Origin of the sequence: Mycolicibacterium sphagni, assembly GCF_002250655.1 — a bacterium.
In the GTDB taxonomy this organism is placed as follows: domain Bacteria; phylum Actinomycetota; class Actinomycetes; order Mycobacteriales; family Mycobacteriaceae; genus Mycobacterium; species Mycobacterium sphagni.
The window spans coordinates 173,015-230,007 of record NZ_NOZR01000002.1 but is presented as its reverse complement, the minus strand read 5'-3'; the positions used below and the strand labels follow the sequence as shown (position 1 = coordinate 230,007).

Sequence of the window (56,993 nt, the reverse complement as noted above, 5' to 3'; positions counted from 1 at the left end):
CCATGGAAGTAGAGAAGCGGATCAAGAAGGAAGTCCGGGTCACCGTGCTCGGCCACGTACAGCGCGGTGGCACCCCCACGGCCTATGACAGGGTGCTGGCCACCCGGTTCGGCGTCAACGCCGCCGACGCCGCCCATGCCGGCGAGTACGGGATCATGGTTTCGCTGCGCGGGCAGGACATCGGCCGGGTGCCGCTGGCCGACGCGGTGCGACAGCTCAAGCTGGTGCCGCAGAGCCGCTACGACGACGCGGCTGCATTCTTCGGTTGAGTTTCTGCTGGGCTCGGCGGCAAAACCGCGCCCACTAGGATTGAGGCCATGACTGCCGCAACGCAGGCCGACCTGCTCGATTATGACGATGTCGTCGCCCGCTTCGACCCGGTGCTCGGTCTGGAAGTGCACGTCGAGCTGTCGACGGCCACCAAGATGTTCTGCCCGTGCTCGACGACCTTCGGCGCTGAGCCCAACACCCAGGTGTGCCCGGTGTGCCTAGGTCTGCCGGGTGCGTTGCCGGTGCTCAACGAGGCAGCCGTCCAGTCGGCCATCCGCATCGGCCTGGCGCTGAACTGTTCGATCGCGCCGTGGTCTCGCTTCGCCCGGAAAAACTATTTCTATCCCGACCAGCCGAAGAACTACCAGATCTCGCAGTACGACGAGCCGATCGCATTCGAGGGCTACCTCGACGTCCCGCTGGATGACGGCAGCACCTTCCGCGTCGCCATCGAGCGGGCGCACATGGAGGAGGACACCGGCAAGCTCACCCACGTCGGCGGCGACACTGGCCGCATCCACGGTGCGACCACCTCGCTGCTGGACGTCAACCGGGCCGGAGTGCCGCTCATCGAGATCGTCACCAAGCCGATCGAGGGCGCCGGTGAGCGCGCCCCCGAGGTCGCCCGCGCCTACGTCACCGCGCTGCGGGATCTGCTGCGCGCACTCGGCGTCTCCGATGTGCGGATGGACCAGGGCTCGCTGCGTTGCGACGCCAACGTGTCGCTGCGGCCGATCGGTCAGGCGGAGTTCGGCACCCGCACCGAGACCAAGAACGTCAACTCGCTCAAGAGTGTCGAGGTGGCCGTCCGCTACGAAATGCGCCGTCAGGCAGCAGTTCTCACCGATGGCGGCAAGATCCGCCAGGAGACCCGCCATTTCGACGAAGCGGGCTTCACCTCGCCCGGCCGCGACAAGGAAACCGCCGAGGACTACCGGTATTTCCCCGAGCCAGATCTTGAGCCGGTGGCGCCGAGCGACGAACTCGTTGAGCAGCTGCGCACCACAATCCCCGAGCTTCCGTGGTTGTCGCGCAAGCGAATTCAAGAAGAGTGGGGCGTCTCCGACGAGGTGATGCGCGACCTGATCAATGCCGGTGCCGTCGAGCTGGTGACCGCCACCGTCGCAGCGGGTGCCAGCAGTGAGCATGCGCGGGCCTGGTGGGGAAACTTCTTGGTGCAGAAGGCCAATGAGGGTGAAGTGGCTCTGTCCGACTTGGCGATCACGCCGGCTCAGGTCGCCAAGGTGATTGTCTTGGTCGATGAGGGCAAGCTGTCGAACAAATTGGCCCGTCAGGTTGTCGAGGGTGTGCTGGCTGGTGAGGGTGAGCCCGACCAGGTGATGACCGACCGTGGTCTGGCCTTGGTGCGCGACGACTCATTGATCCAGACCGCCATCAATGAAGCGCTCGAGGCTCATCCCGATATCGCGGAGAAGATCCGCGGCGGCAAGGTGCAGGCCGCCGGTGCGATCGTCGGCGCGGTGATGAAGGCGACGAAGGGCCAGGCCGACGCGGCGCGCGTGCGCGAGTTGGTCATGGCCGCCTGCGGCCAGAGCTAGGCGCTGAGTCGGGAGCGGTTGATCCACCACTGCTCGTGGATGCGCCGGCAGCGCCCGGCCGACAGCGGTTCGGCGCAGTCGTAACGGTCCAGCATGGCCGCCGCTCCGATGAAGTCCAGATTCCGAATGCCCAGGGTGGTGACGACGATCGTCGCCAGCCCCGCCGAGCGCGCGGTGTGGAAGCCGGCCGCGGAATGCTCGACCGCCATCGCAGCGGCGGGCCCGACGCCCAGTTCGTGCAGCGCCCGGCGGTAGATCTCCGGGTCGGGCTTGGGCCGCACGATGTCGTCACCGGTGATCATCACCTCCACCACCCCGTCGCCGATCAGGTCTCGCACCAGCGGCTCGATCCGCTCGCGGGAACCCGCTGCGGTGATCGCGACCCGGATATCGCCGCAGTGCAGGCTCCAGATCAGATCCCGGAACATGTGAGCGTCGCGTTCGGTGGCCGACAGTGGCGCGTCGAAGTCGAAAATCACGGCCTCGAGCATGGGCGCGTCTGCGTGGGCGCAGCGCGCTCGATCCCACCAGAAGGATCGACTCCGGCTGATCGTGTCCAAGGTCGTCGTGGCCACGGTCGAAGTATCAGCCCGGCCGGCACTCGCTGGCATCCCCCGACCGGGGGAGAGGGGGGAGGATCTCTCACCCGTGACAATGCGGTGACGCTGGTCAGCGGCCGGCACTACGGTGAAGCCCATGGCGGTGCGGGTGGTGCTGGTCGACGACCACGAAATGGTCATCGAGGGGCTCAAGGCGATGCTCGCGCCGTTCTCCGATCGTGTCGAGGTGGTCGGTGAGGCCGTCGGCGCGGAGAAGGCCATGGCCGTGATCGCCGATCTGAATCCCGACATCGTGCTGTGTGACGTGCGGATGCAGGGCGCCAGTGGGCTCGACCTTTGCCGGGAGATGCGTGAACGCGACCCCGGTCGCAAGGTGATCCTGCTGTCGGTCTACGACGACGAGCAATACCTGTTCCAGGCCATGCGGGTCGGCGCCTCGGGATATCTGCTCAAGGGCATCAGCAGTGACGAGCTGGTTCGCCAGCTGGAAGGTGTGCATGCGGGCTCGACCGCGATCGACGCCGGCCTGGCTGCGCGCGCGGCGGAGACCGCGGCACGCTTGCAGAGCGACCAGTTCTGGCCGGGCGCGCGGCACGGGCTCACCCAGCGTGAGAGCGAGATCTTGTCGTTGGTGGTGACCGGCTTGTCCAACCGGGGGATCGCCGCCAAGCTAGTAATCGGCGAGGAGACGGTGAAGACCCACCTCAGCTCGATCTATCGCAAGCTGGGTGTCAGCGATCGCACCAGTGCGGCGGCAACAGCGTTGCGGGAGGGCATCTTTCGATGAGCCGATCCAAGGGTGTCAGTCCGCACGCCGTCCACGGACTGGTCGACGCCGACCGGGAAGTGGCCCTGCTGCTGGACATCATCGCCGCGACGTCGAGCGGACCCGAGGTCGAGCCGATGGCCGCCGCGGTGGCCCGGATGATCACTGCGACAACCGCATCCGACGTGTGTTTCGTGCACGTCCTCGACGACACCGACCGATCACTGACACTGGCCGGTGCCACTCCGCCGTTCGACGAACAGGTCGGCCGCATCCGGATGCCGCTGGGATCCGGGGTGTCCGGATGGGTGGCCAGCCACCGCGAACCCGTGGTGATTGTCACCGACAAGGAGGCCGACCCACGCTATCTGCCGATCGCGGCGTTGCGCGGCAAGGACTTCGCCTCGATGGCGTCGGTGCCGATGGAAACCGAGCCGGGCGGCCTGGTGGGTGTACTCAACGTGCACACCATCGAGCGTCGGGACTTCACGCCCCGCGATATCGAACTGCTGACCGTCATCGGACGGCTCATCGCCGGCGCGCTGCACCAGGCCCGCCTGCACCGTCAGCTCTCGGCACGTGAACGCGCGCACGAGAATTTCGCCGAGCAGGTGATCGCCGCGCAGGAGAGCGAACGCCGCCGGCTGGCCGGTGACATCCACGACGGCATCTCGCAGCGTCTGGTGGGGCTGAGTTATCGGCTCGATGCCGCCGCACGCGCAGTCGATGCCTCCGATCAGGCCTCGGCCGCGCTCCAGCTCGAAAAGGCCAGGGATCTGGTCGATCTCACGCTGGCCGAGGCGCGATCAGCGATCGGCGGTCTGCGGCCCCCCGTGCTCGACGACCTCGGGCTAGCCGGTGGACTGGCCAGCTTGGCCACCTCGATCCCAGAAGTAGATCTCGATCTCGATCTCGTCGACGAGCGACTGCCCGAGCACATCGAAGTCGCGTTGTATCGCATTGCGCAGGAAGGGCTTCAGAACGTCGTGAAGCACTCCCGCGCCATGGTCGCCACTGTCAGGTTCGCGGTCGGCGACGGGGTGGCGCTGCTGGAAGTGGCCGACAACGGCGTGGGTTTCGAGGCGGCGCCGGGGACCCCGTCCCCGGCCGGTTACGGCATGTTGTCGATGGCCGAACGGGCCGAACTGGTCGGGGGGACACTGACCGTCACCTCAGCCCCGGGATCGGGCACGACCGTCAGGGTGACCATCCCGCTGGATTAGCCGTCAGGGTGCGTCGGCCCAGAACCGCGGCGCGCGGCCGGCATGGCGCTGACGCCGAGGCGATCGCAGACTTCGAAACTCCAGCAGCCGCACATAATCTGGCACTGTGGCCGCGTCCCGGTCGGGTCCACTGGCGGCGTAGACGACACAATCCGGTGGCAGCGCGATCAGCGCTTCGGCGTCGCCGGTGGCGGTCAGACCCATCGGCGCCCCGCCGGCCAGCTCGCCGGCATCCGTGCCGACCTTGTCGGGCGAATGCACCCATACGCCAACGAGTTCAAGGTCGGGGCGGTGGCGCACGGCGTCGATCGCGATGGATCCGACGCCGCCGGTGGACCAGACGACGGTTCGCAACGGCTTGGGGGCAGCGCTCACGGGTGCCAGAGTAGGCGACGGTCCGGGAGCGCAGGCTGAATAACCTAATATTTGTTCTATCGAGCGACGTGCTAGCGGTTGACGACGACTCCGCGAAGCATCGTGTCGCGCACACACAACTGCGATGCGCGGGTGCCCAGGTCGCGAAGGATGCTCTCGGGGATCCAGCCGACTCCGATCACCGCACGTGCCAAGAGCTCATTCGACGGGCTGTCGATGCTGATTTCCCCGGACTTGATGGCCATGGCGAGAAGGCTCTTCATCTGCCGAACCCGTTTGGTGAACAACCATCCAGGGTTGGGGGTGTCCGGGGGAGACTGCCGCATCCAGGCCAGCTGAATCCGGAACTCGTCGGCGAATCGGTCCATCACATTGGTGTTGATCCAGCTGAGCGCGTCCAGCTTCTCGATGACCGTGGAGTCTGTTTGCAGCACTTCGGACCAGCCCATCGCGACCTTCTCGCCGAAGGACTGCATGATCGACGCCAGCAGTTGGTCTTTGGATCCGATCAGCCGGTACACGGTGCCGGTTCCCATGCCGGCGGCCGAGGCGATGTCGCGGACAGTCGTGACTTCGTAGCCCTTCTTACCGAATTCCGACCTCGCGACGGCGCGGACGTAAGCGGCCTTGTCCTCGGGTTGGGCGTCGGCGTCGTCGGTCCACGAGCGCACCACCGCGTCGGCGGCCTTGAATGCTGCCGACGCGTCGAGCTGTTCGTCGGTCGGCGCACCGGCGGCGAGGCCCTCGAGGAGGATGCGGCACAGCAGGATTGCGGTCGGGTCGGCACCGGCAGTGTGCCGCATGACGTCGAGCCCGACCTGCAGCATCGTCTGGACGATCCGCTCGGCCAGGACAGTCAGGTCGACATCGGATCGCAGGTATCCACTCCAGCGGGCTGCGCGAAGCGTCTCCAGCATGGACTGCAGCAGCGCGGTGGGGCGGTGCGCCGCCAGCGTCGTCAGTTCGTGGTTCGAGCTGGGGCCCTCATAAAACGACATCTGCAGCGCGGCGCGATGGGTCACGGCGCATCGCGCGATCGCCGTGCACAGATCGGCGATCTGGTCGAAGGCGGGATGAAACTCCGGATCGTTGAGCCTGCTCTGTGCTTCGTCGGCGACGCGGTCGAGGTCCTCGTGGTAGCGGTGGAGCAGCTCGACCAGGATCGCTTCCTTGGAATCGAAATGGTGATAGAGGCTGCCGGGCAGAATGCCTGCGGCATCGGCGATTTCCTGCAACGAGGTGCGCAGACCCGATGTCGCGACGATCGACGCCGCTGTCTGCAGTATTTCGGTCCGTCGGGTGCCGTCGTCGTAGGCGTGCCCCGGCGAGGCGGTACGGTCGGTGGCGCGCTTGCGCCGGTTGGGCGGCCTCGGAGTCACCTGCGGACCCGCCACGACCCCTCCAAACGCTCGACTCCCGTACCTGACTGACCGAATATTTGGTAAACGGTACCAGAGGTGGGGTGGTCTACAGGGCTCTCACCTGCGAATGTCTGTCGGCGCGGACCAGTCAGCGAAGACCCATTTGGTAGATGGGCGGTCTCGCGTCAGGTGTTGTCGGCGTTGCTGCGCGGGAAGCCGCCGCCCTGCGGGAAGAGCGGGAAGACCACGTCGTCGAGCTTCTCGGCATCGCCGGCTGTGCGGTTGACCGTTGCGCCCCAGATATTTCCGTCCGGGGACACCTGCAGAGCCCAGGCGTGGCCGTGGGTGTCCTGGCGTACCACCTCGGGCTCGCCGGTCACCGCGCCGGTGCCCTGGGCCAGCCGAACCGCCACGGTCTGCTTCAAATTGACCAGATTGACCAGCACCGTTCCGTTCAGTGCGGCGCAGCCGGCGACGCCGGGCTTGTCCGGCCATGTCCACACCGTGGTGGTCTTGGCGTCCGGCGTGATGCGTTGCAGGCGGTCACCGGCCGGAGTGCGGTCGGTGATGAAGAGCGACTTGTCCGTGGGGTCGATGCACATGCCGCCGCCCGGCCCCATCCCCGACAGCGCGGTGGTGGGTGGTGCGGGGTTGACCGTGGTCGGCTGTTCGAGGCGAATCACTTTGCCCGCCAACGATTTCGGGTCTGCAGCCAGAGCCGGGTTGCCGGCATCGCCGGTTTGCACGACCAACGTCGTCGGGCTGGTGAAGATCAGCGATCCGGTATTGCCGGTGACGCCCTTGGGGATCCCGGTCAAGATCGGCTTGGGGATGTCGCCGTCGGCCACCCGGATCACCCGGTTGTCGGTCGGCGTACTGATGTAGGCGTACATCAGCCGGTCTTGTGAATAGGTGGGCGACAGCACGATGTCCATCAGTCCGCCGTCGCCGCTGGGGTCGACCGGGATGACGGTGTGGATCTTCGGCTCGGCGCTGACGGACACGTCTTTGATCGCGCCGGTCGTGCGTTCGGCCACCAGGGCGGTCTTGCTGTCGGGGCCCATGATCAGCCCACTGGTGCTTTCCAGGCAGCCTTGCATCACCCCTGGGGCGGGGCAGGCTTTGGGGAACGGCTTGGGCGGCAACGGCGGCGGTGGCGGCGGCGTCGAACTCGGGCCGGGCGCCAGCTGCGGGGCGGTGGTGTAGGGCTGCGAGATGTCGTTGTTGAACTTGGCGCAACCCGCCGAAGACCCCAAGACGACCGTCGCTGCACCGAGCACGGACAGCACTGCGCGAACTGACCGGCGTACCTGCATGCCCGCCAGGTTACGGATATCGCGTCGATGTTCGCCACGACGGCCCGTGTCGGGACGAAATCCAGGCGATATTGACCGCTAGAAGCGCCGCTCAAATCCCCGATTTGCGGCGATATGCACCTACTCTGACTTGCGTGACGAGTCAAGGCCCCGATCCGCACTGGCAGCGCCCCGACGACTCCTCGGTTCGACCGGCGTCGGCCCAGTTGGTCGACCCGGAAGACGACCTGCCCTCGGCCACCTACGGTGGCGATTTCGAGACCACGACGATCCCCCATTACGGCTCCGGATTGCCGGGCTCCTCACCGTCAACCGGCTATGGGTTGCTGCACGACCCCGAGCCGCTGCCGTACGTGCAGCCCCACGTCGACCCGACCCCATCGCAGGTCTCGCCGATGGAGATCGAGCCGATCGACGCCGAGGAGCGAGCCAAGGCCGCGGGCCGCAGAGGTACCCAGGATCTCGGACTGTTCCTGCTGAGGATCGTCGTCGGCGCGGTGTTCATCGGCCACGGCTTGCAGAAGGCGTTCGGTTGGTGGGGCGGCCAGGGCCTGGACGGGTTCAAGACCGCCCTGGCTGACGCCGGCTACCAGCACGCCGGGGTGCTGACCTACGTCGGTGCCGGTGCCCAGATTCTGGTGGGTGTGCTGCTGGTGCTGGGCCTGTTCACTCCGCTGGCTGCCGCCGGCGGAGTGGCCTACCTGGTCAACAGCCTGCTGACGATCGTCTCGGCCCAGCGCAAGGACGGTTACCTCGCGGTCTTCGGTCCGGACGGCATTGAATACCTGTTGGTGCTGGTCGCCGCCGTGTCGGCAGTGATTCTGGTCGGCCCCGGTCGCTACGGTTTCGACGGCGGACGCGGCTGGGCCCGCCGTCCCTTCGTCGGCTCGTTCATCGCGCTGCTGCTCGGCATCGGCGGCGGCATCGCTGCGTGGATCTTCCTGCACGGGAACAACCCGCTCGCCTGAGGCCTATTCGTACGGGTTGGGCACCCGGCCGCCGCTGGCCTCGGCCAGTAGCGGCAACATGGCGAAGGTGACCGCGGGCAGCAGCATGTCCGAACCATCCCGCAGTTGCGCCCGCGCCCACGAACTGCGTTCGAAGCGCAGGCCGTCGACCTCATCCCAGCCGACCGTGCGGCTACTCAGCAGCGTGCGCGCTGTCACCGTGTCCTGGTCGGCGACAGTGCGCAGTCGCACGATCGCCGCCGACGCCAGTACCGGCAGTACCAGGAAGACCGCACCCCAGGTGGGGAACATCGTGATCATCACCAACAGACCCAGCGCCAGGAAGCCCGAGGCGAAGTGCGCCATCGGCGACACCCGGATCACCACGGGCTTGGCGGTGGACTGACCAGGTGCGCGACGCGAGGGCATGGCGCCATCCTCCCACCTTCGGCGTGGCCACTGCCCGGGCCCGGTCCGGGATTTGACGCTTGACCAGTGCGGAGGCTACCGTCGCAGGTTATGAAGTCCGGCGGAATTCTCGTAGTAATTGGCCAGCGCGTTGGTGCCGCGCTTGCCCCCGCCCGGGCATAGCCACACGCACCAGCGCGCAACCCTCGTACAGCCGGCCGGGCTGACGGGGGTTTTTTCTTGCCCGAGAGAATCATCAGCAGCGAACAGTACGGAAAAGGACCACACCGTGAGCGCACCTACGACGCGACCACCCGAGCCATCGGCGACGGCAGCCCCCACGGCCGCCGAAACCCCAGCACCGACCGCCGCCAAGCGCGTCGCCCCACAGCAGCTCACGGGCGCCCAGGCGGTAGTCCGCTCGCTGGAGGAACTCGGCGTCGACACCATCTTCGGGATCCCCGGCGGCGCGGTGCTGCCGGTCTACGACCCGCTCTACGATTCGCAGAAACTTCGCCACGTCCTGGTTCGCCACGAACAGGGCGCCGGGCACGCGGCCAGCGGTTACGCCCACGCCACCGGCAAGGTCGGCGTGATGATGGCCACATCGGGCCCCGGTGCCACCAACTTGGTGACCCCGCTGGCCGACGCCCAGATGGATTCCATCCCGGTGGTCGCCATCACGGGGCAGGTCGGTCGCGCGTTGATCGGCACCGACGCCTTCCAGGAAGCGGACATCTCCGGCATCACGATGCCGATCACCAAGCACAATTTCCTGGTCCGCAACGGCGACGACATCGCCCGGGTGATGGCCGAGGCGTTCCACATCGCTGCCACCGGCCGTCCCGGGGCTGTCCTCGTTGATATCCCCAAGGACATCCTGCAGGGTCAGTGCACCTTTGCCTGGCCGCCGCAGATCGACCTGCCCGGCTACAAGCCCAACACCAAGCCGCACAGCCGTCAGATCCGGGAGGCTGCCCGGCTGATCGCCGCGGCGCGCAAGCCGGTGCTCTACGTCGGCGGCGGGGTCATCCGCGGCGAGGCCACCGAGGAGTTGCTGGATCTGGCCGAGCTGACCGGGATTCCGGTGGTGACCACGCTGATGGCGCGCGGCGCTTTCCCGGACAGCCACCCGCAGAACCTGGGCATGCCCGGCATGCACGGCACCGTCGCCGCCGTGGCCGCCCTGCAGAAGAGCGACCTGCTCATCGCCCTGGGTGCCCGCTTCGACGACCGGGTGACCGGCAAGCTGGACTCCTTCGCGCCTGAGGCCAAGGTGATCCACGTCGACATCGACCCGGCCGAGATCGGTAAGAACCGCAACGCCGACGTGCCGATCGTGGGTGACGTCAAGCTGGCGATAACCGAACTGACGGAGTCCTTGCGGAAGACGGGCGGCACGCCGCGGGCCAACCAGGACAACTGGTGGGAGTACCTGTCCGGCATCCGGTCCACCTATCCGCTGAGCTACGACCCGCAGCACGACGGCAGCCTCAGCCCGGAGTACGTGATCCAGCAGCTGGGCAGGATCGCCGGACCGGACGCCATCTACGTCGCGGGTGTGGGGCAGCACCAGATGTGGGCGGCGCAGTTCGTTTCCTACGAAAAGCCGCGCACTTGGCTGAATTCCGGTGGTCTGGGCACCATGGGCTTCGCTGTCCCGGCCGCTATGGGCGCCAAGATGGCCCGGCCCGACGCCGAGGTGTGGGCGATCGACGGTGACGGCTGCTTCCAGATGACCAATCAGGAACTGGCAACCTGCGCGGTCGAAGGGGTGCCGATCAAGGTCGCGCTGATCAACAACGGCAACCTCGGCATGGTGCGCCAGTGGCAGACGCTGTTCTACGAGGAGCGGTACAGCCAAACCGATCTGGCCACCCACAGCCGCCGCATCCCGGACTTCGTCAAGCTGGCCGAGGCGTACGGATGCGTCGGATTACGTTGCGAGCGTGAAGAAGACGTTATCGACGTGATCAACCAGGCGCGCGCTATCAACGACCGCCCGGTGGTGATCGACTTCATCGTCGGCGCCGACGCCCAGGTGTGGCCGATGGTGGCCGCGGGCTGTGGCAACGATGAGATCATGGCCGCCCGCAACATCCGTCCGCTGTTCGACGACAACGAGGAGGGTCGAGCCTGATGGCCGGAAACACTGTCACCCACACCCTTTCGGTGCTCGTCGAAGACAAGCCCGGTGTGCTCGCCCGCGTGGCGGCGCTGTTCTCCCGGCGCGGCTTCAACATCGAGTCGCTGGCTGTCGGTGCCACCGAGCAGAAGAACATGTCGCGGATGACGATCGTGGTCACCGCGGAGGAGACACCCCTGGAACAGATCACCAAGCAGCTCAACAAGCTGATCAACGTGATCAAGATCGTCGAGCAGGACGGCGACAACTTCGTGGCTCGTGAGCTGGCGCTGATCAAGGTCCGCGCCGACGCCGGCACCCGCAGCCAGGTGATCGAGGCGGTGAACCTGTTCCGCGCCAAGGTGATCGACGTGTCCACCGAGTCGCTGACCGTCGAAGCCACCGGCACCCCGGAGAAGCTCGAGGCGCTGCTTCGGGTGCTCGAGCCCTACGGTGTCCGTGAGATCGTGCAATCCGGCGTGGTGGCACTCTCGCGCGGACCGCGCGGAATGACCAACTCCAAGTAATAGACCCCACCGAAGAAACCAAAGAAAGGTAAAGGCCAACGTGGCTTCAAATACCATTGAGATGTTCTACGACGATGATGCCGACCTGTCGATCATTCAGGGTCGCAAGGTCGGTGTGATCGGCTACGGCAGCCAGGGCCACGCCCATTCGCTGAGCCTGCGCGACTCCGGTGTGCAGGTGAAGGTCGGCCTCAAAGAGGGCTCCAAGTCGCGCGAGAAGGTCACCGAGCAGGGCCTCGAGGTCGACACGCCCGCAGAGGTCGCCAAGTGGGCCGACGTCATCATGTTGCTGGCGCCCGATACCGCACAGGCCGAGATCTTCAAGAACGACATCGAGCCGAACCTGGAGGCAGGCAACGCGCTGTTCTTCGGCCACGGGCTGAACATCCACTTCGGCCTGATCAAGCCGCCGGACAACGTCACCATCGGCATGGTCGCCCCCAAGGGCCCGGGACACCTGGTGCGCCGGCAGTTCGTCGACGGCAAGGGCGTGCCGTGCCTGATCGCCGTCGAGCAGGACCCAACCGGTGAAGGCCAGGCGCTGGCGCTGTCCTACGCCAAGGGCATCGGCGGTGCCCGTGCCGGCGTCATCAAGACCACCTTCAAAGACGAGACCGAGACCGATCTGTTCGGTGAGCAGGCCGTGTTGTGCGGCGGCACAGAGGAACTCGTCAAGACCGGCTTCGACGTCATGGTCGAGGCGGGTTATGCCCCCGAGCTGGCCTACTTCGAGGTGTTGCACGAGCTCAAGCTGATCGTCGACCTGATGTACGAGGGCGGCATCGCTCGGATGAACTACTCGGTCTCCGACACCGCGGAGTTCGGCGGCTACCTCTCGGGCCCGCGCGTGATCGACGCCGACACCAAGGAGCGGATGCGCGCCATCCTCAAGGACATTCAGGACGGCAGCTTCGTCAAGGAGCTCGTTGCCAATGTCGAGGGCGGCAACAAGCGCCTGGAGAAGCTGCGCAAGGAGAACGCCGAGCACCCCATCGAGATCACCGGCAAGAAGCTGCGCGACTTGATGAGCTGGGTCGACCGGCCGATCACCGAAACCGCCTAATACGTTCCAAAAACTGAAGCCACGCAGGGAAATCCCTGCGTGGCTTCAGTTTTGTGCGGGCCGGAGCCGGGTGAACGGATGCGGCCGCCACATGCGGGCGGTCAGCAGTATCGGCACGATGATGTAAGGCAGGTTGTAGGCCAGCGCCTTTGGGGTGTTGGTGAAGGTGTAGTCGTAGGCGGTGTTGCACACGGCTTCGAAAAGCCGCGCATCACCGGCGAACCCCACCATCACGACGATGAAGGTGGTTTGCACGACCATTCCGGTGTAGATGAACGACGGCTTGCGGATCCATTCCCGCCCTCTGATGAAGGCGTAGACCAGCAACACGTAGAAGGTCCCGAACACCAGCGCGGACACACTCGCTCCGACCTGAAGGAAGCGCGGGTTGGCGATCAGCAGCGGATCGGTGCCGTCGGCGTACACGTGGTAGACGACGCGGGCCAGGAAGAAATTGGAGTTCGGATCGGGGTGACCCACCATGTTGACGATATCGCCGGTGAACGAGGACCCGATGAACATCGTGAATACCAGGATGAAGAACCAGTCGTAGCGACGCTCACGCAGCGGGATCGGGCTGCGAACAGCAGGGGGTGCGGCCGCGGAAGTGGTCATGGCCGCTGATGGTAGGTCCTTGAGACGCCCCGAAGACCTGGTTTCCCGAACTTGCAACAGTAAGCCCTTCTGTATTTCTGAGACCACCTCGGCGTACCGGGGGTGAGCCGACCGCACGACGGGGTACTCCGTGTTGTGAAACTCTCAAGGGATCTACGGCAACGGCGAAGGAGTCCGGCAATGACAACGTCCAGAGGTGGCGCGCTCGGCGCGCTGATGGTGGGTGCCCTCGGGGTCGCGGCCTTCGTGTCGATGCCGAGCGCAGCGGCCGCGCCCTGCAGTGCCAGCGGTTTGGCCTCTACATCCAGCGGTGTGCTGGCCGCCGCCGGCGGATATCTGGCGAATCATCCCGGCGCCGATGATGTGCTGACCGCCGCGGCCTCTCAGTCACCCGAGGACGCGAAGGCCTCGGTGCGGTCGTATTTCATCGGCCATCCCGGCGAGCTGCTCGACCTGCAGAACATCGCGGGCCCGCTGCGCGATCTGCGCAACCAGTGCGGAGTGTCGGTCTCGCCGAGCCAGCTCGCCCTGCTCTTCGAGCAGGTCTCCTAGGAACTACGGAGACAGCGACGGTAGGGGAAGCCCGAATTCGCGCTCGAGCACTGTGCGCGCGGCGTAGTAGCCGCTCATCCCGTGCACGCCGGTTCCCGGCGGGGTCGCCGAGGAGCTCAGGTATGCCTTGGGGATTGGCGTGGTCCATGGATTCCACCGCAGGGTCGGCCCGACCATCGCGGCGAACAGCGTCGCGCCGCCGACGATGATGTCGCCGCCGACGTAGTTTGCGTTGTGGGACGACATCTCGGCGGCGGTCACACACCGCGACGCCAGCACCAGATCCCGGAACCCAGGCGCGGCCTTTTCGAACAGGCCGATGATCGTCTCGGTCAGGTCCTCGGTCGAGTGGGCTGGGACGTGGGCATAGGTCCACAGCGGCCGGCGCCCCGCGGCGTCGATTCGCGACGGGTCGGACAGGTGCGGAAGCGCGGCCAACGTCATCGGCCACTCGGCGTGCCGGCCCGAGGCGATCTCCTTCTCGGAGAACGCCATCTGAGCCCGGGTACCGCCCATGTGCACGGTGGGTGAGGTGGCGATCCGCTGATCGCGCCAAGGAATGTCGCCGGAGAGCACGAAATCCACCTTGCACACACCTGGGCCATACCGGTAGCGCCGCAACGATTTCGCGTAGGCTTCCGGCACCGCCGAGCCGTAGATGTCGAGCAACGCCGTGGGCGCGGTGTCATAGATCACCACACCGGGGGGAGGAGATGTCACCGGTTCGCCGACGACCAGTTCGCCACCGTGGGCCTGCAGATCAGCGAACATCGCGTCGACGATGGCCTGGCTGCCGCCGACCGGCACCGGCCAGCCGGCAGTGTGCGCCACCGTGCCGAGCATGATGCCTGCGCCGCTGTTTACCGGTGACGGCATCGTCGAAATCGCATGCGAGCCAACGCCGGTGAACAACGCTCGGGCATCCTCACCGCGCAGCACACCCCATGCCGGGCTGCCCTGGCCGAGGACCCGAAGGCCAGCACGCACCGTGGTGGGCAGATCCGGTGGCAGGGAACGCTTGTCGCCGAGGAAGAAGCCGAGGACGCCGTCGGCATGATCGACCAGCGGGCCGAACAATCGGCGCCACGAGCTGCCGTGGTCCAGTTCGGCGCAGGTGCGCTCCAGCGAGTGGTAGGCGATCGCGGCGCGCCGGTTCGGCAGCGGGTTGGCGTAGGAGATCTCCGGCACCACCAACTGCACCCCGCGCGCGGCGAGGTCGTATTCGGCGAAGAACGGTGACGCCAACGCCAGCGGGTGGACGGCCGAGCAGACGTCATGGCGAATCTCGGGGTACTCAGGGTCGGCCGCGGTGCGGGCGCCGCCGCCGAACGTCGGCTGACCCTCCACGACGCGGACCGACAACCCGGCTCGCGCACAGATCACGGCAGCTGCCAACCCGTTGGGACCACTGCCGACGACGGTCACGTCCACGTATTAAGTAGACCTCACAGCAGCCGATGGTCGTGCACGGGGCAACAGCCACTAGGCTGACCGGCGTGAATCTGCCCGTTGTATTGATCGCAGACAAACTTGCCGAGTCGACCGTCGCCGCCCTGGGCGACCAGGTTGAGGTCCGCTGGGTCGACGGCCCGGACCGGCCCAAACTGCTGGCTGCGGTTGCCGACGCCGACGCACTGCTGGTGCGTTCGGCCACCACCGTGGACGCCGAGGTGATCGCCGCCGCGCCGAAGCTCAAGATCGTGGCCCGCGCCGGCGTCGGCTTGGACAACGTCGACGTCGATGCGGCCACCAAAGCCGGCGTGCTGGTCGTCAACGCGCCCACGTCGAACATCCACAGCGCCGCCGAGCATGCGCTGGCGCTGATGCTGTCGGCCGCGCGGCAGATCCCGGCCGCCGATGCCACGCTGCGCGAGCACACCTGGAAGCGCTCGTCGTTCTCGGGCACCGAGATCTTCGGCAAGACCGTCGGCGTGGTGGGGCTGGGCCGAATCGGCCAGTTGGTCGCCCAGCGGCTGGCAGCCTTCGGCACGCATGTCGTCGCCTACGACCCGTACGTGTCGGCCGCTCGCGCCGCCCAGCTGGGCATTGAGCTCCTCTCGCTTGACGACCTGCTGGCCCGGGCCGACTTCATCTCGGTACACCTGCCCAAGACCCCGGAGACCGCCGGACTGATCGGCAAGGACGCGCTGGCCAAGACCAAGCCGGGGGTCATCATCGTCAACGCCGCCCGCGGCGGCCTGGTCGACGAGAGCGCACTGGCCGACGCGATCACCAGCGGCCACGTCCGTGCCGCCGGCCTGGACGTGTTCAGCACCGAACCCTGCACCGACAGCCCGCTGTTCGAGCTGCCGCAGGTGGTTGTCACCCCGCACCTGGGGGCCTCCACCGAAGAGGCTCAGGACCGGGCCGGCACTGACGTGGCGGCCAGTGTGAAGCTCGCGCTCGCCGGTGAGTTCGTGCCGGATGCGGTCAACGTCGGCGCGGGCGCCGTCAGCGAAGAGGTGGCGCCCTGGCTGGACCTGGCCCGCAAGCTGGGTCTGCTCGTCGGGGTGCTCTCCACCGGGGCGGCGTCGAGCCTGTCGGTGCGGGTCAGTGGCGAGCTGGCATCGGAAGACGTTGAGGTGCTTAAGCTTTCGGCTCTGCGTGGCTTCTTCTCAACGGTCACCGATCAACAGGTGACGTTCGTCAACGCGCCGAACCTGGCCGCCGAGCGCGGCCTGCACAGCGAGCTGAGCACCGCCAGTGAGAGCCCCAACCACCGCAGTGTCGTCGACGTGCGCGTGGTGGGACCCGACGGCACGGCGACGAACGTGTCGGGAACCCTGTCCGGGCCGCAGCAGGTCGAGAAGATCGTTCAGATCAACGGCCGCAACTTCGATCTGCGTGCCGAGGGGGTGAACCTGGTTCTGCACTACTCCGATCAGCCGGGCGCGCTCGGCAAGATCGGCACCCTGCTCGGCAACGCCGACGTGAACATCCTGGCGGCTCAGCTGAGCCAGGACACCACCGGCAAGGCCGCGAGCCTGATGCTGCGGTTGGACCGTGAGGTCGGCGACGATGTCCGCTCGGCCATCGGTGACGCGGTGGGTGCGACGACTCTGGAAGTGGTGGATCTTTCGTGAAACTGGCGGTAATCGCGGGCGACGGGATCGGCCCGGAGGTCATCGACGAAGCGCTGCAGGTGCTCGATGTGGTGCTGCCCGGTGTGGAACGCACCGAGTACGACCTCGGGGCTCGGCGCTACCACGCCACCGGTGAGCTGCTCACCGCGGAGACCATCGAGGAACTGCGCGGCTACGACGCGATCCTGCTCGGTGCCATCGGTGATCCGTCGGTGCCCAGCGGCGTGCTGGAGCGCGGACTGCTGCTCAAGCTGCGCTTCGCGCTGGACCACCACGTCAACCTGCGACCGGGCCGGCTGTATCCGGGTATCAGCAGCCCGCTGTCCGGGGTGAGCAGCATCGACTTCGTTGTCGTGCGCGAAGGGACCGAAGGTCCCTACACCGGCAACGGCGGCGCGCTGCGCGTCGGCACGCCGCACGAGGTGGCCACCGAGGTCAGCGTCAATACCGCGTTCGGTGTCGAGCGGGTGGTGCGTGACGCGTTCGCCCGCGCACAGTCCCGGCGCAAGCACCTGACCCTGGTGCACAAGACCAACGTGCTGACCTTCGCGGGCAGCCTGTGGTCCCGCGTGGTCGCCGAGGTTGGCAAGGAGTATTCGGACGTCGAGGTCGCGTATCAGCACATCGACGCCGCGACCATCCACATGGTCACCGATCCGGGGCGTTTCGACGTCATCGTCACCGACAACCTGTTCGGCGACATCATCACCGACCTGGCCGCGGCGGTCTGCGGTGGGATCGGCCTGGCCGCAAGCGGCAATATCGATGCCACCCGGGCCAATCCGTCGATGTTCGAGCCGGTCCACGGTAGCGCGCCCGACATCGCGGGCCAGGGCATCGCCGATCCGACGGCGGCAGTGATGTCGGTCGCCCTGCTGCTGCGCCACGTTGGCGAGGATGCAGCGGCCGCGCGCGTCGACACGGCGGTCGCCAATCATCTGGCCACCCGCGGGGACGCGACGTTCTCGACCCACGAGGTCGGGGACCGCATCCGCGCGGCGCTCTAGTTCTTGATCGGCGGGTCGGCCGGCACCAACGGCAGCGCCGCCGCGGGGAACAGCGCACACACCGCGAACGCGATCGGGTAGCCCACCACACCGATCAGCGCACCGAACAACGGCGGGGCGAGCCCGCACGCCAACAGTTGGCTTGTGTTCTGCGCGCCCAAGGCTCGTCCGCTCCAGAACGGCCCCGCGATCTCGGCGATCGCAGTGAACGCCAGCCCGTTGTCGACCACCGTGATCACCGACGCTGCGACCATCACCGCGATGCTCAGCGTCCAGTGCCGCGCATCGGTCAGCGCCAGCGTCAACATGGCGGCGGCCGCGGCGGCCGCGATCATCCGGATCGGCCGTAGCCGCAAGCCGAGCCAATCCGACCACCGTCCGGCGGCGATACGGCCCAGCGCTCCGAGAATCTGCGCGAACATCACCAGCACGCCGGCGGATTCGGCTGACCACCCGCGGTCGACGATCAACCACACCAGGGCGAACGTCCACACCACACATTGAGGCACCACCAGCAGTACAGACACCGCGTGGATCCGCCACAGGAGGGCTGACCCGCGGTAGGGGTTGGCCAGGTGCTCTGCGGGGGCCTCGGCGCGCGGGGGCCGCGGCGGGTCGGTTACCCCGACAGCGCATACCAGTGCTGCCACCCCGCACGTGATGGCGGGGAACAGCAGCGCCCACCCGAGTCCGTGGCTCTGCGCCAAGCGGGGGATGACCAGCGCGCCGACCGCAACCCCCAGCGGTTGAGCGGTTTGCCGGATGCCCATCACCAGTCCGCGCTGCTGTGGCGGAAACCACCCGACGACCAGCCGCCCGCTGGCCGAATTGCTGCTGGCCGCGGCCATTCCGCCGAGGAACAGGAAAGCGCCGACGAAGACCAGGGAATGGGACGAGGCCGCGGCGAAGGCCGCGGCTGCCGTCAGCACGGAGCCGACCGTCAACACGAATTTCTCGCCGACGAGGTCCACCACGTAACCCCAGGCGATCAGGGTGACCACCATGCCAAAGCTCGGCATCGCCGACACCAGGCCGGCTTTGGCCAGGTCGAGGCCCATCGTGGTGTGCAGGGTCGGGATGAGAAAGGCGGCGCCGTTGATGAAAACGTTGGCGGACAACGTCGCGAACAACGCGATCGCAAGCATCGCCCAGCGCCGCACGGTGCTGATCGTGTCGACTGCCATGCGATCCATGATTCCACGACAAATCCCACAATGCTGAATTGAAATCTCACAATATGAAATCGAGCGTTGAGTGAGCGCTCCCGCACAGGAAGTGCGAGTAACGCCGGGCGTGGGTGCTCAATCAACGCCGATCGGGGTGTTTCGTCGCCGCATCGTCGCCCCACTAGGCTGTGAGGAATGCGCCTGGGTCGAATCGCCAGTCCCGACGGGGTCGCCTTCGTCAGTGTCGAAGGGGACGCCGGGAGCGAAATCGTTCGTGAAATCGCCGAGCATCCGTTCGGCACGCCGACGTTCACCGGCCGCACCTGGCCACTGGCCGACGTGCGCCTGCTGGCGCCGATCCTGGCCAGCAAGGTGGTGTGCATGGGCAAGAACTACGCAGCCCACATCGAGGAGATGGGCGGTGACGCGCCGGAGGATCCCGTCATCTTCCTCAAGCCCAACACTGCGATCATCGGGCCGGGTGTCCCAATTCAACTGCCTGCCAACGCTTCACCGGTCCATCACGAGGGGGAGTTGGCCGCGGTGATCGGCCGTCCGTGCAAGGACGTCCCGGCCTCACGTGCCGCTGAGAACATCCTCGGCTACACCATCGCCAACGACGTGTCCGCCCGTGATCAGCAGAAAGCCGACGGCCAGTGGATCCGGGCCAAAGGGCACGACACGTTCTGCCCGGTCGGCCCGTGGATCGTCACCGACCTCGATCCGTCCGACCTGGAGATCCGCACCGAGGTCAACGGGCAGGTGCGCCAACTGAGCCGGACCTCGCTGATGATCCACGACATCGGCGCGATCATCGAATGGATCTCGGCCGTCATGACCCTGCTGCCGGGTGATCTCATCCTCACCGGGACGCCGGAGGGCGTCGGGCCCATCGAGCAGGGCGACACTGTCAGCGTCAGCATCGAGGGCATCGGGACGCTATCCAATCCCGTTATCCGGAAAGGCAATTGATGACTGCGCCCACCAATGATCCAGTGCGCGTTCGGTTCTGTCCGTCACCGACGGGCATTCCGCATGTCGGCATGGTGCGAACCGCGCTGTTCAATTGGGCCTACGCCCGCCACACGGGCGGCACGTTCGTCTTCCGCATCGAGGACACCGACGCTCAGCGTGACTCAGAGGAAAGCTATGCCGCACTGCTCGACGCGTTGCGCTGGCTGGGACTGGACTGGGACGAAGGGCCCGAAGTCGGTGGCCCCTATGAGCCATACCGGCAGTCCCTGCGTACCGACCTCTACCGCGATGTGCTGGCCCGGTTGCTCGCCTCCGGCGAGGCCTACCTCGCGTACTCCACGCCCGAGGAGGTGGAGGCGCGGCACCTCGCCGCCGGCCGAAACCCTAAGCTGGGCTACGACAATTACGACCGCGACCTGACCGACGAGCAGCGCGCCGCCTACGTCGCCGAGGGCCGCAACGCGGTGCTGCGGCTACGGATGCCCGACGAGGACATGAGCTGGCACGACCTGGTTAGGGGTACGACGACGTTCGCCGCCGGAACGATTCCAGACTTCGCGCTGACCCGCGCGACCGGAGAACCGTTGTACACCTTGGTCAATCCGGTCGACGACGCGCTGATGAAGATCACCCACGTGCTGCGCGGCGAGGACCTGCTGCCGTCGACGCCGCGCCAGATCGCGCTGTATCAGGCGCTGATTCGTATCGGGGTGGCCGACCGGGTGCCCGAATTCGCCCACCTGCCACCGGTGTTGGGGGATGGCACGAAGAAGCTGTCCAAACGCGACCCGGAGTCCAACCTGTTCCTGCATCGCGACCGCGGCTTCCTGCCCGAAGGTCTGCTGAACTATCTTGCGCTGCTGGGCTGGGGGATCGCCGAGGACCGCGACATATTCAGCCTCGGCGAGATGGTCTCCGTCTTCGACGTCGTCGACGTCAACTCCAACCCGGCGCGGTTCGACCAAAAGAAGGCCGACGCCATCAACGCCGAGCACATCCGTCTGCTCGACGAAGCGGAATTCGCGAAGCGGCTCGCGGCCTATTTCGCGGCGCACGGTTACGACACCGGATTGGACGACGCCGGATTCGCCGTTGCCGCACAACTGGTGCAGACGCGCATTGTGGTGTTGTCCGACGCGTGGGCGCTGCTGAAGTTCTTCAACGACGATGCCTACGAGCTGGACCCCAAAGCCGCTGCCAAGGAGCTGGGCCCAGATTCACTACCGGTGCTCGACGCGGCGATCACCGCACTGGAGGGGGTGACCGACTGGACCACACCGGCCATCGAGGAAGCGCTCAAGACTGCACTGCTGGACGGCCTCGAACTCAAGCCGCGCAAGGCGTTCGGGCCCATCCGAGTCGCCGCCACCGGAGCCACCATCAGTCCGCCGCTGTTCGAGTCGCTGGAGCTGCTGGGTAGCGACCGCAGCCTGGGGCGACTGCGGGGCGCGCGCGACCATGCGGGGGTGCCGGAAAAAGACGGCTGAAATCTTTGATAGTGTGCTCGTCGGCCCGCAACCACGGCGCAGCCGCCTTCAGTCCCTCGCTCCATCGGGATAAAAGCGTCTGACCAGTGGTTATAGGCAGCCAATGGGGTATGGTGTAATTGGCAACACTAGGGATTCTGATTCCCTCATTCTAGGTTCGAGTCCTGGTACCCCAGCAAATTATGTCGGCAACGGCCTCTGGGCTATGCTGGCTACCCGGTGCGCCGCAAGGTGCGCCACGGATTTGGTTCTGGCCCCGTCGTCTAGCGGCCTAGGACGCCGCCCTCTCACGGCGGTAGCGTGGGTTCGAATCCCATCGGGGCTACCAATCCAAATCGCTCGGTCATCGACCGGGCGATTCTTTTTTTGGGTGCTGTGCTGCGCCGCGACCGGCGAATACCCAAGCCGGCGCAGCGTTGTCGGAGCATGGTTAGCTGTGCGCCTGATGAATCGCTACCGGGCGGCCGCGCTGATCGCCGTGGTGCTGTTGGCGTTGGCCGCAGCCTCGGGTCCGTCGGTGTGGCGTCTGACACGTGGCGCACCGGTTATCAGTGGTCCCTTCGCGTCCCTGCTGGCCGCGTCTACCAACCTGGGTCCGTCGCGTGCCGGTGATGTTCAGCTCACCGTCACCCTGCGCGGTGCAGGCCGCCCAGCGACCCTGATCGACTGGGCGAGGACACATCGGCTCGCGGTGCGCTGGCAACCCGGCGAGAACTTCGCGTTCGTCACGGGATCCGCCGACGGCATCGCCGACGCGTTCGGTGTGCCCGTCCACGACTACCGAGGCCGGCAAGGCCAGCTGTTCTACGCCTCTCCCCGGCAACCGGTGCTGCCCACCGAGATCCACGACGACGTGACGGGAGTCGGCCGGATCCTGAGCTACCTGCCGCACCGGACGGCGCGACCGGTGCTCCCGCTCGACGTACCCCGCCCGGGTCTGACGCCGCAGCAGCTGCTGACCGCCTACAGCGCGACCACACTGGTCCAGTCCGGCTATCGCGGTGCCGGCCAGACCCTGGTGGTCTTCTCATTCGACGGCTTCGATCAGCACGACCTCGACATGTTCGCCGACACGTCGGGGCTGCCGCGATTCACACCCGAGGTGGTCGGCGGTCCGCTCGAACCGCCCGAAGGGGAGGGCGCGATGGACCTCCAGGTGGCGCACGCCATCGCCCCGGAGGCCCGGCTCGTGGTGGTCAACGCCCATCCCACCCTGCAGGGGGACGGCACCTTCGAGAAGATCGGGCGGATGTTCGACGATGCTGCCCAACAGTTCCCGGGTTCGATCTGGAGCCTGTCGATCGGATGGGGATGTGAGGCGCTGGTCAACGCGGCCGACGTCGCACCCGTGCGGTCCGCGCTGAGCAACGCGCACCGGAGGGGCATCGCGGTCTTCGACGCCAGCGGTGACACCTCGGGGCTGGAATGCAAAGGCGGCAAAGACTGGTCGTCGCCGCCCGGCCCCAACGACATCGGCGTGGACACCATCGCGTCGCTACCGGAGATCACCTCGGTGGGCGGCACCACACTGTCGACCGATATCGAGGGGAGGTGGATGGACGAGCGGGCCTGGATCGACGTGCCGCTGTCGCAGGGTTCCAGCGGCGGTGTGTCGCGGCTGTTCGCTCGTCCCGACTATCAGCGTTGGATCGTCGTCGACCGGGACACCGACCACCGGCTGGTGCCTGACGTTGCCGCGGCGGCCGACCCGTTCACCGGGGTGCAGATCGTTTTCGGGCAGAACAGGCGGATCGGCGGGGGAACCTCGCAGGCCGCGCCGATCTGGGCCGGCCTGGCCGTGTTGATGAATCAGTATGTGCTCAGCCACGGCGGTCGGCCGCTGGGCGACATCAACCCCCTTCTCTATCGCGCCGCCCAGGGATCGAAGCGGCCGGGATTCCACGACATCACCAAGGGCGGCAACGCGGTCGACAATCCCGGTCCGGGGTATGACCTGGTGACCGGACTCGGAAGTCCCATCACCGACAACCTCGCTCAGAATCTGCTCGAGGTACAGAAGGCCGGATCGGTGGCCGCGGGCTTTGCACCCGGCGGCGGGTAGGCGTGTCCGTCTTTCGATCATGGGTGACGGGTGCGCTGTTCCCACAGCTGCCCGAGAGTTCTCGCCGCCCCTTTCGTGCCGGCCTGATCGTCCTCGTGGTGGCACTGGCGGCCTTCGCCGTACTGCGCTGGCAGGCGGCGATGATCGCGACCGCAGTATCCGGGCTGCCTGTTCTGTTCGTCGTCTACCTGCGCGAGACCGGTATTCGACGCACGGTCGGGCTGCGTGGCGTGTTCGTGGGGGCGATTCTGGCGCTGGGATTGGGAGTCGGGTGGGCACTGATTGCCGGCCCGATTGTCGCGAGGGCCTACGACGCCGCGTTGGGTGCGCAGACGGATCTGGCGGAGTTCTTGCTTTTCGGGGTGGCGGTGCCGATCAGCGAGGCATTTCTGATGCTGGTGCCCGTCGTGGTCGTGCGGCTCTTGGACCGCACGCCCCGAGATGCGCTGGACGGCTTCACGATCGGTGCGCTTGGTGCGACGGTGTTCACCGGGGCCGCTACCGCGACACTGCTGGTGCCGCAACTGGCGATGGGTGTCACTGCCCCCGACCGCGTTGTCGGCAGTCTCCTTGTCGAGGCTCTGGTCGAGGGAATCGCATGGCCCGTTGTGGGCTTGGCGGCCGGCGGGATCATTGGCATCGCTCTGTGGTTTGCCAAGCCCACCAACGCTTCTCACCCATATAGAGCTGTTGGTCTTGCTGCACTGTTGGTGGTTTTGGTCATGGTGACCGCAATGGGTGTGGTGGACGTTGTCCCACTCTCGTCAGCGTGGTACGGCGTGCTGCACATGCTGATCGCGGCGGCGGCGATGGTCGTCGTGCGGATCGTCATCGCGGCCGCGGTGCGCCATCAGGCGTTTGAAACGACCGGCGACGACAGCCAATCGACGCCGGCGCCGCGCTACGCCCGCGTGGTGGGATCGATGGCCACGGGCCTGGCCATGGCGGTCGCCGTGGGCGTCGTCGTGTCGGCGCGGATCACGCCCGCGCCGCAACCGTTTGTGTGCCCACCGGATTGCGGCAGGCCGCCGCTGGGCATCCCGGTTGAGAACAACCCCCGCTTCAGCGGTGACGACGGCGCATTCTCGGTGGCGTACCCCGCCGAGGGCTCGGCCTACGATGTCACCTTCGATCCGCCCGGTGTGAAAGGCGTTGAGCTGAAGTATGTCGGCGGCGATACTGGCACGCTGACACTTTTCGGCGAGCCCGCCGACGACCGGACGGCCAAGCAGGTCGTGCAGCACGTCCTCGAAAGTTGGTACCCGGGTGCGGCCGTCGACTACCAAGTCCCCAACGCGTCGGTCGGTTACCAGCCGGGCTACGGCGTCGTCGCCGACTTGTTTCGCAAAGACTCCTCGGCCACCTACACCCGGCTTCGGGTGATGGTCTTGGCCGCGGTCAAGCACGACTATGCGTTGATCGCGGCCGCAGTCGGCCCGTATCACCGGTTCAGCCCCGACTTCGGGACGGGTCAGCCGTCGGGTGCCAACCTCGAGCTGGCGATGGATATGGGCAAGTACGTCAACAGCTTCACGTGGTACGGCGACCGCTACGGGCGTCCGTAGTCACTCGGTCGGCGCGGTGGAGCCGGCCAGCGGCATCGGCGGCATGCCGAGCTTGCCGTGATCCCAGGACCGGGTGCGGCGGGTGACGATACGCACCGCCACACGCTTGTTCATCATCATGTCGACGGCAGGTTTGAGATCGTCGGTATAGGGGCCGTTGTAGCGTTCCCACACGCTGACACCGACTTTGAAGATGGTGTCGGGATCGTCGATGATCTCGGCCACACCTTCGAACGCGACGCCCTTCAGCGAGTCGTAGGTCATCCCGTCCTCGATCAGGAAGCTCACCCGCGGATCGCGACGCAGGTTGACCGCCTTCTGGGACTTGGCCTTGGTCTCGACCCAGATCTCACCGTCGAGGACGCCGTACCACATCGCGACGAGATGCGGCTGGCCGTCGGGCCCGATAGTCGCCATGGTGCCGGTGCGGCTGCGTGCCACGAAATCGGCGATCTCGGCGTCCGACATGACGATCTGGTTGCGTTGATTGGTTCCCATGGCGTCAGTTTGTCAGGCCGTGCCGCGCGGCTGTCGCCGGGATCACAGTCGGCGGGTGAGCGCGTCGGCGGCGGCCACCAGATCGGCAGCCCAGCGCGCGCCGGGCCGCCGGCCCATCCGGTCGATGGGACCCGATACCGACACCGCCGCAATCACTGTGCCGCTGCGATCGCGGACCGGGGCCGAGACGCTGGCCACTCCTGGTTCGCGTTCGGCGGCGCTCTGTGCCCAGCCGCGGCGCCGCACCTCAGCCAGCGTGCGGTCGGTGAACTTCGCCGTCGGAAGTACGGCCTGCTGTGTGGCGGCGTCGCTGTAGGCCAGCAGCACCTTGGCGCCCGAACCGGCCGTCATCGGCAGGCGCGCGCCGACGGGCACGGTATCGCGAAGCCCGGCAGGGGGTTCCAGAGCCACGACGCAGATCCGGATGGTGCCTTCGCGGCGGTAGAGCTGCACGCTCTCGCCGGTGATCTCCCGCAGCCGGGGTAACACCGCGGCACCGGCGGCGAGCAGCGGATCGTTGACCTGAGTGGCCAGTTCGGTGATGGCAGGCCCGAGTCGCCACCGTCCGGCGCTGTCCCTGGCCAGCAGCCGGTGGACTTCCAGGCCCGCGGCCAGCCGGTGCGCCGTAGCGCGCGGCAGCCCCGTCCGCTCACAGAGTTCGGCCAGCCCGCAGGGCGAATCGGCGATCGAGTGCAGTACGCCCACGGCTTTGTCGAGCACGCCGATGCCGCTATCCTGTCTCATATCGAGATACTAGCGTCCCGAAATATGAGATTTCCAGGCTCATGTTCCGGGAATCGAAGAATTGAAGTGAGAAGCCATGGCTCAGTCCGACAAGCCCAGGACCCTGCCCGAGAAGGTATGGGACGACCACGTCGTCGTCGCCGGCACCGGAAGCGGCGCATCGCGTGAACCCGATCTGATCTACATCGATCTCCATCTCATCCATGAGGTGACCAGTCCGCAGGCCTTCGACGGACTCCGGCTGGCCGACCGCCCGGTGCACCGCCCCGATCTCACGATCGCCACCGAAGACCACAACGTGCCGACGGTCGACATCGACAAGCCGATCGCCGACCCGATATCCCGCACTCAGGTCGACACGTTGCGGCACAACTGCGCCGAGTTCGGCGTCCGACTGCACCGGATGGGTGACGTCGAACAGGGGATCGTGCATGTGATGGGTCCGCAGTTGGGCCTGACCCAGCCGGGGATGACGATCGTCTGCGGCGACAGCCACACCTCCACCCACGGTGCGTTCGGCGCGATCGCGATGGGCATCGGTACTTCCGAAGTGGAGCATGTGCTTGCCACCCAGACACTTCCGCTGCGGCCGTTCAAGACCATGGCGGTCAACGTCGACGGTGAGCTGCCGCCCGGGGTCGGAGCCAAGGACATCATCCTGGCGGTGATCGCCAAGATCGGTACCGGCGGCGGCCAGGGCTATGTCATCGAATACCGCGGCAGCACCATCGAATCGCTGTCGATGGAAGGCCGGATGACTGTGTGCAATATGAGCATCGAGGCCGGCGCCCGAGCCGGGCTGGTGGCTCCCGACCAGACAACCTATGACTACCTGCGTGGCCGCCCCTACGCCCCGACGGGCGCTGACTGGGATGCAGCGTTGGCCACTTGGGAACAACTGAAGACCGACGAGGGTGCCGAATTCGACACCGAGGTCTATATCGACGCGACGACTCTGAGTCCCTTTGTCACATGGGGCACCAACCCCGGACAGGGTGTTCCGCTCGGTGGGGCGGTGCCCGACCCGGAAATGATGACCAGCGACGACGAGCGGCAGGCCGCCGAGAAGGCGTTGGCCTACATGGACCTTCGGGCGGGCACCCCGATGCGCGATGTCTCCGTCGACGCGGTGTTTGTCGGCTCGTGCACCAACGGACGCATCGAGGACCTGCGGGTGGTGGCCGATGTTCTGCGCGGCCGCAAGGTGGCCGACGGAGTGCGAATGCTGATCGTGCCGGGTTCAATGCGGGTGCGTGCCCAGGCCGAATCCGAAGGGCTGGGCGAGATCTTCACTGCGGCCGGCGCGGATTGGCGTCAGGCCGGATGCTCGATGTGCCTGGGAATGAACCCCGATCAGCTGGCGCCGGGCGAGCGCTGTGCGTCGACGTCGAACCGTAATTTCGAAGGCAGGCAGGGCAAGGGCGGGCGGACACACCTGGTTTCGCCGGCGGTCGCCGCCGCCACCGCGGTGCGCGGAACGCTGTCCTCGCCGGCCGATCTCAAAAACTAGACCTGCTCAGGAGAACACGATGGACGCATTTCACACCCACACCGGCATCGGTGTTCCGCTGCGGCGGTCCAATGTCGACACCGACCAGATCATTCCGGCGGTGTATTTGAAACGGGTCACCCGAACAGGTTTCGAGGATGGATTGTTCGCTGCGTGGCGCAACGACCCGTCGTTCATTCTCAATCTGAGTCCGTTCGACCGGGGTTCGGTTTTGGTCGCCGGGCCCGATTTCGGCACCGGTTCGTCACGCGAGCATGCGGTCTGGGCGCTCATGGACTTCGGATTCCGGGTCGTCATCTCGTCGCGCTTCGCCGACATCTTTCGCGGCAACGCGGGCAAGGCAGGGCTGTTGGCGGCTGAAGTCGCTCAAGATGATGTTGAACTTCTCTGGAAGCTCATCGAGCAGAATCCGGGGCTGGAAATCACTGTAAATCTTCAAGATCGGAATATCACCGCGGGAACGGTGGTGGTGCCGTTCACGATTGACGATTACACAGCTTGGCGATTGCTGGAAGGCCTCGATGATATAGGCCTTACGCTGCGGAAACGTGCTGACATAGAAGCATTCGAGGCGGCTCGGCCGAGCTGGAAGCCGCGCATTTCGACGGTGTCCTGAACGCGGCGGGACGCCGAATTCCCGCCCCAAAAGGGGGGGTTCAGCCCCTCGGATTCACCGCCCTAGGGCGGCAACCGGATTGCTGAAATATCCTAAGTAGTGCCTGAAATTGGGCGTGGCTCTTGGAAATCAGCAGGTCTTGGGTTTACCGTGTTGTGCAGTCGGTCCAAAGTGGACCACTGGCTTCGGAGGAATTGAATGAACAAAGCAGAGCTCATCGACGTACTCACGGAGAAATTGGGCTCAGACCGTCGGCAAGCAACTCTGGCGGTGGAGAACGTTGTCGACACGATTGTGCGCGCGGTGCACAAGGGCGACAGCGTGACCATCACCGGCTTCGGCGTTTTCGAGCAGCGGCGTCGTGCCGCTCGTGTGGCGCGTAATCCGCGCACCGGCGAAACCGTCAAGGTGAAGCCGACTTCCGTTCCCGCTTTCCGTCCCGGCGCTCAATTCAAGGCCGTCGTCTCCGGTGCACAGAAGCTTCCGTCGGAAGGCCCCGCCGTCAAGCGCGGTGCCGTCGCCGGCCCGGTCAAGAAGGCTGCCGTGAAGAAGGCCGTCCGCAAGGCGGTCGTGAAGAAGGCTGCACCGGCTAAGAAGGCTCCGGCCAAGAAGGCCGCGCCTGTCAAGAAGGCTGCACCGGCTAAGAAGGCTCCGGCCAAGAAGGCCGCGCCTGCAAGAAGGCTGCACCGGTCAAGAAGGCTGCACCGGCTAAGAAGGCTCCGGCCAAGAAGGCCGCGCCCGCCAAGAAGGGCCGTCGCTAAGTAACACGATCGAATACGCCGCGGGCTCAACGCCCGCGGCGTATTTGCGTGTCAGGGCTTAGTCGCCAGCGGGCTGCCGATGTAGTCGGCGGCCACAATCCGGTCGCCGTCCAACGACAGCACCCACGTGCTGCCCTTGCGGTTGCGCGACTTGTCGGCCTTGTCAGTGCCACGCCACCATGCCAGCAGGTAGGGGATGACCTTGCCCTGCGTGCAGATGGCGGGTGTGCCACCGCGCGCGGCGATCTCGACGATGCGCTTGTGCGCGGCGTCGGGGTCGGCGGCGTACGCCTCTTCGGTGAAGCTGGGCTCGATGGCGATAGTCACGCCGAGCTCCTGAGCCAGCGGCTCGACGGTCTGAATACAGCGCACCCGATCGGCGGCGTAGACCTCGGTGGCCCCGAACGCCATCAGCTGTGCGGCCAGTGATTCCGCTTGCGCGCGACCATTCTTGTCCAGCGGCCGGCTCCGGTCGTCGCCCTTGTAGCGGGACTTGATGCCCGCCGTGCCGTGCCTGACGATCAGCACCGTCGCGGTATCGATCGGCTGTTTGGTGAACGCCGTGAGCACTTCCCGGTCGTGCAGATAGGTGAGCTGCTTCGCGGCATCCTCGACCGGCATCCACTCCAGCCGGTCGACTTCGGAGCCGGGGGAGAACTCACCGCCCAGTGCCCGCGCCGCCCAGTAATGAACGACCTTGGCGCCCTGCGCCACCTGATAGTGGGTCTGGATCAGGCGCCGGCCCAACTGCGATCGCTGCCCGGTCTCCTCCCAGATCTCGCGCACCGCGGCAACCGGTTCGTTCTCACCGGGATCCACCTTGCCCTTGGGCAGCGACCAGTCGTCGTAGCGGGGCCGGTGAATCAATGCGACGTGCGGCTCACCGTTATCAGGCTCGGGTCGCCACAACACCGCACCTGCCGCGACGATCACCCGATGAGGCGGCTTGCCCTTCTTCGTCGCTGCATTCTTCGTCGATTTGGTCCCTGAGCCGTCACGAGACGCTCTCTTGGCCACGTCAACTCCCGCAAATCAATTCGGGTCCCTGTGCGGGACCGGATCTGGTGGGTCGCAACGGAGGGTGCACTCAGTGCTGCCGGTGACGTTCCATCAGCCACACCTGGTGGTCGCGGACTTGGCGGCCGTCTTGCGGTGATGCTGTCCAATGACCGTCGGGGCCCAACTCCCAGCACCGGGTCGAGGGATCCATCGCGGACTCGAAGAGTTCGTCGAGATAGCCGGTGAGCCGCGGGTCTTTGACCTGAGCCAGCACCTCGATCCGGCGGTCGAGGTTGCGGTGCATCATGTCGGCGCTGCCGATGAAGAATTCGTTGATCGCGTTGAAATGGAAGATCCGCGAATGTTCCAGGAAGCGGCCGAGAATCGAGCGCACGACGATGTTCTCGGAGAAACCTTCGGCGCCTGGCTTGAGCGCGCAGATGCCGCGGACGACGACCTCGACCCGAACCCCGGCCTGCGAAGCCCGATACAGCGCATCGATGACCTGCTCGTCGACAAGGGCGTTGGCCTTGAGCCGGATCCGGCCGTTGCCGCCGTGCCGGTGCGCGTCGATCTCGCGTTCGATGCGCTCGACGATGCCCTTGCGCACCCCGTGCGGCGCCACCAGCAGATTGCGGTAGGTGACCTTGCGGGAGTAGCCGGTCAGCGAATTGAACAGGTCGGTCAAGTCGGCCCCGATGTCGGGGGCTGCGGTGATCAATCCGACGTCCTCGTACAACCGGGCGGTTTTGGGGTTGTAGTTGCCGGTGCCGATATGACAGTAGCGACGGATCGTCGAGCCTTCGCGGCGCACCACCAGACAGGTCTTGCAGTGGGTCTTGAGCCCGATCAATCCGTAGACCACATGCACGCCAGCATCTTCCAGCGCCCGGGCCCACTTGATGTTGGCCTGCTCGTCGAAGCGCGCCTTCAGTTCGACGAGGGCGACCACCTGCTTGCCTGCCTCGGCCGCGTCGATCAGCGCGTTGACGATCGGGGAGTCACCGGACGTCCGGTACAGCGTCTGCTTGATAGCCAACACATTCGGGTCGGCGGCGGCCTGCTCGATAAAGCGCTGCACGCTGGTCGAGAACGAATCGTAGGGATGGTGCACCAGCACATCACCATCTCGGAGCGTCGAAAAAATGCTCTTCGGCGTCTCGCGCTCGGCGAATGCCGGGTGCGTGGCCGGCACGAACGGGCGATCCTTGAGAGCCGGGCGGTCGACGCCGTAGATCTGCCACAGCGACGAAAGGTCAAGCAGCCCCGGCACCTGCACCACGTCACCGGGATGGACGTCGAGCTCCCGCAGGAGCAGTCCGAGCATGTGCTCGGTCATGTCGTCGGCGACCTCGAGGCGCACCGGAGAACCGAATCGCCGCCGGGCCAATTCGCGTTCCAGCGCCTGGAGCAGATCTTCGTCGCGATCTTCCTCGACCTGCATGTCGGCGTTGCGGGTGATGCGGAAGACGTGATGCTCGACGATTTCCATGCCCGGGAACAGCACCGGCAGGAACGCGGCGATGAGTTCTTCGGTGGGCAGGAACCGGACGATATCGCTTTCCTCGTTGGCGCCCTTGAGTTCGACGAACCGGTCGACGTTGTCGGGAACCTTGATGCGGGCGAAGTGCTCGCCACCGTCGTCGGGGGACTTGACGGTGATGGCGAGGTTCAGGCTCAAGCCGCTGACGAACGGGAACGGGTGCGCCGGATCGACGGCGAGCGGGGTGAGAACAGGGAACACCTGTTCGTGGAAATAGGTCGACAGCTCACTGCGTTCGGCGTCGGTCAACTCGGCCCAGTTGACGATGCGGATGCCCTCTTCGGCCAGGGCGGGACGCACCGACTCGATGAAAACCTCGGCTTGGCGCAACGAGATTTGGCGGGTGCGTTCGCCGATACGGCGCAGCTGCTCGCGGGGGGAGAGCCCGTCGGCCGAACGCACCGACAGTCCCATCTCGTCGCGGCGCTTGAGCCCGGCCACCCGGACCATGTAGAACTCATCGAGGTTGGAGGCGAAGATCGCCAGAAATTTCGCCCGTTCCAGCAGGGGCAGCGAGGTGTCGGCGGCCAGCGCCAAAACCCGGGAATTGAAATCCAGCCAGCTCAGCTCGCGGTTGAGGTAACGATTCTCGGGCAGTTCGTTGTCGACCGCGGTGTCGGTGGCCGCAGGCGGAGCTTCCGGCGCTGCCTCGCCGGGCTGCCAGTTATCGTCCGTGGATCGCGCGTCGGTTTCCGTCTCGGTCACGACTCCGATCATCCCCCATCGGGGGCGCCAGTGGACCGACGCAGCCCAAAGTCGATGGGCGTTCAGGCGTTGTTAACCATCAGTGGTTCGCGATTGCCCTGGTCGTCGCCGCTCCGACACCGAGCAGCTTGGCCGCGTCCAGATCGTCGACGGTGTCGATGTCACAGCGCAGACCCGGCCACGCACCGGTCAGCTCGATCGCCCCGGAGTCGCGGTGCCGCCGGGCCGAGTCACGCCCGAGCAACGGATCCAGCGCGGTACCGAAAGCGAAGAGGGCCGCTGTGCCGCTGCCGTGGCGGTCGGCTACGAAGCTCCGGCGCTGCAACCGGGCCTGGCTCGCGGCCTCGGCCAGTTCGTCGGTCTGTAGGGCTGGTAGATCTCCTTGCAGCACAACGGTATTGGGGGTTTGCCTGGTGACGGCCTCCCATGCGAACCGGACGGCGGTGTTCAGCGGGTCCGGTTCCGACGGCGGAGTGGTGTCGAACAGCACAGTCGCGCCCAGATCACGGGCGGCTGCGGCCGCGGTGTCATCGGGGGTGACAACGGTGATCGACTGGACAGCGCCGACCGCACGGGCTGCGGTGATGGTGTCGATCAGCATCGCGAGCACGACGTGCTCGCGGGTGCCCGCCGCGAACACCGGGCTGAGTCTGGTCTTGGCGTCCGTGAGGCGCTTGACCGCGATGATCACGCCGATATCGGCTGCGCCGTTCATGTGCACCATCCTTCCAGCGTCGTCCGGGGCGGCTGCATTCCTGGCCGGCAGGAGTCGCAGTGGCGTGGGCTACGTTAATGAGCATGACCAGCACGGTGGGCACTGCGGCGGTAATGGGCGCCGGCGCCTGGGGAACCGCCCTGGCCAAGGTGCTGGCAGAGGCCGGCTCCGAGGTCCGGTTGTGGGCGCGGCGCGCGGAGGTGGCCGATGAGATCAACGCCACACACATCAACACTGCCTATCTTCCGGGTGTTGAGCTGCCGCCCGCGATCCGCGCCACCACCGATGCCGCCGAGGCCCTCGACGGGCTGACCACCGTGCTGCTCGCCGTGCCCTCCCAGACGCTGCGTGCCAACCTCGAACCCTGGCGCGGCCTGATCGCCGACGGCGCCACGTTGGTCAGCCTGGCCAAGGGCATCGAATTGGGCAGCCTGATGCGGATGAGCCAGGTCATCGTCCAGGTAACCGGCGTCGACCCCAGCCAGGTGGCGGTGGTCTCGGGTCCGAACCTGGCTGACGAGATCGCCGAGGAACAGCCCGCCGCAACCGTGGTGGCCTGCACGGATTCCGGCCGTGCCGTCGCTTTACAGCGTGCGCTGAGCACCAAATACCTGCGGCCGTATACCAATGCCGACGTGATCGGCACCGAGATCGGCGGGGCGTGTAAGAACGTCATCGCACTGGCCTGCGGCATGGCAGCAGGTGTGGGGCTGGGCGAGAACACCGCGGCGGCGATCATCACCCGCGGATTGGCCGAGATCATGCGGCTGGGCATCGCGGTCGGCGCCAAGTCGACGACGCTGGCCGGTTTGGCCGGGGTGGGTGATCTGGTGGCCACGTGCACATCTCCGCAGTCGCGCAACCGCAGCTTCGGTGAACGGCTCGGCCGGGGCGGGACCATGGAGGCGGCTCAGCTCGCCGCGGGTGGGCATGTCGCCGAGGGCGTTGCCTCGTGCGAGTCGATCCTGGCGCTGGCATCGAGCTACGACGTGGAGATGCCGCTCACCGATGCCGTCCATCAGGTGTGTCACAAGGGGTTGTCGGTGGACCAGGCGGTCGCGCTGCTGCTGGGCCGCAGCACAAAACCGGAGTGATCGATGAGATGAGTGACCGTTATGGCGACTCCACTCGCGCGGTGAAAGCGGTGAACTCCCAGCCGGTTCCGGGTGAGCCCGTCGGGCCCGGCCCGGTCATGGCGTCGGCCTTCCACCTGTCCGACGACGAGGGCAGCGAACCCAACACCTACGGCCGTGCCGGCAATCCGACCTGGTGCCAGCTCGAGGCGGCACTGGCCGAACTGGAAGGCGCCACCACGGCACTGAGTTTCGGCTCCGGAATGGCCGCGATCACCGCGGCGTTGCGGGTGACGGCCAAAGCTGGTTCGGTGCTGGTGGTTCCGGCCGACGGCTATTACCAGGTGCGCCGATTCGCCGCGGAAAGCCTTGCTCCGCTTGGGGTCACGGTTCGCGAAGCGAACGCCGACCAGATCTACGAGGCGGCTGGAAGTGCCGACGTGGTGCTCGCCGAAACGCCGACCAACCCGGCATTGGATGTGGTGGATCTGCATCGGCTGGCCGAAATCTGCCGCGAACGTGGCGCGCGACTGCTGGTCGACAACACCACCCCGACGCCGCTGGGGCAGCAACCGTTGTCGCTGGGCGCCGACCTGGTGGTGGCCAGCGCCACCAAAGCGCTGGCCGGGCACAGCGATCTGCTGGCGGGCTACGTCGCGGGCAGCCATCCCGAATTGATGGCGCTCCTGGAACGCGAGCGGCTGCTGTCCGGTGCGATCCTCGGATCGTTCGAAGCCTGGCTGGTGTTGCGCAGCCTCGGCAGTCTCGGACTGCGGTTCGAGCGACAATGTCAGAACGCCATGGCCCTGGCCGGCGCGTTTCGGCACCACCCGAAAGTCCGGTCGGTGCGCTACCCCGGGCTGCCCGGCGATCCGTCCTACCCGGCGGCCGTTGGCCAGATGCGCCGCTTCGGCGGGCTGGTGTCCATCGAGCTCCCAGACGCGGCTGCGGTGCACGCCCTGGTGCGCCGCAGCGAGCTGCTGGTCGCCGCGACCAGCTTCGGCGGGATCCACACTTCGGTGGACCGCCGCGCCCGCTGGGGCGATCCCGTCCCGGACGGGTTCGCTCGGATCTCGGCCGGTATCGAGGACACCGACGACCTCGTCTCCGACATACTGGCTGCCCTCGACGGCTGAAATGCCTGTTCACGGCGTCGGATCGTGCCGACAACAGCTGGGCTGTAGCCTCTCTAGTTTGTGACTTCCCGTCTGCCCTCCGACCGGCCCTCTCGCATCCGCGTCGCTGTCGTCTACGGGGGACGCAGCTCTGAGCACGCCATTTCCTGCGTATCGGCAGGAAGCATCCTGCGACACCTCGACCCTGAGCGTTTCGAGGTCGTCGCCGTCGGCATCACCCCGCAGGGCTCGTGGGTGCTGACCGACGGCCGCCCCGAAACCCTGGCCATCACCGACCGGCAACTGCCGGAGGTCAGCGGCGAGTCGGGTACCGCGCTGGCGCTGTCGGCCGACCCGCTGCGCCACGGCGAGCTGGTGTCGCTGGGCGAGGCCGCCGGCGAGGTGCTGACGTCAGTGGATGTGGTGTTCCCGATCCTGCACGGCCCGTACGGCGAAGACGGCACCATCCAGGGCCTGTTGGAGCTCGCGGGCGTGCCCTACGTCGGCGCCGGGGTGTTCGCCAGCGCGGCCGGCATGGACAAGGAATTCACCAAGAAGCTGCTGGGCGCAGCCGGGCTGCCGATCGGTGATCAGGTGGTGCTGAGGGCGCAGCAGGCCGCGCCTACGCTGGATGACATTGAGCGACTGGGCTTTCCGATGTTCGTGAAACCGTCGCGCGGTGGCTCGTCGATCGGGGTGAGCCGGGTCAGCAGCGCCGACGAACTACCGGCCGCGATCGCCGACGCCCGCCGCCACGACCCCAAGGTGATCATCGAGGCCGCCATCGAAGGCCGCGAGCTCGAATGCGGCGTCCTCGAATTCCCCGACGGCTCAGTACAAGCCAGCGCCATCGGCGAGATCCGGGTCGCCGGTATCCAGGGTCGCGAAGACGGCTTCTACGACTTCGACACCAAATACCTCGACGACGGCGCTGAGCTCGACGTGCCCGCCAAGGTCGACGACGATGTGGCAAATGAATTGCGGGAGTTGGCAATTCAGACGTTCAAGGCGCTGGACTGCCAGGGTCTTGCCCGGGTGGACTTCTTCCTCACCGACGACGGCCCGGTAGTCAACGAGATCAACACCATGCCCGGGTTCACCACGATCTCGATGTACCCGCGGATGTGGGCGGCCAGCGGGATCGACTACCCGACGCTGGTCGCCACCATGGTCGAGACCGCGCTGGCCCGTGGAACCGGCCTGCGCTGATTCAGCGCGCCGGGTTCGGATCGATCGGCACCGCAGGGATGATGCGTGCGATCAGATCCGACATCGCCTGGATCGGTGTCGGCCCCGACTCTGTCGGCAGGGTAAGCGCCACGTAGACCGGACGGTCAACGGTGACCCAGGTGCTGCGGTCGATGTCGGGGTCGTCGAGCCGGAACCACTGCACCGCGTTGACCATCTGGATGGGGGAGCCGACAACGAACTCAGCCGGCCGGTCGATCCCGCACCGCATAACGACCGGGTAGTTGTCCGCCTCGCCGCGCCACGCCGCCGCGCCCGGCGGCACCGGGTCCGCCGCCGCCACCCGGTGGAATTCACCGAGGTTGGCGGGTAGCGCGTCGAGCAAAGCCCGGCAGGTCGGGGAATCGGCTTGCGGAGCCGGCGCGGCCGCGATCACCACCGGCTGGATCGGCGCATGACGGGTCGCCGCGATAGCGAGAACTCCGCCGAGGGCGGCCAGCGCCACCACGATGCCGGCGATCAGCAGTGCGCGAGGCGGACCGTCTGGCGTGTGTTCGTCGGTGGCTGCGGAGGCAGGCTCAGTCGGCATCGGCGATGGGGCAGGTCAGGGTTCGGGTGATCCCGGGGATCTGCTGAATACTGGGCACGATCGTGGCGGTGAGGTCGTCTTCGCTCGCGGAGCCGACCCGGACCACCACGTCATACGGTCCGGTCACATATTCCGACGACAGCACGCCGGGCAGCCCGGCCACCTGCTTGGCGACGACCTCGGCGCGGCCGACCTCGGTCTGGATCAGCATGTAAGCCTCCACCACCCGTCGCCTCCTCGTCTCGATACTCGGTCGATCCCCGAGTCGCTTCGCTGCTGCCCGCCGCCCATAGACTGGCGTGTCCCGGCAGGGACCAAACGTACCGCAGGTTGCCGCACCGATCAGCGTGTGCGACAGGAGGGGAGGCGCCGTGGCCGACGGTAACGGACCCACCTTGCGCCAGCTGGGCGAGTTCCCGATGATCGACAGGCTGGTGGCCGGACGCCGTCAGGCCGCCGGGGTCACGGTCGGACCCGGGGACGACGCAGCGGTACTCATCGCGCCTGACGGGCACGTGGTCGTCACCACCGACATGCTGGTGGAAGGCCGGCACTTCCGGCTGGACTGGTCAACGCCCCACGACGTCGGCCGAAAGGCCATCGCGCAGAACGCGGCCGATATCGAGTCGATGGGCGCGCGCTGCAGCGCGTTCGTCGTCGCGTTCGGCGCCCCGCCGGACACCGAAGCGTCGCGGGCGCAGGAACTGGCCGACGGGATGTGGCAGGAGGCCGGCGGCTTGGGCGCCGGGATCGTCGGCGGCGACTTGGTGGCGAGCCCGCAATGGGTGGTGTCGGTGACCGCGCTGGGTGATCTGGGTGGCGTCGCCCCGGTGTTGCGCAGTGGCGCACGAGCCGGATCCATAGTCGCCGTCGCCGGTGAGCTTGGCCGTTCGGCGGCCGGATATCTGTTATGGCACAAGGGAATCGGCGGATTCGACGACCTGCGCCGCCGGCATCTGGTGCCGCGCCCGCCGTACGGGCAGGGGATCGTTGCCGCCGAGGCCGGCGCCCAGGCCATGACCGACGTCTCCGACGGGCTGCTCGCCGATCTCGGCCACATCGCCGCAGGTTCCGGTGTTGTCATCGATCTCGCCGTCGATCAGTTGCGTCCCGACATCGAGGCTGTCACCGCGGCGGCCGCCGCGGCGGGCGTCGAGCCGCTGTCGCTGGTGTTGTCCGGTGGTGAAGATCACGCGCTCGTCGCCTGCTTTGCCGATGCCGTGCCGCGGGGCTGGCGGGTGATCGGCACCGTCGCCGACGGGACGCCCGGAGTGACGGTGGACGGGCGGGTCTGGACCGGCTCGGCGGGTTGGCAGTCCTTCGACTGAGCGCCATCGGTAGGTTGACGGTCGTGACGACCACCGCCCGGCCGCTGACTGAACTGATTGACGACGGCTGGGCCAAGGCACTGGCCCCGGTCAGCGATCAGATCACCCAGATGGGCCAGTTTCTGCGGGCCGAGATCGCCGCGGGCCGGCGCTACCTGCCCGCCGGGCCGAACGTGCTGCGCGCCTTCACCTTCCCGTTCGCCGACGTGCGGGTGCTGATCGTCGGCCAGGATCCCTACCCGACACCGGGCCACGCGGTGGGCCTGAGTTTCTCGGTGGCCCCCGACGTGCGGCCGCTGCCGCGCAGCCTGTCCAATATCTTCAGCGAATACACCGCTGACCTCGGCCACCCTGCGCCGTCCACCGGCGACCTGACACCGTGGGCGCAGCGTGGCGTGATGCTGCTCAACAGGGTGCTGACCGTGCGGCCGGGCACTCCGGCGTCGCACCGGGGAAAGGGCTGGGAAGCGGTGACCGAGTGTGCGATCCGCGCATTGGCCGCCCGCGATCAGCCGATGGTGGCGATTCTGTGGGGACGGGACGCGTCGACACTGAAGCCGATGCTGGAGGGCGCCGGCGGGCAGGAGCGAAGCGACTCGGGGACTAGCGCCGGCGGGCAGGAGCGAAGCGACTCGGGGACTAGCGCCGGCGGGCAGGAGCGAAGCGACTCGGGGATTTATCGTCGTCGTTGTGTGGCGATCGAGTCACCGCATCCCTCGCCGCTGTCGGCGTCACGGGGATTCTTCGGCTCGCGGCCGTTCAGTCGGGCCAACGATTTGCTGGCCGGTATGGGTGCCGACCCGATCGACTGGCGGCTGCCCTAACCGGTGCCGCCATCGACGACATGGCGCAAGCTGCGCGAACTACTTCGGCCAAGCGTTGGTTTGGGCGGAGAGCAAACAGACTAGCCGCGGGTGACCTTGCCGGCCTTCAGGCAGGACGTGCAGACGTTGACGCGCTGCTTGTTGCCGCCGGGACGGGTCACGGCGTGCACGGTCTGAATGTTCGGGTTCCAGCGACGGCTGGTCCGGCGATGGGAATGCGACACCGACTTACCGAAGCCGGGGCCCTTTCCGCAGACGTCGCACACGGCAGCCATGTAGAACTCCTCTATTGAACGTGTTCCTGGGGGCCAACGACCGCAAACGGGTGACCCGACAACCTGACCAGGATAGCCGCCCGGCGAACCGAACGCCAAAATGCGTCCCTGCGTTGACTGAGGAAGTCCACTCAAAGGTCCCTGACCTGCTCCGATAGTAACCGCGACGTCGAACTGTCCGGCGGACTGGATAGGCTGTCGCGACGGAGCCGTGTGGTGTGTCAGGGATCGCGAGGAGGTGCCGATGCCGGACCGGCGGCTGGATGCAACGGCCCTGCGCGACTGGGCTAACACCGCCGTAGGCGATCTGATCACGCACACCGACGAGATCAACCGGCTGAACGTGTTCCCGGTGGCCGACTCCGATACCGGGACCAATCTGCTCTTCACCATGCGCTCGGCGCTGGCCGCGGCCGAGTCGGCCGTCGGCTCCGGCGACGTCAGCCAACTGACTGCGGCCCTGTCGGACGGCGCGCTGCACGGCGCCCGCGGGAATTCCGGGGTGATCCTGTCGCAGATCCTGCGGGGTCTGGCCGATGTGACGGCCTCGGCGGCCGCCGACACCGACGGTGCCCTCGCAGATATCGACGCGGTCCTGCTCGGGGCGGCGCTGCGGCACGCCGTCGGGCTGGTGGTCTCCTCGATGGGCGGCCAGCTGGTGGCCGGCACCATCGTCTCGGTGCTGCAGGCCGTCGCCGAAACGATCCAGCAGTGGGCCGCCGATGGCGCCGGACTGGGGGAGGCGTTGACCGCCGGCGCCGATGCGGGATTCGCGGCGCTGGAACGCACCCCCGACCAGCTCGACGTGCTGGCCGAGGCCGGTGTGGTCGACGCCGGCGGGCGCGGGTTCCTGGTGCTCGTCGACGCGCTGGCCGCCACCGTCACCGGGCATGCGCCACATCGCCATGCCTACGAGCCGGGGCCGCCCCGGATCGAAAGTGTTGCCGCAGAACCGGCCCCACCACAATTCGAAGTGATGTACCTGCTTGCTGACTGCGACGCGGCCGCGCTGGACCCGCTGCGGACCCGTTTGGAGCACCTCGGCGAGTCGGTGGGGATCGCCGCATCGACCGCCGACGGGGATCGCTATTCGGTCCACGTCCACACCGACGACGCCGGCGCCGCAGTGGAAGCCGGGTTGGCCGCCGGCGCGGTCAGCCGCATCCAGATCTCGGTGTTGAACACCGGCGGGGCACGACACTCGTCGGGCAGCTGGAGTCGCGAACGTGCGGTGCTGGCGGTCGTCGACGGCGACGGCGCCGCGGAGCTTTTCGGCCAGGAGGGCGCCTGCGTCCTGCGTCCGGACGCCGCGCTGGCCGACCCGGCCAACGGCGTCACCGCCCGGGAACTCGTGCGTGCGCTCGTCGACACCGGAGCTGCCCAGGTGATGGTGCTGCCCAACGGCTATGTGGCGGCCGAGGAGCTGGTGTCTGGCTGCACGGCTGGAATCGGTTGGGGCATCGACGTTGTCGCGTTGCCGACCGGATCGATGGTGCAGGGGCTGGCCGCGCTGGCTGTCCACGACCCGGGCCGCGAAGCCGTCGACGACGGCTTCTCGATGGCCAGGGCGGCGGCCGCGGCCCGGCACGGTTCGGTGCGCACCGCCACCGAGCAGGCGCTGACGTGGGCGGGCAGTTGTGAACCGGGAGACGGTCTGGGGATCGCCGGTGACGAGGTGCTGGTGGTTGCCGCCGATGTGGCCGGTGCGGCCACCGGGTTGATCGACCTGCTGCTGGTGGCCGGTGGCGAGCTGGTGACCGTGCTGATCGGTGATGGTGCCGATCCCACCGTCGCCGACGCACTGGCCGACCACATCCACCGGCGCCATCCCGGCATCGAATTCGCCACGTATCCCACCGGCCATCGCGGCGATGTGCTGCTGATCGGGGTCGAGTGACCATGGTCAACCTCGGCGACCGGCTCGACGGCATCCTCGGCGGCAAGGCCGCAGGCTTGCTCGACGACGTGTTCGGCATTCACACCGTTGACGACTTGCTGCGTCACTACCCCCGCAAGTACATCCACGGCATGTCGGTGTGGGGTGAGGACGAGGCACCGCCGGAGGAGGGTGAGCACATCACCCTGGTCGGCGAGATCGAGAAGGCCGAAGTCCGCTGGACGAATCGTCAACCCAAACGCGAATACCTGGTGATCACGCTGGGCAAGGGCCGGCGCAAGGTCACCGCGACGTTCTTCAACGCGAAGTACCTCAAGAAGGAGTTGGTCGAGGGCGTGCGGTTGATGCTGTCCGGTGAGGTGGGGTTCTTCAAGAGCAACATGCAGCTGACCCATCCGGACTTCCTGGTTCTGGAGTCACCCAAGGGACGGGTATTCGGCAGCAGGTCACTCAAGGCGATCGCCGACACCTCGACGTCGGCGGCCGGCGAGCTGACGATGTCGGCGTTCGAGCGCGACTTCTTCCCCATCTACCCGGCCAGCTCAAAGCTGCAGAGCTGGGACATCTACGCCTGCGTGCAGCAGGTGCTGGCGGTGCTCGATCCCATCGCCGATCCGCTGCCGAAATCTGTTGTGGATCAACGCGGTCTGATATCCGAAGACACCGCGCTGCGCGCTATTCACGTCGCCGAGCGGGAGCCGGAACGCGAGGCCGCCCGTGAGCGACTGAGGTTCGACGAGGCCGTCGGGATGCAATGGGCGCTGGCTCAGCGTCGGCACGGCGAACTCGGGGAGTCCGGGCCACCGGCCCCGCATCGTGCGAATGGGCTGGCCGCCGCACTGACGGGCCGGCTGCCGTTCGAGCTGACAGCGGGACAGCGCGACGTGCTCGGTGTCCTCACCACCGAATTAGCTGCCACCAAGCCGATGAACCGCTTGTTGCAGGGCGAGGTCGGCTCCGGAAAGACGATCGTGTCGGTGCTGGCCATGCTGCAGATGGTCGACGCCGGCTACCAGTGTGCGCTGCTGGCCCCGACGGAAGTCCTTGCCGCCCAACATGCGCAGTCGATTCGTGCCGTCCTCGGGCCGCTGGCGATGGCGGGCCAGCTCGGCGGTGAGGACGGCGCGACACGGGTGGCGCTGCTGACCGGCTCGATGTCGGCGGCCCAGAAGCGCCAGGTGCGCGACGAGGTGGCCGCGGGGGATGCGGGCATTGTGATCGGCACTCACGCCCTGCTGCAGGAGGCGGTGGAGTTTGCGCGACTGGGCTTCGTCGTTGTCGACGAGCAGCACCGATTCGGTGTGGAGCAGCGAGATCGGTTGCGCGCCAAGGCTCCTGAGGGGTTGACGCCGCATCTGCTGGTGATGACGGCGACGCCGATCCCGCGCACGGTCGCGCTGACCGTCTACGGCGACCTGGAAACGTCGACCATGCGCGAACTTCCGCGCGGGCGCCAGCCGATCACCACCAACACGATCTTCACCAAGGACAAGCCGCAGTGGCTGGCCCGGGCGTGGCAGCGGATCGTCGAAGAGGTCGGCGAAGGCCGGCAGGCCTATGTCGTCGCCTCACGCATCGACGAGGACGACAAGGCCACTGCGGCACAGGACGGTCCGCCCGCCGAGACCGTTCTCACGCTGTTCAGGCACCTGGGCCACGGCCCGCTGGCCGGGCTGCGGCTGGGTCTGATGCACGGCCGGCTGCCCGCCGACGAGAAGGATGCGGTGATGGCCTCGTTCCGGGCCGGCGAGATCGACGTCCTGGTGTGCACCACTGTCATCGAGGTGGGCGTCGACGTGCCGAACGCGACGGTGATGGTGGTGATGGACGCCGACCGGTTCGGCATCAGCCAGCTGCATCAGCTCCGCGGACGCATCGGGCGCGGCTCGCACGCCAGCCTGTGCCTGCTGGCGACGAAGTTCCCGGAGGGCTCCAAAGCCGGCGAACGGTTGTCGGCGGTGGCGGGCACTCAGGACGGCTTCGAATTGGCCGACCTGGATCTTCAAGAGCGCCGCGAGGGAGATGTGTTGGGGCTCAATCAGTCCGGCCGTCCGATCACGCTGCGCTTCCTGTCGCTGGCCGAGCACCTCGACGTCATCGTCGATTCGCGGGAGGTCGCGCAGACGATCTATGCCCACGATCCCGGCAATCGGGGGATGACGATCCTGGCCGGACAGTTCACCGGCGGTGACCGTATCGATTACCTGGACAAGGCATGAGGCGCCGCCCGCTGATCTGGCTGGCGGTGATCGCCGCACTGTCGGTGATCGTCTCGGTGCAGGTGATGTCCACAGCGAGCGAGCCCGATCGGATGGTCGCTCGCGCCGATGTGCCCACGGTGGCGCCGGGAATCGATGTACTGCAAGGCATCACGATCGTCCCGCAGCGGGTGCGCGGGTACGACTATCAGCGCTCGGCATTCGGCGATGCCTGGACCGACGAGAACTCGGCACCCGGTGGCCACAACGGGTGCGACACCCGCGACGACATCCTCGATCGGGATCTGGTCGACAAGACGTACGTGTCGACCAAACGCTGCCCTCAGGCGGTGGCCACCGGCGAGCTGCACGACCCTTATACGAGCACGACGATCCCGTTCACCCGGGGCGCGAATGTCGGGCAGGCGGTGCAGATCGATCACCTGGTGCCGCTGGCCTACGCCTGGGACATGGGGGCCCGAAACTGGCCCGCCGACATGCGGATTCGGTTCGCCAACGACCCGGCCAACCTGCTGGCGGTGGCAGGGCAGGTCAACCAGGACAAGGGGGATCTGCCGCCGGGTTCCTGGATGCCGCCCAACCACGCGTTCTGGTGCCAGTACTCGATGCAGTTCATCGCGGTGCTGCGCGGCTACTCGCTGCCGGTCGACCAGGCGTCAGCCGACGAGCTGCGGCAAGCCGCGGCCAGCTGCCCGAGTCGCTGACGGGGCCGAAACCCTAGGTGCCGGTGTAAGTTTCCGGGTTCGGCCGGAACCGGGTCCCGTTGTCGAGCCCGTTGAGGGTCTCCATCTCGGCGGGCGTGAGCTCGAAGTCGAACACGTCGGCATTCTCGGCGATCCGGGCCGGGTTGGCCGAGCGGGGGATGACGATGTTTCCCAGCTGCAGGCTCCAGCGGATCAGCACCTGGGCTGGCGACTTGCCATGTGCCGCAGCCACTTCAGCGACCGCGGGAAGCTCGATCAGCTTGCCCACGCCCAGCGGGCTGTAGGCCTCGGTGACGATCGAATGCTCGGCGTGCACCGCGCGCAGCTCGGCCTGATTGAGCAGCGGGTGCAATTCGATCTGGTTTACCGCCGGCGGGAAGTAGCTCAGGTCGATGATGTTCGACAGGTGCTCCGCGGTGAAGTTCGAGACGCCGATCGACTTGATAAGGCCGTCCTGGCGGGACCGCATGACGCCGCCCCAGGCGTCGATGTACTTGCCGTTCTGCTCGGCGGGCCAGTGGATCAGGTAGAGGTCCACATAATCCAGGCCGAGGCGTTCCAGGCTTGCCTTGAGCGCGTCCTGCGAGGCTTGGAAACCCTGATCCTCCGTGGCGACCTTGGTGGTGATGAACAGCTGGTCGCGGGGAATGCCCGAGGCGGCGATGGCGCGGCCGACGATTTCCTCGTTGCCGTATGCCGCCGCGGTGTCGATCAACCGGTAGCCCGCTTCCAGGGCGGCGGCCACCGCGTTCTCGGTCTCTTCGGCGGACAGCTCGGCAACGCCGAGGCCAAGCACCGGGATGGTGTTGTCGTCGTTGAGAGTGACGGTGGGGATTGCGGCCGCCGGCATCTGGTTCACCTGCCTGTGGAATGGAAGTTTGTCCAGGTCGGCACCCGGGCATGATCGCTTAACGGGTCACCGACTTCGGGATGACACTAGTACGCACACCGATGTGCGGGCTGAGCCGCCTCGGCGCGCCGTCGGGGACGGGAATCGAAATTGTCGGATTCGTCAACCAGCGGAGGAGGTCCACGGCTGGTGAAAGGGTGCCAGACCACTGCCAGCGCCGGTCCCGTACGCTGCGGCGATGCCGACCGCGCACGAGAAGTGAGGGGAGCATCGATGACACGCAGCCGTTGGCTCACCCGCGCCGTGGCGGTGACCAGCCGGGCTGGGGTCAAAGTGATTCCGCACCTGCCCCGAGGCCTCAAGCGGCTGTTGTCAGGGGGCCGCGCCGTCACGATCGACGGGAACACCCTGGATCCCACCATCCAGACGTTGCTGGTCGCGCAGCGAGCGATCGGTATCCGCAGCCTGGGAGTCACCGGCAACGCGGATGCCACCCGCAGGCAGAACCGGGCGACGACCCGCAGCCTCGACGAGTCAGACGTCCACGCCGCCCGCGTCGAATCGCTGGTCATCCCTGGCCCGGCGGGCCCGATCCCCGCGCGGCACTATGGTCCTGCCGAAGACGGAGGTCCGCTCCTGGTCTTCTTCCACGGCGGCGGATTCGTCTTCGGTGATCTGGAAACGCACGACTCGGCCTGCCGGCTGATCTGCCGTGACGCCGGGGTGCACGTGCTTGCCGTCGACTATCGGCTGGCTCCCGAGCACAAGGCGCCGGCCGCCGTCGACGACGCGTACGCGGCCTATGTGTGGGCTCGTGAACACGCCGCCGAACTGGGCGCCGATCCAGACCGGGTTGCGGTGGGCGGCGACAGCGCCGGTGGCTGCCTCGCCGCCGTGGTGACCCGGCAGGCCCGCGACGCCGGGGTGTCGCTGCCCACCTTGCAGTGGCTGATCTACCCGGTCACCGACCTACGCGGCAACACCACGTCGCGCACCCTGTTCGGCGACGGCTTCCTGCTGACCAAACGAAACATGGACTGGTTTGAAAGCGCCTATGTCGAAGGTTCGGGTCTCGACGTCACCGATCCGCGGGTCTCGCCGCTGCTGGCCGACGACCTCACCGGGTTGTCGCCGGCGCTGGTGATCACCGCCGGGTTCGACCCCCTGCGGGACGAAGGCGAACAGTATGCGGACAGACTGCGGGCGGCGGGGGTGACGGTCGACGCCAGGCGGATGGGGTCGATGACCCACGCATTCCTGAACATGAATTCGCTCGGCGGCCAGGTCAGCCGGTGCAATGCCGAGATGATCTCGGCATTGCGCGCCCACCTGGCCCGCGCCTGAGTTCGGCCGGGAGGAGCGAAGCGACCCGGGGATTCGTGGGGCCGAAAAGCACCGCCGGTACTCTAGAGGCGCTAACACCGAGTCTTGACAGCGAGGATCAGCCAACCCGTGGCCACCAATAAGAAAAGCGCGCCCCGCTACGACCTGAAAGCCCAGGATCGCAAGCGCAACCTGGTCATCCAACTGGGGCTGACCGCGATCGTCGTGATCTTCGCCGTCGCTCTCGTGCTCTACATCGTGATGAGCCATGACAAGAAGACCGCCGGCGGCAATGCGCAAGCGGTGCGGATCACATCGAGCCAGCTGATCAAGAAGGACGGCAGCGACGAGCCCAAGGCGGTCCTGTCGCTCTACGAGGACTTCCAGTGCCCGCACTGCCGCGAGTTCGAGAAGACCTTCGGCCCGACGATCACCAAACTGGTTGACAGCGGTGCGGTGGCCGCCGACTACTACATGGTCGCCATCCTGAACTCGTCGTTCAACAAGAACTACTCGACGCGCGCCGCCAACGCGGCCTACTGCGTCGCCGACGAGAACAAAGACGCCTTCATCCGATTCCACTCCGCGCTGTTCGCCAACCAGCCCGAAGAGGGCTCGGGCGCCGCGCCGGACAACAACGCGCTGATCGAGACGGCCCGGCAAGCCGGTGCGGCCGGCAGTGTTCCGGCGTGCATCAACTCCGGCAAGCACAGCGACATGGTGGACGGGCTGGCGGCGGCCGCCAAGATCCAGGCGACGCCGACCATCCGGCTCAACGGCCAGGACCTGAGCCCCAGTTCGCCCGATGACTTGATCGCCAAGGTCAAGGCGATCGTCGGCAACGTCCCCGGCTTGGACGCCGCCCCGACGCCGGCACCGGCTGCTCCGGCCGCCGCCCCGGCTTCTCCGGCACCGGCTCCGGCCACTCCCGCCCCGGCGACGCCGACGCCGTGAGCGTGGCGACCCCGGCACCGGTAGAACCGGCAGGGCCTGCCGAGTCGGGGGCCGCGCCGGGTGGCGTCGCGGTGCGGGCGGCGAGTGCGTGGTGGGTTTTGATCGCCGGCGTTGTCGGGCTGATCTCGTCGGTGACCCTGACGATCGAAAAGATCGAGATCCTGGTGAACCCGGCCTACGTGCCGAGCTGCAGCATCAACCCGGTGCTGTCCTGCGGGTCGGTGATGATCACCCCGCAGGCGTCCGCGTTCGGGTTCCCGAACCCGCTGATGGGTATCGCAGGGTTCTCCGTCGTTGTGGTGACCGGCGTGCTCGCGGTGGCCAAAGTGCGGCTGCCCCGGTGGTATTGGGCGGGCCTGACGATCGGCACAGCGTTGGCCGCGGTGTTCATCCACTGGCTGATTTTTCAGACGCTGTACCGCATCGGCGCGCTGTGCCCCTACTGCATGGTGGTGTGGTCGGTCACCATCCCGCTGTTGGTGGTGGTGTCCTCGATCGCGCTGCGCCCGTTGGGCGGTAACGCGGTCGCCCGGGTGCTCTACACCTGGCGCTGGTCGCTGGTCGCGTTGTGGTTCACCGCGATTATTCTGCTGATCCTGGTCCGGTTCTGGAACTACTGGTCCACGCTCATCTAGAAGTGCCGGCTCGGCGCGGGAGGTAGGGTCCGCCTGTGATCTCCAAAGTCCTCGTCGCCAACCGCGGTGAGATCGCGATTCGCGCGTTCCGCGCCGCCTACGAGATGGGCATCGGAACGGTCGCGATCTATCCGTACGAAGATCGCAATTCGCTGCATCGGTTGAAGGCCGACGAGTCCTATCAGATCGGCGACGTCGGGCATCCGGTGCGGGCATACCTGTCGGTCGACGAGATCGTCGCCACCGCGCTGGCCGCCGGCGCTGACGCGATATACCCGGGTTACGGCTTCCTATCGGAGAATCCGGAACTGGCAGCAGCGTGCACGGCCGCGGGCATCACCTTCATCGGGCCGGACGCATCGATCCTGGAACTCACCGGCAACAAGGCGCGAGCCATCGCCGCGGCCCGTGAAGCCGGCCTGCCGGTGCTCGCGTCGTCGGCACCGTCCTCCTCGGTCGAGGAACTGGTCGAGGCCGCCCAATCAATGCACTTCCCGGTGTTCGTCAAGGCCGTCGCCGGCGGCGGCGGCCGGGGTATGCGCCGGGTCGCCGACCTGTCGGCTCTGGCCGAGGCCATCGAGGCGGCAAGCCGCGAGGCCGAATCGGCGTTCGGGGATCCCACGGTGTTTCTCGAACAGGCCGTGGTCAACCCGCGCCATATCGAGGTACAGATCCTCGCCGACACCTACGGCAACGTCATCCACCTTTTCGAGCGGGACTGCAGCGTGCAGCGCCGCCACCAGAAGGTCATCGAGCTGGCACCGGCGCCCAACTTGGATCCTGCTCTGCGGGAGCAGATTTGCGCCGACGCCGTCGCGTTCGCCCGGCAGATCGGCTACACCTGCGCGGGCACTGTCGAGTTCCTGCTCGACGAGCGTGGCCGGCATGTGTTCATCGAGATGAATCCCCGGATCCAGGTGGAGCACACCGTGACCGAGGAGATCACCGATGTCGACCTGGTGTCGGCGCAACTGCGGATCGCCTCGGGGGAGTCGCTGGCCGATCTGGGCCTGAGTCAGGACGCGATCCAGCCGCACGGTGCGGCACTGCAATGCCGGATCACCACCGAGGATCCCGCCAACGGATTCCGGCCCGACACCGGCCGGATCACCACCTACCGTTCGCCGGGCGGAGCGGGAATCCGGCTCGACGGGGGCACCCACCTGGGCGCGGAGGTCGCCGCCCATTTCGATTCGATGCTCGTCAAGCTCACCTGCCGGGGCCGCGATTTCCCGACCGCGGTGGCCCGGGCCAGGCGAGCGGTCGCCGAGTTCCGCATTCGCGGTGTGTCAACGAATATCCCTTTCCTGCAAGCGGTTCTGGACGACCCGGATTTCCAGGCCGGGCGCGTCACCACCTCGTTCATCGACGAACGCCCGCAGCTACTGACATCGCGCACCTCTGCTGACCGTGGCACCAAGATGCTCAAGTTTCTGGCCGAGGTGACGGTCAACTCGCCCTACCGCGACCGTGACCGGGTGTATCCCCAGGACAAGCTGCCCCCGATCGACATTGCGTCCACCACTCCACCGCCAGGTAGCAAGCAGCGCCTCATCGAGCTGGGCCCCGAGGGATTCGCCACCTGGCTCAAGGATTCCCCGGCCGTCGGCGTGACCGATACGACGTTCCGCGATGCGCACCAGTCGCTGCTGGCCACGCGGGTTCGGACGTCGGGTCTGCTGGCTGTCGCCCCCTACATCGCCAGGTTGACGCCGGAACTCTTGTCGATCGAGTGCTGGGGCGGCGCGACTTACGATGTGGCGCTTCGGTTTTTGAAGGAAGACCCGTGGGAGCGGCTGGCCTCATTGCGCGAGGCGATTCCCAACATCTGCCTGCAGATGCTGCTACGCGGCCGCAACACCGTGGGGTATACCCCGTACCCCGAGGCGGTGACGCACGCCTTCGTCGACGAAGCGACCCGGACCGGTGTCGACATCTTCCGCATCTTCGACGCGCTCAACAACGTCGAGTCGATGCGACCCGCCATTGATGCGGTGCGCCAAACCGGTTCGGCGGTAGCCGAAGTCGCGATGAGCTACACGGGCGACCTGTCCAACCCGGCCGAGACGCTCTACACGCTGGATTACTGGTTGCGGCTGGCTGAGCAGATCGTCGACGCCGGCGCGCATGTGCTCGCGATCAAGGACATGGCCGGCCTGCTGCGCCCGCCCGCGGCGGCGACGCTGGTATCGGCGCTGCGCAGCCGGTTCGACCTGCCGGTGCACGTGCACACCCATGACACTCCCGGTGGCCAGCTGGCCACCTACACCGCGGCCTGGCATGCGGGGGCGAGTGCCGTCGACGGGGCGGCATCGCCGCTGTCGGGAACTACCAGCCAGCCGCCGTTGTCGGCGATCGTCGCCGCTGCGGCGCACACTCCCTTCGACACCGGCCTGAACCTGGACGCGGTGTGCGATCTCGAGCCGTACTGGGAGCTGCTGCGGCGGGTGTATGCCCCGTTCGAGGCAGGGCTGCCCGCATCGACCGGCCGGGTCTACCACCATGAGATCCCGGGCGGTCAACTGAGCAACTTGCGCACACAAGCGATCGCGTTGGGACTCGGCGACCGGTTCGAGGACGTCGAGAACGCCTATGCGGGCGCCGACCGGATCTTGGGCAGGCTGGTCAAGGTGACGCCGTCGAGCAAGGTCGTGGGGGATCTGGCGCTGGCGTTGGTGGGTGCGGGGATCACGGCCGAGGAATTTGCCGCCGACCCCGCGCGCTACGACATCCCCGACTCGGTGATCGGCTTCCTGCGCGGTGAACTGGGCGACCCGCCCGGTGGCTGGCCGGAACCGTTGCGCACCAAGGCATTGGAGGGCCGCGGACCGGCCAAGCCCGAGGAGCCGCTATCGGTCGAGGACGAGAAGCTGCTCGGCGAACCAGGCGCGGCCCGGCAGGCTGCCCTGAACCGGTTGCTGTTCCCGGGCCCCACAAGGGAATTCGAGGCGCACCGCGAGGAGTATGGCGACACGTCGGGGCTGTCCGCCAACCAATTCCTGTGCGGCCTGCGCCACGGGGATGAGCACCGGATCGTGCTCGAGCGCGGTGTCGACCTGATCGTCGGGCTGGAGGCCATCTCCGATGCCGACGAGCGCGGCATGCGCACGGTCATGTGCATCATCAACGGCCAGTTGCGTCCGGTGTTGGTGCGCGACACCAGTATTGCCGAGACCGTGCCGACCGCCGAAAAGGCCGACCGGGCCAACCCCGATCACGTCGCCGCTCCGTTCGCCGGGGTGGTCACCGTCGGTGTGGCCGTCGGCGACGAGGTGGCCTCCGGGCAGACCATCGCCACCATCGAGGCCATGAAGATGGAAGCCGCCATCACCGCACCCAAGGCCGGCACCGTCAACCGCGTCGCCGTCAGCAGCACCGCGCAGGTCGAAGGTGGAGACCTGCTGGTGGTGATCGGTCCGGCGGGCAGGAGCGAAGCGACCGGGGGAACAGGTCCGGCGGGCAGGAGCGAAGCGACCGGGGGAACAGGTCCGGCGGGCAGGAGCGAAGCGACCGGGGGAACAACCTGACCCGCATCGTCGGGGGCAGCGCCGGCGGCCGGCGTATCGACGTGCCCGCCCGCGGAACCCGGCCGACCACCGACCGTGTCCGCGAGGCCCTGTTCAATGTCCTTGCCGCGCGCCGGGATTTCGACGGACTGTGGGTTTTGGACCTCTACGCCGGTTCCGGCGCGCTCGGACTCGAAGCACTGTCCCGCGGTGCCGTCTCGGCATTGTTCGTCGAAAGTGATTCGCGCGCAGCCGCGGTCATCAAAAGCAATATCGCCACACTCGGGCTGCCCGGTGCGACGGTGCGGCGCGGTGCCGTCGCCACGGTGCTGGCGGCGGATGCCGACCGGGCGGTGGACCTGGTGTTCGCGGACCCGCCGTATGACGTCGCGACGGCCGAGATCGAGGCCGTGCTAGACAGTCTCGCCCGCAACGGCTGGGTGCGGGCGGGCAGCGTGGTGGTGGTGGAACGCGCGGCGTCCTCGGCCGAACTGACCTGGCCGTCGACGTGGACAGCATGGCCGGTGCGGCGCTACGGAGATACCCGAGTTGAACTGGCGGCCTGCTAGCGTCTTCGGCTATGAGTGGCGCGGTATGTCCGGGATCGTTCGATCCGGTGACGTTGGGCCATATCGACATCTTCGAACGCGCCGCCGCGCAATTCGACGAGGTGATCGTCGCGGTGTTGATCAACCCCAACAAGAAGGGGATGTTCGACATCGATGAGCGGATCGCGATGATCGAAGAGGCGACTGCCCATCTGCCGAATCTGCGGGCCGAGTCGGGTCAGGGCCTGGTGGTCGACTTCGTCAAACAGCGCGGGTTCACCGCGATCGTCAAGGGCCTGCGCACCGGAACCGATTTCGAGTACGAGCTCCAGATGGCGCAGATGAACAAGCACATCGCCGGGGTGGACACCTTCTTCGTAGCCACCACGCCGCAGTACTCGTTCGTCTCGTCCTCGCTGGCCAAAGAGGTCGCGATATTCGGCGGTGACGTCGCGGCCCTGCTGCCCGAGGCAGTGAATCGCCGCCTGCAGGCCAAGCTCGCTGCGCGCACTGTCTGACAATTGGGTTTGACGCTGAGTGCGCCGAGCACGAGGAAATCGAAGAGTTCACCGAGCTGTCTGCCGAGCCCGCGCCGCGGATCTCAAGCGGATGGCTGCAGCGGTGCGCGCTGCCGAGGCGATCGCGTGAGCCGCCGGCATCCCGTCGGCAATCACGTAACCCCACTGCGGTCGCGGGTGGGGTGTTTCAGTGCGCCGTGCCGAGCAGGCCGGATCGTCGGCCACACTCGTGAATCGGCGTCCACTGGGCGCCGCAGCCCGACATAATCACCAACGGGACGCCCTCTGACCGGTGCGCTTGACGAAAACCTCTTTCCGACACACCGGCTTGCCACCGCTGTCACAGGCGTAACACCAGGCACACTAGTCACTACCAACTACGCCCAGGAGGGTGGCGCCGTGTACCGAGTTTTTGAAGCGCTCGATGAGTTGAGCGCGATTGTCGAAGAGGCCCGCGGCGTCCCGATGACCGCTGGCTGCGTGGTCCCGCGCGGCGACGTGCTGGAGCTCATCGACGACATCAAGGACGCCATCCCCGGCGAGCTCGACGATGCCCAGGATGTGTTGGATGCCCGCGATTCGCTGCTGCGGGAGGCCAAGGAGCATTCCGACTCGATGGTCTCGAACTCCACCGCCGAGGCCGACTCGCTGCTGAGCCATGCCCGGGCCGAGGCCGATCGGCTGCTGGCCGAAGCCAAGTCGCAGGCCGATCGGATGGTGGCCGAGGCTCGCCAGCACAGCGAACGTACTGTTCACGAGGCCCGCGAGGAGACCGCTCGGCTGGCCGCGACCGCCAAGCGCGAGTACGAGGCGGCCACCAGCAGGGCCAAGGCCGAGGCCGACCGGCTGGTGGAGAGCGGCAACATCTCCTACGAGAAGGCCGTGCAGGAAGGCATCAAGGAGCAGCAGCGGTTGGTCTCCGAGACCGAGGTCGTGCAGGCGGCCCACGCCGAATCGACCCGGCTGATCGACACCGCACACGCCGAGGCCGACCGCCTGCGCGGCGAGTGCGACATCTACGTCGACAACAAACTTGCCCAATTCGAGGATTACCTGAACGGAACTCTGCGTTCGGTGAGCCGGGGCCGTCACCAGCTGCGGACCGCCGCGGGAACGCACGACTACGTTCAGCGCTGACCGGCACGGCCCGCGCCTACCGGCTGAATCGGGCCACCCCGGGTTCTAAGATTGAATTCATGGCGACGCCACAGAGTGCCCGACCGAAGCGCAAAGCGCGATCGCCGCTCGTGTTCGACATCTCGAGGCTGGGGCGTCGGCCCGGCGCCATGCTCGAATTGCAGGAGACGGTTCCCAGTCCGTCTCGGATCGGGTTGGACCTGATCGCGATCGAACGCGATGCGGACCTGACCCTGGACCTGCGACTGGAATCAGTGTCCGAAGGAGTGCTGGTCACCGGCACCGTGCGTGCGCCCACCCGCGGCGAGTGCTCCCGTTGTCTGACCCCGATCACCGGCGATGTCGAGATCTCGCTGACCGAACTGTTCGCGTACCCCGACAGCGCCACCGAGAACACCACCGAGGAAGACGAGGTCGGCCACGTTGTCGACCAGACCATCGATCTCGAGCAGTCGATCGTCGACGCCGTCGGCTTGGCACTGCCCTTCGCGCCGCTGTGCTCGCAGGACTGCCAAGGGTTGTGCCCGGAGTGCGGCGTTTCGCTGGCCGCCGAGCCTGGCCATCAGCACGACCAAATCGACCCGCGCTTTGCCAAACTGGCAGGCATGTTTCCCGCTGCAGACGAGGAGAGCACCCCCGAGCGGGGGGCAGGCACTTCGTGAGTCCACCACGCGAGAACCTGCTGGACGCGTTGGGCGTCGAGATGCCCGAAGAGTTGCTGACGCTGGCCCTGACACACCGCAGCTACGCCTACGAGCACGGCGGCCTGCCCACCAATGAGCGGCTGGAGTTCCTGGGCGACGCGGTGCTGGGTTTGACGGTGACCGACGAGCTGTATCACCGCCACCCGGACCGCTCCGAGGGGGACCTGGCCAAGCTGCGCGCCAGCATCGTGAACACCCACGCGCTGGCTGATGTGGCGCGCGCGCTCGCCGATGTCGGGCTGGGCGCGTACCTGCTGCTGGGCCGCGGCGAGGTCAACACCGGCGGCGCCGACAAATCGAGCATCCTGGCCGACGGGATGGAGTCGCTGCTGGGCGCGGTCTACCTGCAGCACGGCATCGACACCGCCCGGAAGGTGATTCTGCGTCTGTTCGGCAATCTGCTGGACACCGCCCCGACGCTGGGTGCCGGGTTGGACTGGAAGACCAGCCTCCAAGAGCTTTGTGCGGCAACGGGTTCGGGGCCGCCATCCTATGTCGTCACCTCCACGGGACCCGACCACGACAAGCAGTTCACCGCAACCGTCGTGGTCGGTGATGACGAGTACGGTACCGGTTACGGCCGTTCCAAGAAGGAAGCCGAGCAGAAGGCCGCAGCGCAGGCGTGGCGGGCCATCACGGACCAACAACCGGATGCCTGAACTGCCGGAGGTTGAGGTCGTCCGGCGCGGCCTGCAGGCCCACGTGTCCGGCAAGTCCATCACCGCGGTGCGCGTGCACCATCCGCGCGCGGTGCGCCGCCACGAGGCCGGCGCCGCCGACCTGACCGCCCGGCTATTGGATGCGCAGATCACCGGGACCGACCGGCGCGGAAAGTACTTGTGGCTCATCCTGTCTGATGACACGGCACTTGTGGTGCACCTCGGGATGAGCGGACAGATGCTGCTGGGCGAAGTCCCCAACACCAACCACCTGCGGATCGCGACGCTGCTCGATGACGGCACCACACTGAGTTTCGTCGACCAACGCACCTTCGGGGGGTGGCAGCTGGCCGACCTGGTGGAGGTCGACGGCAGCCTGGTCCCCGAGCCGGTGGCGCACATCGCCCGCGACCCGATTGACCCGCGCTTCGACCGCGACGCCGTCGTTACGGTCTTGCGCCGCAAGCACTCCGAGATCAAGCGACAGTTGCTGGACCAGACCGTGGTGTCCGGGATCGGCAATATCTACGCCGACGAGGCGCTGTGGCGGGCCAAGATCAACGGCGCGCGGCTGGCCCCGAAGCTGACGCGGCGCGAGCTCGGTGAGCTGCTCGACGCGGCCACCGAAGTGATGCGCGAGGCGCTGGGCCAGGGCGGCACGTCGTTCGACTCGCTGTACGTCAACGTCAACGGCCAGTCCGGCTACTTCGACCGGTCGCTCAATGCGTACGGCCGCGAGCACCTGCCCTGCCCGCGGTGCGGCACTGCGATCCGCCGTGAGAAATTCATGAACCGCTCTTCGTACTTCTGCCCGAAATGCCAGCCGCCTCCGCGGCGTTGACCCTTGTCGAGATCGACGTATTGCCATGATTTACTCGCACTTTCGCGCCCGTTTGGTGGTGTGGGCGTACTCAAGGAGACAGACAGATGACCGACCTGTGGGTGGAACGTACCGGCGTGCGGCGCTACACCGGGCGCAGCAGCCGCGGCGCGGAGGTGCTGATCGGCTCGGAGACCGACGAGGGGGTCTTCACTCCCGGTGAGCTGCTCAAGATCGCGCTGGCCGGCTGCAGCGGCCTGAGCAGTGACCAGCCGCTGCGGCGCCGCCTCGGCGACGACTACCCGGCGGTGATCACCGTCGCCGGCCCGGCCGACCGTGAGCAGGAGCGCTACCCGCTTCTGGAGGAGAAGCTGGAGATCGACCTGTCCGGGCTCTCTCCGGAAGAGGTCGAACGCTTGGTCGTGGTGGTCCACCGCGCGATCGAACAGGTCTGCACCGTGGGGCGCACCCTGAAATCCGGCGCCGAGGTTCACTTCGAGGTGAACGACGTTGGCCGGGCCTGACGTTCGGCTTACCGCGTGGGTGCACGGCCACGTCCAGGGGGTGGGCTTCCGCTGGTGGATGCGGTCGCGGGCACTGGAGCTGGGTTTGACCGGCTACGCCAGTAACCAGGCTGACGGCCGGGTGCTCGTCGTCGCGCAGGGATCGCGCCCGGACTGCGAGCGGCTGTTGGCGCTGTTGGAGGGCGGGGCGGCACCGGGACACGTCGTGACGGTGGTCGCCGACTGGTCGGCTGCCGGTGAGCCATTGCGCGGCTTCGTCGAAAAGTAAGCCACACAAGTAACATTCGTCACTTCAGCCCCGCCCGTTCGGCGGTGCGACGCGCCGGATGACCAGCGCAACTGCCACGGTGACGAACGTCCGGCCAGACACCCGTCATCCCCGCAGCACGGTTGCGCTACCAGCCCCTCATCCGCCGGTAAGGTGGCACCCCGTGTACCTCAAGAGTCTGACGCTGAAGGGATTCAAATCCTTCGCGTCGCCGACGACTCTGCGTTTCGAG

The 56,993-nt window shown here is 67.0% G+C and carries 53 protein-coding genes, 2 tRNA genes and 3 pseudogenes (2 of these 58 running past the window's edge); 41 read left to right on the top strand and 17 right to left on the bottom strand.

The genetic code is table 11. From position 1 onward, the window contains the following. Positions 1-269, top strand: the final stretch of a protein-coding gene (locus CG716_RS03125; protein WP_094476331.1) for an ATP-dependent 6-phosphofructokinase. It extends 763 nt beyond the left edge of the window; 269 of the gene's 1,032 nt are visible here — the last part of the coding sequence; its start codon lies beyond the left edge, outside the window; its stop codon occupies positions 267-269. 48 nt (positions 270-317) lie between these two features. Then, positions 318-1,829 carry an Asp-tRNA(Asn)/Glu-tRNA(Gln) amidotransferase subunit GatB gene (gene gatB / locus CG716_RS03120; protein ID WP_094476329.1) on the top strand — a complete coding sequence of 504 codons (1,512 nt, stop codon included), beginning with the start codon at positions 318-320 and terminating at the stop codon, positions 1,827-1,829. Here gatB and CG716_RS03115 read toward each other — a convergent pair. Beyond that, on the bottom strand, positions 1,826-2,404 hold the full coding sequence (locus tag CG716_RS03115) for an HAD family hydrolase (protein WP_207760560.1): 579 nt from the start codon (positions 2,402-2,404) through the stop codon (positions 1,826-1,828). The two genes, gatB and CG716_RS03115, sit on opposite strands and share 4 nt — an antisense overlap. 121 nt (positions 2,405-2,525) lie before the next feature. Here CG716_RS03115 and CG716_RS03110 point away from each other — a divergent pair, with 121 nt between their 5' ends. Continuing rightward, on the top strand, positions 2,526-3,176 hold the full coding sequence (locus CG716_RS03110; RefSeq protein WP_094476327.1) for a response regulator: 651 nt from the start codon (positions 2,526-2,528) through the stop codon (positions 3,174-3,176). Then, positions 3,173-4,378 (top strand): GAF domain-containing sensor histidine kinase, encoded by a 1,206-nt coding sequence (locus CG716_RS03105; protein WP_094476325.1) that lies wholly within the window; start codon positions 3,173-3,175, stop codon positions 4,376-4,378. Before CG716_RS03110 ends, CG716_RS03105 begins: the two co-directional genes overlap by 4 nt. 81 nt (positions 4,379-4,459) lie before the next feature. On the opposite strand, the pseudogene CG716_RS03100 reads toward CG716_RS03105, so the two are convergent. The 3 genes and pseudogenes from CG716_RS03100 to CG716_RS03090 form a co-directional block, all read right to left on the bottom strand. Continuing rightward, positions 4,460-4,753, bottom strand: a pseudogene (locus CG716_RS03100) (dihydrodipicolinate reductase); the annotation flags it as partial. A gap of 71 nt (positions 4,754-4,824) precedes the next feature. Beyond that, positions 4,825-6,132, bottom strand: a complete 1,308-nt coding sequence (locus tag CG716_RS03095) for a TetR/AcrR family transcriptional regulator (RefSeq protein WP_094476613.1) — start codon at positions 6,130-6,132, stop codon at positions 4,825-4,827. A 167-nt stretch (positions 6,133-6,299) separates the two neighbouring features. Next, positions 6,300-7,430 carry a PQQ-dependent sugar dehydrogenase gene (locus CG716_RS03090; protein WP_094476323.1) on the bottom strand — a complete coding sequence of 377 codons (1,131 nt, stop codon included), beginning with the start codon at positions 7,428-7,430 and terminating at the stop codon, positions 6,300-6,302. 134 nt (positions 7,431-7,564) lie between these two features. On the opposite strand from CG716_RS03090, the gene CG716_RS03085 reads away from it, so the two are divergent. Further along, the gene (locus CG716_RS03085; RefSeq protein ID WP_094476321.1) at positions 7,565-8,398 is read left to right on the top strand and encodes a DoxX family protein; all 834 of its coding nucleotides are present in this window, start codon (positions 7,565-7,567) and stop codon (positions 8,396-8,398) included. 3 nt (positions 8,399-8,401) lie between these two features. On the opposite strand, the gene CG716_RS03080 is transcribed toward CG716_RS03085, so the two are convergent. Then, positions 8,402-8,806, bottom strand: coding sequence for a PH domain-containing protein (locus CG716_RS03080; RefSeq protein ID WP_094476319.1), 405 nt, complete (start codon positions 8,804-8,806; stop codon positions 8,402-8,404). 268 nt (positions 8,807-9,074) lie between these two features. Between CG716_RS03080 and CG716_RS03075 the strand changes: the two genes are divergently transcribed. From CG716_RS03075 to ilvC, 3 genes are all read left to right on the top strand, one after another. After that, a complete protein-coding gene (locus tag CG716_RS03075; protein ID WP_094476317.1) occupies positions 9,075-10,925 on the top strand; it encodes an acetolactate synthase large subunit in 1,851 nt (616 codons plus the stop codon). Then, the gene (gene ilvN, locus CG716_RS03070) at positions 10,925-11,437 is read left to right on the top strand and encodes an acetolactate synthase small subunit (RefSeq protein WP_094476315.1); all 513 of its coding nucleotides are present in this window, start codon (positions 10,925-10,927) and stop codon (positions 11,435-11,437) included. Before CG716_RS03075 ends, ilvN begins: the two co-directional genes overlap by 1 nt. Positions 11,438-11,498: 61 nt before the next feature. Then, positions 11,499-12,500, top strand: a complete 1,002-nt coding sequence (ilvC, locus tag CG716_RS03065) for a ketol-acid reductoisomerase (protein ID WP_234817702.1) — start codon at positions 11,499-11,501, stop codon at positions 12,498-12,500. Positions 12,501-12,545: 45 nt separating this feature from the next. Here ilvC and CG716_RS03060 read toward each other — a convergent pair whose 3' ends face one another. Continuing rightward, on the bottom strand, positions 12,546-13,115 hold the full coding sequence (locus CG716_RS03060) for an EXPERA domain-containing protein (protein WP_094476311.1): 570 nt from the start codon (positions 13,113-13,115) through the stop codon (positions 12,546-12,548). A gap of 180 nt (positions 13,116-13,295) precedes the next feature. Between CG716_RS03060 and CG716_RS03055 the strand changes: the two genes are divergently transcribed. Next, positions 13,296-13,667 (top strand): heme-binding protein, encoded by a 372-nt coding sequence (locus CG716_RS03055; RefSeq protein ID WP_094476309.1) that lies wholly within the window; start codon positions 13,296-13,298, stop codon positions 13,665-13,667. A gap of 3 nt (positions 13,668-13,670) precedes the next feature. Here CG716_RS03055 and CG716_RS03050 read toward each other — a convergent pair whose 3' ends face one another. Further along, positions 13,671-15,098: a phytoene desaturase family protein gene (locus tag CG716_RS03050; RefSeq protein WP_094476307.1), complete on the bottom strand. Its 1,428-nt coding sequence runs from the start codon at positions 15,096-15,098 to the stop codon at positions 13,671-13,673. A gap of 65 nt (positions 15,099-15,163) precedes the next feature. Between CG716_RS03050 and serA the strand changes: the two genes are divergently transcribed. Together serA and CG716_RS03040 are read left to right on the top strand one after the other, a co-directional pair. Next, the gene (gene serA / locus CG716_RS03045; protein ID WP_094476305.1) at positions 15,164-16,750 is read left to right on the top strand and encodes a phosphoglycerate dehydrogenase; all 1,587 of its coding nucleotides are present in this window, start codon (positions 15,164-15,166) and stop codon (positions 16,748-16,750) included. After that, positions 16,747-17,757, top strand: coding sequence for a 3-isopropylmalate dehydrogenase (locus CG716_RS03040; protein ID WP_094476303.1), 1,011 nt, complete (start codon positions 16,747-16,749; stop codon positions 17,755-17,757). Before serA ends, CG716_RS03040 begins: the two co-directional genes overlap by 4 nt. Here CG716_RS03040 and CG716_RS03035 read toward each other — a convergent pair. Continuing rightward, a complete protein-coding gene (locus CG716_RS03035) occupies positions 17,754-18,941 on the bottom strand; it encodes an MFS transporter (protein ID WP_094476612.1) in 1,188 nt (395 codons plus the stop codon). The genes CG716_RS03040 and CG716_RS03035 overlap by 4 nt on opposite strands. Positions 18,942-19,118: 177 nt before the next feature. On the opposite strand from CG716_RS03035, the gene CG716_RS03030 reads away from it, so the two are divergent. From CG716_RS03030 to CG716_RS03005, 6 genes are all read left to right on the top strand, one after another. Then, positions 19,119-19,895 carry a fumarylacetoacetate hydrolase family protein gene (locus tag CG716_RS03030; protein ID WP_094476301.1) on the top strand — a complete coding sequence of 259 codons (777 nt, stop codon included), beginning with the start codon at positions 19,119-19,121 and terminating at the stop codon, positions 19,893-19,895. After that, complete coding sequence (gltX, locus tag CG716_RS03025) at positions 19,895-21,385, top strand: glutamate--tRNA ligase (protein ID WP_094476299.1); 1,491 nt, start codon at positions 19,895-19,897, stop codon at positions 21,383-21,385. The genes CG716_RS03030 and gltX overlap by 1 nt, the downstream gene beginning before the upstream one ends. 104 nt (positions 21,386-21,489) lie before the next feature. Then, positions 21,490-21,561: transfer RNA gene (locus CG716_RS03020), tRNA-Gln, on the top strand. A gap of 76 nt (positions 21,562-21,637) precedes the next feature. Then, positions 21,638-21,713: transfer RNA gene (locus CG716_RS03015), tRNA-Glu, on the top strand. A 117-nt stretch (positions 21,714-21,830) separates the two neighbouring features. Then, positions 21,831-23,447 (top strand): S53 family peptidase, encoded by a 1,617-nt coding sequence (locus CG716_RS03010; protein WP_094476297.1) that lies wholly within the window; start codon positions 21,831-21,833, stop codon positions 23,445-23,447. A gap of 23 nt (positions 23,448-23,470) precedes the next feature. After that, the gene (locus tag CG716_RS03005; RefSeq protein ID WP_094476295.1) at positions 23,471-25,012 is read left to right on the top strand and encodes a hypothetical protein; all 1,542 of its coding nucleotides are present in this window, start codon (positions 23,471-23,473) and stop codon (positions 25,010-25,012) included. Here the strand turns inward: CG716_RS03005 and CG716_RS03000 are convergent, their stop codons facing one another. Beyond that, entirely contained in the window at positions 25,013-25,510 is a 498-nt protein-coding gene (locus CG716_RS03000) for a PPOX class F420-dependent oxidoreductase (RefSeq protein ID WP_094476293.1), read from the bottom strand. Positions 25,511-25,552: 42 nt separating this feature from the next. Then, on the bottom strand, positions 25,553-26,254 hold the full coding sequence (locus CG716_RS02995) for an IclR family transcriptional regulator (RefSeq protein WP_094476291.1): 702 nt from the start codon (positions 26,252-26,254) through the stop codon (positions 25,553-25,555). Between the two features lie 76 nt (positions 26,255-26,330). Here CG716_RS02995 and leuC point away from each other — a divergent pair, with 76 nt between their 5' ends. The 3 genes and pseudogenes from leuC (at position 26,331) to CG716_RS02980 (ending at position 29,141) form a co-directional block, all read left to right on the top strand. After that, positions 26,331-27,764: a 3-isopropylmalate dehydratase large subunit gene (gene leuC, locus CG716_RS02990; protein ID WP_094476289.1), complete on the top strand. Its 1,434-nt coding sequence runs from the start codon at positions 26,331-26,333 to the stop codon at positions 27,762-27,764. A 19-nt stretch (positions 27,765-27,783) separates the two neighbouring features. After that, positions 27,784-28,380, top strand: coding sequence for a 3-isopropylmalate dehydratase small subunit (gene leuD, locus CG716_RS02985; protein WP_094476287.1), 597 nt, complete (start codon positions 27,784-27,786; stop codon positions 28,378-28,380). Positions 28,381-28,578: 198 nt separating this feature from the next. Continuing rightward, positions 28,579-29,141: pseudogene (locus tag CG716_RS02980) on the top strand (HU family DNA-binding protein). A gap of 51 nt (positions 29,142-29,192) precedes the next feature. On the opposite strand, the gene mutT1 reads toward CG716_RS02980, so the two are convergent. From mutT1 to cofC, 3 genes are all read right to left on the bottom strand, one after another. Next, complete coding sequence (mutT1, locus tag CG716_RS02975) at positions 29,193-30,158, bottom strand: 8-oxo-(d)GTP phosphatase MutT1 (protein WP_094476285.1); 966 nt, start codon at positions 30,156-30,158, stop codon at positions 29,193-29,195. A 70-nt stretch (positions 30,159-30,228) separates the two neighbouring features. Continuing rightward, entirely contained in the window at positions 30,229-32,400 is a 2,172-nt protein-coding gene (locus CG716_RS02970; RefSeq protein WP_094476283.1) for an RNA degradosome polyphosphate kinase, read from the bottom strand. 67 nt (positions 32,401-32,467) lie between these two features. Then, complete coding sequence (gene cofC, locus CG716_RS02965) at positions 32,468-33,112, bottom strand: 2-phospho-L-lactate guanylyltransferase (RefSeq protein ID WP_420093167.1); 645 nt, start codon at positions 33,110-33,112, stop codon at positions 32,468-32,470. Positions 33,113-33,180: 68 nt separating this feature from the next. Here cofC and CG716_RS02960 point away from each other — a divergent pair, with 68 nt between their 5' ends. From CG716_RS02960 to CG716_RS02950, 3 genes are all read left to right on the top strand, one after another. Continuing rightward, positions 33,181-34,197 (top strand): NAD(P)H-dependent glycerol-3-phosphate dehydrogenase, encoded by a 1,017-nt coding sequence (locus tag CG716_RS02960; RefSeq protein WP_207760559.1) that lies wholly within the window; start codon positions 33,181-33,183, stop codon positions 34,195-34,197. An 8-nt stretch (positions 34,198-34,205) separates the two neighbouring features. After that, the gene (locus CG716_RS02955; RefSeq protein ID WP_094476279.1) at positions 34,206-35,312 is read left to right on the top strand and encodes a cystathionine gamma-lyase; all 1,107 of its coding nucleotides are present in this window, start codon (positions 34,206-34,208) and stop codon (positions 35,310-35,312) included. 72 nt (positions 35,313-35,384) lie between these two features. After that, positions 35,385-36,500, top strand: coding sequence for a D-alanine--D-alanine ligase family protein (locus tag CG716_RS02950; RefSeq protein ID WP_094476608.1), 1,116 nt, complete (start codon positions 35,385-35,387; stop codon positions 36,498-36,500). A gap of 1 nt (position 36,501) precedes the next feature. Here CG716_RS02950 and CG716_RS02945 read toward each other — a convergent pair whose 3' ends face one another. Together CG716_RS02945 and CG716_RS02940 are read right to left on the bottom strand one after the other, a co-directional pair. Further along, complete coding sequence (locus CG716_RS02945; RefSeq protein ID WP_094476277.1) at positions 36,502-37,068, bottom strand: DUF3515 domain-containing protein; 567 nt, start codon at positions 37,066-37,068, stop codon at positions 36,502-36,504. Continuing rightward, positions 37,058-37,294: an Lrp/AsnC family transcriptional regulator gene (locus tag CG716_RS02940; protein ID WP_094476275.1), complete on the bottom strand. Its 237-nt coding sequence runs from the start codon at positions 37,292-37,294 to the stop codon at positions 37,058-37,060. Before CG716_RS02940 ends, CG716_RS02945 begins: the two co-directional genes overlap by 11 nt. A 145-nt stretch (positions 37,295-37,439) precedes the next feature. On the opposite strand from CG716_RS02940, the gene CG716_RS02935 reads away from it, so the two are divergent. After that, positions 37,440-38,396, top strand: a complete 957-nt coding sequence (locus CG716_RS02935) for a thiamine-phosphate kinase (protein ID WP_272938262.1) — start codon at positions 37,440-37,442, stop codon at positions 38,394-38,396. 23 nt (positions 38,397-38,419) lie between these two features. After that, positions 38,420-39,220: a uracil-DNA glycosylase gene (locus CG716_RS02930; protein ID WP_094476271.1), complete on the top strand. Its 801-nt coding sequence runs from the start codon at positions 38,420-38,422 to the stop codon at positions 39,218-39,220. An 80-nt stretch (positions 39,221-39,300) separates the two neighbouring features. Here CG716_RS02930 and rpmB read toward each other — a convergent pair whose 3' ends face one another. Continuing rightward, entirely contained in the window at positions 39,301-39,495 is a 195-nt protein-coding gene (gene rpmB, locus CG716_RS02925) for a 50S ribosomal protein L28 (RefSeq protein ID WP_094476269.1), read from the bottom strand. 244 nt (positions 39,496-39,739) lie between these two features. Between rpmB and CG716_RS02920 the strand changes: the two genes are divergently transcribed. Genes CG716_RS02920 through CG716_RS02910 form a run of 3 tightly spaced genes read left to right on the top strand, consistent with a single transcriptional unit; the run spans position 39,740 to position 44,315 of the window. Beyond that, a complete protein-coding gene (locus CG716_RS02920) occupies positions 39,740-41,392 on the top strand; it encodes a fatty acid kinase ATP-binding subunit FakA (protein WP_094476267.1) in 1,653 nt (550 codons plus the stop codon). 2 nt (positions 41,393-41,394) lie between these two features. After that, positions 41,395-43,611, top strand: coding sequence for an ATP-dependent DNA helicase RecG (gene recG, locus CG716_RS02915; RefSeq protein ID WP_094476265.1), 2,217 nt, complete (start codon positions 41,395-41,397; stop codon positions 43,609-43,611). Further along, entirely contained in the window at positions 43,608-44,315 is a 708-nt protein-coding gene (locus tag CG716_RS02910) for an HNH endonuclease family protein (RefSeq protein WP_094476263.1), read from the top strand. Before recG ends, CG716_RS02910 begins: the two co-directional genes overlap by 4 nt. 13 nt (positions 44,316-44,328) lie before the next feature. Here the strand turns inward: CG716_RS02910 and CG716_RS02905 are convergent, their stop codons facing one another. Next, the gene (locus tag CG716_RS02905) at positions 44,329-45,165 is read right to left on the bottom strand and encodes an aldo/keto reductase (RefSeq protein WP_094476606.1); all 837 of its coding nucleotides are present in this window, start codon (positions 45,163-45,165) and stop codon (positions 44,329-44,331) included. Positions 45,166-45,438: 273 nt separating this feature from the next. On the opposite strand from CG716_RS02905, the gene CG716_RS02900 reads away from it, so the two are divergent. The 13 genes and pseudogenes from CG716_RS02900 to smc all read left to right on the top strand — a co-directional run. Further along, complete coding sequence (locus tag CG716_RS02900; RefSeq protein ID WP_094476261.1) at positions 45,439-46,509, top strand: alpha/beta hydrolase; 1,071 nt, start codon at positions 45,439-45,441, stop codon at positions 46,507-46,509. A gap of 108 nt (positions 46,510-46,617) precedes the next feature. After that, entirely contained in the window at positions 46,618-47,442 is an 825-nt protein-coding gene (locus CG716_RS02895; RefSeq protein WP_094476259.1) for a DsbA family protein, read from the top strand. A gap of 2 nt (positions 47,443-47,444) precedes the next feature. Next, on the top strand, positions 47,445-48,077 hold the full coding sequence (locus tag CG716_RS02890; protein ID WP_094476604.1) for a vitamin K epoxide reductase family protein: 633 nt from the start codon (positions 47,445-47,447) through the stop codon (positions 48,075-48,077). Positions 48,078-48,112: 35 nt separating this feature from the next. Next, positions 48,113-51,490, top strand: a pseudogene (locus CG716_RS02885) (pyruvate carboxylase); the annotation flags it as partial. Positions 51,491-51,600: 110 nt separating this feature from the next. Further along, on the top strand, positions 51,601-52,152 hold the full coding sequence (gene rsmD / locus CG716_RS02880; protein WP_094476602.1) for a 16S rRNA (guanine(966)-N(2))-methyltransferase RsmD: 552 nt from the start codon (positions 51,601-51,603) through the stop codon (positions 52,150-52,152). An 11-nt stretch (positions 52,153-52,163) separates the two neighbouring features. Then, on the top strand, positions 52,164-52,649 hold the full coding sequence (gene coaD, locus CG716_RS02875; RefSeq protein WP_094476257.1) for a pantetheine-phosphate adenylyltransferase: 486 nt from the start codon (positions 52,164-52,166) through the stop codon (positions 52,647-52,649). A 399-nt stretch (positions 52,650-53,048) separates the two neighbouring features. After that, positions 53,049-53,786 (top strand): cell division protein SepIVA, encoded by a 738-nt coding sequence (gene sepIVA, locus CG716_RS02870; protein ID WP_094476255.1) that lies wholly within the window; start codon positions 53,049-53,051, stop codon positions 53,784-53,786. A 59-nt stretch (positions 53,787-53,845) separates the two neighbouring features. Beyond that, positions 53,846-54,448 carry a YceD family protein gene (locus CG716_RS02865; RefSeq protein WP_094476253.1) on the top strand — a complete coding sequence of 201 codons (603 nt, stop codon included), beginning with the start codon at positions 53,846-53,848 and terminating at the stop codon, positions 54,446-54,448. A gap of 41 nt (positions 54,449-54,489) precedes the next feature. Beyond that, positions 54,490-55,149: a ribonuclease III gene (rnc, locus tag CG716_RS02860; protein WP_275988179.1), complete on the top strand. Its 660-nt coding sequence runs from the start codon at positions 54,490-54,492 to the stop codon at positions 55,147-55,149. Further along, a complete protein-coding gene (mutM, locus tag CG716_RS02855) occupies positions 55,142-55,990 on the top strand; it encodes a DNA-formamidopyrimidine glycosylase (RefSeq protein ID WP_094476249.1) in 849 nt (282 codons plus the stop codon). Before rnc ends, mutM begins: the two co-directional genes overlap by 8 nt. Positions 55,991-56,076: 86 nt before the next feature. After that, positions 56,077-56,493 (top strand): OsmC family protein, encoded by a 417-nt coding sequence (locus CG716_RS02850; protein WP_094476247.1) that lies wholly within the window; start codon positions 56,077-56,079, stop codon positions 56,491-56,493. Beyond that, complete coding sequence (locus CG716_RS02845) at positions 56,480-56,761, top strand: acylphosphatase (protein WP_094476245.1); 282 nt, start codon at positions 56,480-56,482, stop codon at positions 56,759-56,761. The genes CG716_RS02850 and CG716_RS02845 overlap by 14 nt, the downstream gene beginning before the upstream one ends. 163 nt (positions 56,762-56,924) lie before the next feature. Further along, a protein-coding gene (gene smc, locus CG716_RS02840) for a chromosome segregation protein SMC (protein WP_094476243.1) crosses the window boundary here: on the top strand, positions 56,925-56,993 show its 5' end (the start). 3,519 nt of this gene lie beyond the right edge of the window; 69 of the gene's 3,588 nt are visible here — the first part of the coding sequence; it begins with the start codon at positions 56,925-56,927; its stop codon lies beyond the right edge, outside the window.

Excerpts from the sequence above, each read along its gene's own strand:
- gltX (WP_094476299.1), top strand. The coding sequence starts at position 19,895 with ATGACTGCGCCCACCAATGATCCAGTGCGCGTTCGGTTCTGTCCGTCA.
- ilvC (WP_234817702.1), top strand. The coding sequence starts at position 11,499 with ATGTTCTACGACGATGATGCCGACCTGTCGATCATTCAGGGTCGCAAG.
- CG716_RS03010 (WP_094476297.1), top strand. The coding sequence starts at position 21,831 with ATGAATCGCTACCGGGCGGCCGCGCTGATCGCCGTGGTGCTGTTGGCG.
- cofC (WP_420093167.1), bottom strand. The coding sequence starts at position 33,112 with ATGGTGCACATGAACGGCGCAGCCGATATCGGCGTGATCATCGCGGTC.
- rpmB (WP_094476269.1), bottom strand. The coding sequence starts at position 39,495 with ATGGCTGCCGTGTGCGACGTCTGCGGAAAGGGCCCCGGCTTCGGTAAG.
- CG716_RS02865 (WP_094476253.1), top strand. The coding sequence starts at position 53,846 with ATGGCGACGCCACAGAGTGCCCGACCGAAGCGCAAAGCGCGATCGCCG.
- CG716_RS02960 (WP_207760559.1), top strand. The coding sequence starts at position 33,181 with ATGAGCATGACCAGCACGGTGGGCACTGCGGCGGTAATGGGCGCCGGC.
- CG716_RS03090 (WP_094476323.1), bottom strand. The coding sequence starts at position 7,430 with ATGCAGGTACGCCGGTCAGTTCGCGCAGTGCTGTCCGTGCTCGGTGCA.
- CG716_RS02905 (WP_094476606.1), bottom strand. The coding sequence starts at position 45,165 with ATGCCGGCGGCCGCAATCCCCACCGTCACTCTCAACGACGACAACACC.
- CG716_RS03055 (WP_094476309.1), top strand. The coding sequence starts at position 13,296 with ATGACAACGTCCAGAGGTGGCGCGCTCGGCGCGCTGATGGTGGGTGCC.
- CG716_RS02955 (WP_094476279.1), top strand. The coding sequence starts at position 34,206 with ATGAGTGACCGTTATGGCGACTCCACTCGCGCGGTGAAAGCGGTGAAC.
- CG716_RS03080 (WP_094476319.1), bottom strand. The coding sequence starts at position 8,806 with ATGCCCTCGCGTCGCGCACCTGGTCAGTCCACCGCCAAGCCCGTGGTG.
- CG716_RS03000 (WP_094476293.1), bottom strand. The coding sequence starts at position 25,510 with ATGGGAACCAATCAACGCAACCAGATCGTCATGTCGGACGCCGAGATC.
- CG716_RS02995 (WP_094476291.1), bottom strand. The coding sequence starts at position 26,254 with ATGAGACAGGATAGCGGCATCGGCGTGCTCGACAAAGCCGTGGGCGTA.
- coaD (WP_094476257.1), top strand. The coding sequence starts at position 52,164 with ATGAGTGGCGCGGTATGTCCGGGATCGTTCGATCCGGTGACGTTGGGC.
- ilvN (WP_094476315.1), top strand. The coding sequence starts at position 10,925 with ATGGCCGGAAACACTGTCACCCACACCCTTTCGGTGCTCGTCGAAGAC.
- CG716_RS02850 (WP_094476247.1), top strand. The coding sequence starts at position 56,077 with ATGACCGACCTGTGGGTGGAACGTACCGGCGTGCGGCGCTACACCGGG.
- CG716_RS03035 (WP_094476612.1), bottom strand. The coding sequence starts at position 18,941 with ATGGCAGTCGACACGATCAGCACCGTGCGGCGCTGGGCGATGCTTGCG.
- CG716_RS03060 (WP_094476311.1), bottom strand. The coding sequence starts at position 13,115 with ATGACCACTTCCGCGGCCGCACCCCCTGCTGTTCGCAGCCCGATCCCG.
- rnc (WP_275988179.1), top strand. The coding sequence starts at position 54,490 with ATGCCCGAAGAGTTGCTGACGCTGGCCCTGACACACCGCAGCTACGCC.
- CG716_RS03030 (WP_094476301.1), top strand. The coding sequence starts at position 19,119 with ATGCGCCTGGGTCGAATCGCCAGTCCCGACGGGGTCGCCTTCGTCAGT.
- mutM (WP_094476249.1), top strand. The coding sequence starts at position 55,142 with ATGCCTGAACTGCCGGAGGTTGAGGTCGTCCGGCGCGGCCTGCAGGCC.
- CG716_RS02970 (WP_094476283.1), bottom strand. The coding sequence starts at position 32,400 with ATGATCGGAGTCGTGACCGAGACGGAAACCGACGCGCGATCCACGGAC.
- gatB (WP_094476329.1), top strand. The coding sequence starts at position 318 with ATGACTGCCGCAACGCAGGCCGACCTGCTCGATTATGACGATGTCGTC.
- leuC (WP_094476289.1), top strand. The coding sequence starts at position 26,331 with ATGGCTCAGTCCGACAAGCCCAGGACCCTGCCCGAGAAGGTATGGGAC.
- CG716_RS02910 (WP_094476263.1), top strand. The coding sequence starts at position 43,608 with ATGAGGCGCCGCCCGCTGATCTGGCTGGCGGTGATCGCCGCACTGTCG.
- CG716_RS02920 (WP_094476267.1), top strand. The coding sequence starts at position 39,740 with ATGCCGGACCGGCGGCTGGATGCAACGGCCCTGCGCGACTGGGCTAAC.
- CG716_RS02945 (WP_094476277.1), bottom strand. The coding sequence starts at position 37,068 with ATGCCGACTGAGCCTGCCTCCGCAGCCACCGACGAACACACGCCAGAC.
- CG716_RS02900 (WP_094476261.1), top strand. The coding sequence starts at position 45,439 with ATGACACGCAGCCGTTGGCTCACCCGCGCCGTGGCGGTGACCAGCCGG.
- CG716_RS03105 (WP_094476325.1), top strand. The coding sequence starts at position 3,173 with ATGAGCCGATCCAAGGGTGTCAGTCCGCACGCCGTCCACGGACTGGTC.
- CG716_RS03110 (WP_094476327.1), top strand. The coding sequence starts at position 2,526 with ATGGCGGTGCGGGTGGTGCTGGTCGACGACCACGAAATGGTCATCGAG.
- recG (WP_094476265.1), top strand. The coding sequence starts at position 41,395 with ATGGTCAACCTCGGCGACCGGCTCGACGGCATCCTCGGCGGCAAGGCC.
- leuD (WP_094476287.1), top strand. The coding sequence starts at position 27,784 with ATGGACGCATTTCACACCCACACCGGCATCGGTGTTCCGCTGCGGCGG.